Annotated in this window: 44 protein-coding genes and 2 tRNA genes; 20 read left to right on the top strand and 26 right to left on the bottom strand. The window is 58.7% G+C overall.

The window, feature by feature from the left end; genetic code table 11:
• Positions 1-221: 221 nt before the first annotated feature.
• The 3 genes from HHJ06_RS10080 (at position 222) to HHJ06_RS10070 (ending at position 2,961) form a co-directional block, all read left to right on the top strand.
• Entirely contained in the window at positions 222-1,034 is an 813-nt protein-coding gene (locus tag HHJ06_RS10080) for a Cof-type HAD-IIB family hydrolase (RefSeq protein WP_215429341.1), read from the top strand.
• A 158-nt stretch (positions 1,035-1,192) separates the two neighbouring features.
• On the top strand, positions 1,193-1,573 hold the full coding sequence (locus tag HHJ06_RS10075) for an NADH-quinone oxidoreductase subunit A (protein WP_215429339.1): 381 nt from the start codon (positions 1,193-1,195) through the stop codon (positions 1,571-1,573).
• Between the two features lie 227 nt (positions 1,574-1,800).
• Entirely contained in the window at positions 1,801-2,961 is a 1,161-nt protein-coding gene (locus HHJ06_RS10070; protein WP_215429337.1) for an MFS transporter, read from the top strand.
• Between the two features lie 21 nt (positions 2,962-2,982).
• On the opposite strand, the gene HHJ06_RS10065 is transcribed toward HHJ06_RS10070, so the two are convergent.
• Positions 2,983-3,924, bottom strand: coding sequence for a hypothetical protein (locus tag HHJ06_RS10065; protein ID WP_215429335.1), 942 nt, complete (start codon positions 3,922-3,924; stop codon positions 2,983-2,985).
• Positions 3,925-4,433: 509 nt separating this feature from the next.
• Positions 4,434-4,518 (bottom strand) — tRNA-Leu (locus HHJ06_RS10060).
• A 108-nt stretch (positions 4,519-4,626) separates the two neighbouring features.
• On the opposite strand from HHJ06_RS10060, the gene HHJ06_RS10055 reads away from it, so the two are divergent.
• The gene (locus HHJ06_RS10055; protein WP_215429333.1) at positions 4,627-5,079 is read left to right on the top strand and encodes a hypothetical protein; all 453 of its coding nucleotides are present in this window, start codon (positions 4,627-4,629) and stop codon (positions 5,077-5,079) included.
• Between the two features lie 40 nt (positions 5,080-5,119).
• Here the strand turns inward: HHJ06_RS10055 and HHJ06_RS10050 are convergent, their stop codons facing one another.
• Complete coding sequence (locus HHJ06_RS10050) at positions 5,120-5,500, bottom strand: hypothetical protein (protein ID WP_215429331.1); 381 nt, start codon at positions 5,498-5,500, stop codon at positions 5,120-5,122.
• A gap of 86 nt (positions 5,501-5,586) precedes the next feature.
• Here HHJ06_RS10050 and HHJ06_RS10045 point away from each other — a divergent pair, with 86 nt between their 5' ends.
• The 6 genes from HHJ06_RS10045 to HHJ06_RS10020 all read left to right on the top strand — a co-directional run bounded on the left by HHJ06_RS10045 (position 5,587) and on the right by HHJ06_RS10020 (position 13,957).
• Complete coding sequence (locus HHJ06_RS10045) at positions 5,587-7,740, top strand: excinuclease ABC subunit UvrB (RefSeq protein WP_215429329.1); 2,154 nt, start codon at positions 5,587-5,589, stop codon at positions 7,738-7,740.
• A gap of 305 nt (positions 7,741-8,045) precedes the next feature.
• On the top strand, positions 8,046-9,554 hold the full coding sequence (locus HHJ06_RS10040; protein ID WP_215429327.1) for an MGH1-like glycoside hydrolase domain-containing protein: 1,509 nt from the start codon (positions 8,046-8,048) through the stop codon (positions 9,552-9,554).
• A gap of 55 nt (positions 9,555-9,609) precedes the next feature.
• Complete coding sequence (gene rpmI / locus HHJ06_RS10035; protein ID WP_012420592.1) at positions 9,610-9,819, top strand: 50S ribosomal protein L35; 210 nt, start codon at positions 9,610-9,612, stop codon at positions 9,817-9,819.
• Between the two features lie 149 nt (positions 9,820-9,968).
• Entirely contained in the window at positions 9,969-10,352 is a 384-nt protein-coding gene (gene rplT / locus HHJ06_RS10030) for a 50S ribosomal protein L20 (protein ID WP_022396602.1), read from the top strand.
• A gap of 748 nt (positions 10,353-11,100) precedes the next feature.
• On the top strand, positions 11,101-12,546 hold the full coding sequence (gene rseP, locus HHJ06_RS10025) for an RIP metalloprotease RseP (RefSeq protein ID WP_215429324.1): 1,446 nt from the start codon (positions 11,101-11,103) through the stop codon (positions 12,544-12,546).
• Between the two features lie 25 nt (positions 12,547-12,571).
• Positions 12,572-13,957 (top strand): DUF6056 family protein, encoded by a 1,386-nt coding sequence (locus tag HHJ06_RS10020; protein WP_215429322.1) that lies wholly within the window; start codon positions 12,572-12,574, stop codon positions 13,955-13,957.
• Between the two features lie 353 nt (positions 13,958-14,310).
• On the opposite strand, the gene HHJ06_RS10015 is transcribed toward HHJ06_RS10020, so the two are convergent.
• The 8 genes from HHJ06_RS10015 to HHJ06_RS09980 all read right to left on the bottom strand — a co-directional run bounded on the left by HHJ06_RS10015 (position 14,311) and on the right by HHJ06_RS09980 (position 31,633).
• A complete protein-coding gene (locus tag HHJ06_RS10015; protein WP_215429320.1) occupies positions 14,311-15,024 on the bottom strand; it encodes a hypothetical protein in 714 nt (237 codons plus the stop codon).
• Positions 15,025-15,148: 124 nt separating this feature from the next.
• Positions 15,149-15,583, bottom strand: a complete 435-nt coding sequence (locus tag HHJ06_RS10010) for a hypothetical protein (RefSeq protein ID WP_215429318.1) — start codon at positions 15,581-15,583, stop codon at positions 15,149-15,151.
• Between the two features lie 97 nt (positions 15,584-15,680).
• Positions 15,681-18,842 carry a UvrD-helicase domain-containing protein gene (locus HHJ06_RS10005; RefSeq protein ID WP_215429316.1) on the bottom strand — a complete coding sequence of 1,054 codons (3,162 nt, stop codon included), beginning with the start codon at positions 18,840-18,842 and terminating at the stop codon, positions 15,681-15,683.
• Between the two features lies 1 nt (position 18,843).
• Positions 18,844-21,717: a PD-(D/E)XK nuclease family protein gene (locus HHJ06_RS10000; protein WP_215429313.1), complete on the bottom strand. Its 2,874-nt coding sequence runs from the start codon at positions 21,715-21,717 to the stop codon at positions 18,844-18,846.
• 196 nt (positions 21,718-21,913) lie between these two features.
• A complete protein-coding gene (locus HHJ06_RS09995; protein WP_215429311.1) occupies positions 21,914-22,774 on the bottom strand; it encodes an NAD-dependent epimerase/dehydratase family protein in 861 nt (286 codons plus the stop codon).
• A gap of 53 nt (positions 22,775-22,827) precedes the next feature.
• Positions 22,828-23,730, bottom strand: coding sequence for a DMT family transporter (locus tag HHJ06_RS09990; RefSeq protein ID WP_251841495.1), 903 nt, complete (start codon positions 23,728-23,730; stop codon positions 22,828-22,830).
• Between the two features lie 227 nt (positions 23,731-23,957).
• Positions 23,958-30,347, bottom strand: a complete 6,390-nt coding sequence (locus HHJ06_RS09985) for an alpha-2-macroglobulin family protein (protein ID WP_215429307.1) — start codon at positions 30,345-30,347, stop codon at positions 23,958-23,960.
• A gap of 98 nt (positions 30,348-30,445) precedes the next feature.
• Positions 30,446-31,633, bottom strand: a complete 1,188-nt coding sequence (locus HHJ06_RS09980; RefSeq protein ID WP_215429304.1) for an iron-containing alcohol dehydrogenase — start codon at positions 31,631-31,633, stop codon at positions 30,446-30,448.
• Between the two features lie 407 nt (positions 31,634-32,040).
• On the opposite strand from HHJ06_RS09980, the gene HHJ06_RS09975 reads away from it, so the two are divergent.
• From HHJ06_RS09975 to HHJ06_RS09960, 4 genes are all read left to right on the top strand, one after another.
• Positions 32,041-32,115: transfer RNA gene (locus tag HHJ06_RS09975), tRNA-Arg, on the top strand.
• Positions 32,116-32,325: 210 nt separating this feature from the next.
• On the top strand, positions 32,326-32,814 hold the full coding sequence (locus HHJ06_RS09970) for a thermonuclease family protein (RefSeq protein WP_215429302.1): 489 nt from the start codon (positions 32,326-32,328) through the stop codon (positions 32,812-32,814).
• A gap of 171 nt (positions 32,815-32,985) precedes the next feature.
• Complete coding sequence (locus HHJ06_RS09965) at positions 32,986-33,777, top strand: hypothetical protein (protein ID WP_215429300.1); 792 nt, start codon at positions 32,986-32,988, stop codon at positions 33,775-33,777.
• A 14-nt stretch (positions 33,778-33,791) separates the two neighbouring features.
• Entirely contained in the window at positions 33,792-34,718 is a 927-nt protein-coding gene (locus tag HHJ06_RS09960; protein WP_215429298.1) for a hypothetical protein, read from the top strand.
• Between the two features lie 26 nt (positions 34,719-34,744).
• Here the strand turns inward: HHJ06_RS09960 and HHJ06_RS09955 are convergent, their stop codons facing one another.
• The 3 genes from HHJ06_RS09955 to HHJ06_RS09945 form a co-directional block, all read right to left on the bottom strand.
• Positions 34,745-35,281 (bottom strand): hypothetical protein, encoded by a 537-nt coding sequence (locus tag HHJ06_RS09955; RefSeq protein WP_215429296.1) that lies wholly within the window; start codon positions 35,279-35,281, stop codon positions 34,745-34,747.
• 27 nt (positions 35,282-35,308) lie between these two features.
• A complete protein-coding gene (locus HHJ06_RS09950) occupies positions 35,309-35,830 on the bottom strand; it encodes a hypothetical protein (RefSeq protein WP_215429294.1) in 522 nt (173 codons plus the stop codon).
• Between the two features lie 80 nt (positions 35,831-35,910).
• Complete coding sequence (locus HHJ06_RS09945) at positions 35,911-36,819, bottom strand: hypothetical protein (RefSeq protein ID WP_215429292.1); 909 nt, start codon at positions 36,817-36,819, stop codon at positions 35,911-35,913.
• A gap of 125 nt (positions 36,820-36,944) precedes the next feature.
• Here HHJ06_RS09945 and tsaB point away from each other — a divergent pair, with 125 nt between their 5' ends.
• From tsaB to HHJ06_RS09930, 3 genes are all read left to right on the top strand, one after another.
• Entirely contained in the window at positions 36,945-37,613 is a 669-nt protein-coding gene (gene tsaB, locus HHJ06_RS09940; protein ID WP_215429289.1) for a tRNA (adenosine(37)-N6)-threonylcarbamoyltransferase complex dimerization subunit type 1 TsaB, read from the top strand.
• 72 nt (positions 37,614-37,685) lie between these two features.
• Positions 37,686-38,828 carry a citrate/2-methylcitrate synthase gene (locus tag HHJ06_RS09935; protein ID WP_215429287.1) on the top strand — a complete coding sequence of 381 codons (1,143 nt, stop codon included), beginning with the start codon at positions 37,686-37,688 and terminating at the stop codon, positions 38,826-38,828.
• Positions 38,829-38,907: 79 nt separating this feature from the next.
• Complete coding sequence (locus tag HHJ06_RS09930; RefSeq protein WP_215429285.1) at positions 38,908-39,516, top strand: DUF2238 domain-containing protein; 609 nt, start codon at positions 38,908-38,910, stop codon at positions 39,514-39,516.
• 69 nt (positions 39,517-39,585) lie between these two features.
• Here HHJ06_RS09930 and HHJ06_RS09925 read toward each other — a convergent pair whose 3' ends face one another.
• Positions 39,586-40,050, bottom strand: a complete 465-nt coding sequence (locus tag HHJ06_RS09925) for a tRNA (cytidine(34)-2'-O)-methyltransferase (RefSeq protein WP_215429283.1) — start codon at positions 40,048-40,050, stop codon at positions 39,586-39,588.
• Between the two features lie 80 nt (positions 40,051-40,130).
• On the opposite strand from HHJ06_RS09925, the gene HHJ06_RS09920 reads away from it, so the two are divergent.
• A complete protein-coding gene (locus HHJ06_RS09920; protein WP_215429281.1) occupies positions 40,131-40,694 on the top strand; it encodes a ribonuclease H-like domain-containing protein in 564 nt (187 codons plus the stop codon).
• A 42-nt stretch (positions 40,695-40,736) separates the two neighbouring features.
• Here the strand turns inward: HHJ06_RS09920 and smpB are convergent, their stop codons facing one another.
• The 3 genes from smpB to HHJ06_RS09905 all read right to left on the bottom strand — a co-directional run bounded on the left by smpB (position 40,737) and on the right by HHJ06_RS09905 (position 42,173).
• Positions 40,737-41,195 carry an SsrA-binding protein SmpB gene (gene smpB, locus HHJ06_RS09915; RefSeq protein ID WP_102714758.1) on the bottom strand — a complete coding sequence of 153 codons (459 nt, stop codon included), beginning with the start codon at positions 41,193-41,195 and terminating at the stop codon, positions 40,737-40,739.
• 114 nt (positions 41,196-41,309) lie between these two features.
• Entirely contained in the window at positions 41,310-41,531 is a 222-nt protein-coding gene (locus HHJ06_RS09910; RefSeq protein ID WP_102714286.1) for a DNA-directed RNA polymerase subunit omega, read from the bottom strand.
• Between the two features lie 75 nt (positions 41,532-41,606).
• Positions 41,607-42,173, bottom strand: a complete 567-nt coding sequence (locus HHJ06_RS09905; protein WP_215429279.1) for a pseudouridine synthase — start codon at positions 42,171-42,173, stop codon at positions 41,607-41,609.
• A 105-nt stretch (positions 42,174-42,278) separates the two neighbouring features.
• Here HHJ06_RS09905 and HHJ06_RS09900 point away from each other — a divergent pair, with 105 nt between their 5' ends.
• Together HHJ06_RS09900 and HHJ06_RS09895 are read left to right on the top strand one after the other, a co-directional pair.
• A complete protein-coding gene (locus tag HHJ06_RS09900; protein WP_215429277.1) occupies positions 42,279-43,055 on the top strand; it encodes a hypothetical protein in 777 nt (258 codons plus the stop codon).
• Between the two features lie 103 nt (positions 43,056-43,158).
• Positions 43,159-43,614 carry a nucleoside-diphosphate kinase gene (locus HHJ06_RS09895; RefSeq protein WP_215429275.1) on the top strand — a complete coding sequence of 152 codons (456 nt, stop codon included), beginning with the start codon at positions 43,159-43,161 and terminating at the stop codon, positions 43,612-43,614.
• Positions 43,615-43,773: 159 nt separating this feature from the next.
• Here the strand turns inward: HHJ06_RS09895 and HHJ06_RS09890 are convergent, their stop codons facing one another.
• The 8 genes from HHJ06_RS09890 to HHJ06_RS09855 form a co-directional block, all read right to left on the bottom strand.
• A complete protein-coding gene (locus tag HHJ06_RS09890) occupies positions 43,774-44,595 on the bottom strand; it encodes a glycosyltransferase family 2 protein (RefSeq protein ID WP_215429273.1) in 822 nt (273 codons plus the stop codon).
• Between the two features lie 7 nt (positions 44,596-44,602).
• Positions 44,603-45,547, bottom strand: coding sequence for a glycosyltransferase family 2 protein (locus HHJ06_RS09885; RefSeq protein WP_215429271.1), 945 nt, complete (start codon positions 45,545-45,547; stop codon positions 44,603-44,605).
• Between the two features lie 135 nt (positions 45,548-45,682).
• Positions 45,683-46,351 (bottom strand): prepilin-type N-terminal cleavage/methylation domain-containing protein, encoded by a 669-nt coding sequence (locus tag HHJ06_RS09880; protein WP_215429269.1) that lies wholly within the window; start codon positions 46,349-46,351, stop codon positions 45,683-45,685.
• Between the two features lie 22 nt (positions 46,352-46,373).
• On the bottom strand, positions 46,374-47,642 hold the full coding sequence (locus tag HHJ06_RS09875; protein ID WP_215429267.1) for a type II secretion system F family protein: 1,269 nt from the start codon (positions 47,640-47,642) through the stop codon (positions 46,374-46,376).
• Positions 47,643-47,707: 65 nt separating this feature from the next.
• Complete coding sequence (locus HHJ06_RS09870; protein ID WP_102714270.1) at positions 47,708-49,366, bottom strand: GspE/PulE family protein; 1,659 nt, start codon at positions 49,364-49,366, stop codon at positions 47,708-47,710.
• Between the two features lie 28 nt (positions 49,367-49,394).
• A complete protein-coding gene (locus HHJ06_RS09865; protein ID WP_215429265.1) occupies positions 49,395-51,041 on the bottom strand; it encodes a GspE/PulE family protein in 1,647 nt (548 codons plus the stop codon).
• 211 nt (positions 51,042-51,252) lie between these two features.
• The gene (dusB, locus tag HHJ06_RS09860; protein ID WP_215429263.1) at positions 51,253-52,257 is read right to left on the bottom strand and encodes a tRNA dihydrouridine synthase DusB; all 1,005 of its coding nucleotides are present in this window, start codon (positions 52,255-52,257) and stop codon (positions 51,253-51,255) included.
• 158 nt (positions 52,258-52,415) lie between these two features.
• Positions 52,416-52,931 carry a YlbF family regulator gene (locus tag HHJ06_RS09855; protein WP_102714264.1) on the bottom strand — a complete coding sequence of 172 codons (516 nt, stop codon included), beginning with the start codon at positions 52,929-52,931 and terminating at the stop codon, positions 52,416-52,418.
• Between the last annotated feature and the right edge of the window lie 81 nt (positions 52,932-53,012).

The raw sequence follows: 53,012 nt of genomic DNA, 5'->3' as shown, positions 1-53,012 counted from the left end.
GTATGACGCGTTAGGCATTGCGGGTGTGCGGCTGACTTTAAATTGTCCTCATTTGCATGTTTCCGGCCACGGAATGGAAAAATGCAGGAATCACCAGTTTTCCATCGACGGAGAGGAGGAAGGGAATTTATTGCCGCGGAGGTCTTTTCCTCCACGGCTGTGCGCTGTCTGAAGCCGGTCTTGCCTTGGAAGAACCGGGGAACGATGATCCATTCAACGTTATGGATTCCGTCAAACTCATTGCGTCCGATATGGACGGCACGCTGCTCAATGGAAAGGGGGAACTGGACCCTGCGTTTTTCAGCCTGTTTGAAAAGCTTGAACGCCGCGGCATCCGCTTTGCCGCGGCCAGCGGGCGCCAGTATGACGGACTGCGCCGGACCTTCGCTCCCGTAGCGGACCGGATGCTGTTCATCGCGGAGAACGGCGCCTATGCGGCATCCGGGGGGGAGGAATGGCTGGTGCTGGACATGGCCCCGGAAACGGTGGCGCAGATAATAGGAATGGTCAGGAACATTGAGGGCGCGTGCATCGTCCTCGCAGGCCGGGATTCCGCATATATTGAAGACAAGCAGCCGGAATTTGTCCGGGAGGCCCGCAGGTACTACACCCGGTGCAGGGAGGTGGAGAACCTGCTGGACGTGCGGGGGGACAGGCTGCTGAAAATTGCCGTGTATGATTTCCGGGGAGCCAAGAAAAACAGCTACCCACGCTTGAAGCATCTGGAACATGGCTTCCAGGTGGCCGTCTCCGGAGAAAAGTGGATGGACATCAGCCGGAAGGGGGCGGACAAGGGAAGCGCGCTGGAGCTGATCCAGCGTAAACTGGGCATTTCCCCGGAGGAAACCATGGTCTTTGGCGACCAGATGAATGATGCGGAAATGATGCGCCAGGCCCGGTTCAGTTATGCCGTGGCGAACGCCGTGCCGGAAATCCGCGCCATGGCTGCGTTTGAAGCTCCGTCCAATGAGGAAAACGGAGTCATGCAGGTGCTTGGAAAGGTATTGGACTCCTACGTTCCGCACGGCGGCTGAACCTTGGCGGGATCAAAGAACGCAGGGGCATGGGAATGATGAACCGTCATGCCGTTTCCGGTTCCGGGAAGAAAGGGGAGCTCCTGTCAGCGGGAAGCGCCGTTGCCCTTTTTAGTTTTGCTTTTCCGGGTTGATGTGGTATACCCGTGCCAGACGTCATGAATCAGGAATTCTTTTCAGTGCTTGTGCAGGTGGTGGCAGCCCTGGGGCTGGCCGGCATTATCTTGTTGCTCAGTATCTTGATGGGCAAGCGTTCTTCCGTGCGCAAACCTGCGGATGTTCCTTATGAATGCGGGATGATTCCCATGGGGGAAGGCGCTCCGATGTTCTCCGTGAAATTCTACATGGTGGCCATGCTCTTCGTCATCTTTGACCTGGAAGTGGTATTCCTCTATCCCTGGGCCGTCAACTTCCGGGACTACGTGATGATGAATCCGGAATCCTTCACGGCCATGTGCATCTTCATCGGCATTCTGCTGGTGGCCTACCTGTACGCGCTGGGCAAGGGCGCCCTGAACTGGCACCACGATCCCCGCTGATCTTTCCTTATTCCATTTCATTAAACGCCGTGCTCCGTGGGGAACGCGGCGTTTTTTATGTGGAAGAAAGGAAAGGCCTTGAAAAATTCCATGGCGGGAGAATCTTTGTAAGCCTTATTCCTTGCCTGTACGCCTCTTTTGCGGATGAATTCTTATTGTATGAAAGATGATTTCTCTTGCCAGGGAAAGGGAATGGAGATAGCGTTTGCGTGACCCGGAAATCCAGCATGAATCTGCCTCTTCCCAAAACGACGCAGGGCGTATACCGCCTGTCGGTCAGCACCTTTTATTTTCTACAGGGCCTGGTATTCGCCAGCTGGGCGTGCCGTATTCCGGACATCAAGAAGGCGCTGGGGCTGAATGACGCCAACCTTGGCTCCGTGCTCTTTGCCGTTCCAGTAGGGCAAATGTCCGCCATGGCGCTGTCCGGCTACCTGGTGGGCCGCTACGGAAGCCGCAGGATACTGATGGCGGCTTCCGTCTTTTATCCCGCCGTGCTCGTCTATCTGGGCATGGCGGCCTCCTTCTGGGAACTGGCGGCGGGGCTGTTTTTCTTTGGAGTGGCCGCGAATTTAACCAACATATCCGTTAATACGCAGGGTGTGGGGGTGGAGCGGCTGTACCAGTGCAGCATCATGGCGCGGTTCCATGGCTTGTGGAGCCTGGCGGGATTCTTCGGCGCTCTGCTGGGAGCGCTGATGGTGGACTGGAAGGTATCCACGGAAACGCACTTCATCGCCATTTTCCTGATGTGCATGGTTATTCTGGCCGTATTTTCCCGGACTCTCCTGCCGCGGGACGCGCGGCGTTCCTCCACCCAGGGCGGCGGCATGTTCCGGAGCATGGACGCGTATGTGCTGGTCATCGGCCTGATCGCCTTCGGGAGCATGGTGAGCGAGGGGACCATGTTTGACTGGAGCGGCGTATACTTTGAAAGCGTGGTGCAGCCCGGACCGGGACTGGTCCAGGTGGGGTACGTGGCCTTCATGAGCACCATGGCCCTGGGGCGCTTTACGGCGGACCGCATGGTGATGCGCTTCGGCCCCGTGCGGGTGCTGCGCGCCAGCGGCATCCTCATTGCCTCCGGGCTGCTGGTCTCCGTCCTGTTCCCCATGCTGTGGTCCGCTACGCTGGGCTTCCTGCTGGTGGGGTTTGGTACCTCCTCCATCGTTCCCCTGTGCTACAGCCTGGCGGGAAAATCCAAAAAAATGATTCCCAGCGTGGCCCTGGCCTCCGTCTCCACCATCGGCTTTCTGGGCTTCCTGCTGGGGCCTCCGGTCATCGGCCACATTGCCCATGCTTCCTCACTGAGGTGGTCCTTCTCTCTCATTGCCCTGGTCGGGCTGGGAACGGCGTTCGTCGCTCCCTTCCTGAAAAAATTCAGGTAAGCTTCGGAAAAGGAGAAAAACTCACACGTATCTGTGGGTAAAGGAAAAGGAAATCAGCGTGAGCACGGCCAGGATTCCAATTGCGCCGTATCCCGTGAATTGGGCGTTACGCAGGCGTTCTTGGTAAACGTTTTGAAGTCCCATCTTCTGCTTGTCGATTTCCTTTCTTTCCCGCACAAGCTTCTCGTGGAAAACATGTTTTGCCTCCTGAAGGGCGTCAATGTCCCGCTGGAGTTTTACAAGTGCCTTTTTATGTTCATTCTGTAGATTCAGAATGTCCGGATGGGCAGGTTTGATAGGAGTGAGCTGGCTGCCGGAAGGATCATAATTTTTATTGTGCGGGGAATTGGCTTTCATGAACTCTTCCTCCGCCCGGTCCATCCGTACAAGCTCTCCTTCCATTTTCTGGATGGAATCCATGAGATTGCCGTTTTGCAGAGCAACGGCTTTCGCCATGTTGCGATGCTTCTTTTCCATGGCTTCCTTGGCCTCAATGATGGCATAGGACGTAGCTCTCCCTCCCGCGCGGCCGCTGGACAGGGATGACCGGGCAGACCTTCTCATGGAATCCTCCCTTTCCGCCATGTCATCCGTATCCCGTTTAATAATGGAGGCCAGCTTCTGGTTATTGTCACTTATTTGGCGCCGGTTTTTTATCAGCAACTTGGCTATTTCCTCCCGGCGTGTTCCGAAGGCTTCCAGCGTAGCCTTCCATTCCTGGGCAGAAAGCTTACGATGCACGATAGCGCGTTTAGCCTTTCCTTCCTGTTGCTTCTGGGCGGCTCCCAGGCGGGATTCTATGACGGCCAGCTTATTCTCATAATCTACTTTTTCCAGATCAACTGCCGTAAACAGTTCATTCAGCTGCTTGTCCGCTTTAGCAATTTTAGGTTCCGTAGTTGTTTGTATTTCTTCCAGTTTGGCATTAAGTTTGTCTATTGATGCATGATGTTCGCTGGTCAAGCCTTTATTGTACCAAACGCTTCCGATGATAGCCAGGATAGTCAGAATAGAGAGTAAGTAACGCATTGTATTGAAGGGTAGAGAACACATTTTTCTTAACGCGGAATTTTGTTAGAAGCAAGTTTTTTAATGATAAATAATTATGTTTATTTATCCTGGAAAGGCATCGCGGTTTTATTGCATGCCGGTTTCCCATTGTTTTCGCCTCTGAAGAAACCGTGAATGTAATGGCTCCTTTACTGTGATAGGAAATGAACCCGTTTTTGAACCCGGCGGCGTTTCCTCAGGCCGCAGGAAGAAGAGGGGATTCAAAAGGTTTTATCAATCGGCGGTAACGGAAAAAGGAAGCCGGAGATTTTTTCCGGCATCTGCCCGGAATGCCGCATCAGAAAAAGTTCCCCCCATTTTTATCGTATGAACAACCAAACGATATGTAGGATACTTTTCCTTTTTTCATCAATTCTTCTTAAACATGCTCTCGAAAGAGAAACAAGTATGGATGATGCGAATGGTGCGCCTGGCAGGACTCGAACCTGTACGCCTTTCGGCACCAGATCCTAAGTCTGGCGCGTCTACCAATTTCGCCACAGGCGCGACGAATGCTTGGGCGCACTCTGCCATACCGCGCCCTGGCGTTCAAGATTAAACAGGAGGGGGCTTTGTCTTTGACATGCCCCGGGGCAGCCCGTATGGTGGCTGCCTATGAAAATGTTAATTACCCTGTTGAGCGTCTGTCTTCTGGCCGCATTCCCCCCTTCACGGGCGGATGTCAGGCTCCCCAAAAGCGCGTTTACCCCGGACCGGATGGAAGAGGCGCTGAAAACGGCGCAGGAGCAAAAGAAGCCCGTGGCCTATCTTTATACCAACACGGCCACCACCTGCCCGCTGGCCGCCGGCGTGACGGAGGGGTTTCTTGAAGCCGTGGGGAAGCGGTGCGTGCTGGTTTATCTTCCGGTGAAGGAAGGAAAGTTCGCGGTGGCTGATCCCGTGAAGGAAGCCCTGAAGAAGGGCAAGTTTTATCCCAAGCTCGTGCTGACCGCCAGCGACGGCTCCGGGGCGCAGTGCTTTACGTATGAGGCCTACCAGGCGGATTCCAAAAAAGCGGCGCGCGAAATCAAGAGGCGGATTATTGCCCTGGCTAAAAAACAGTCCTGAACCCGGGGGCGAAACACTCCGGGCGTTCCGCACGGCAGGTTCAGCCCATGATTTGCGCCGGAAAGGGGAATATCTTCACAAACAGGAAATCCAGCATCCCTACGCACAGGGCAATGCAGATGGCCTTTTTAGGGGACAGCCGGGGGGTCACCTTCAGCCAGGTGATGATTCCCGCGTGAACCGCCAGGGAGACGCCCACGGACCACCAGAAGAACGGAATGCCCGTCATGGCGATGAGCGCCGCCAGCGGGTACGTGAACGCCAGGAAGATTTTCATGATGGCTTCCCATTCATGCCCGCGCACCATCATGAGCTGTTTGGACAGGAGGGAGACGTACAGGCAGGAGGGGACCACGACGCACAGGATGAGGGAGACGAACCCTTTTTTTGCATACCGTTCTTCCTGCGTGGGAATGTACATGCCGCATATACTGGGTCAGCAGGGTGGAATTGTCAAACATTGTCCTAGCCCGGCGGGGCGGCGGGATTATACTGGCGGCACAGCGTATGTCGTCTTTTGAATTAAATTCCTCCTTCAAGCCCTCCGGGGACCAGGAGCAGGCCATCGGCAAGCTGCTCAAGTCTCTGGAGGCGGGCAACAAGCACCAGGGCCTGCTGGGGGTGACCGGGAGCGGCAAGACGTTCACGATGGCGAATCTGATTGCCCGGATGAACAGGCCCACGCTGGTGATTTCCCACAACAAGACGCTCGCCGCGCAGCTTCATTCGGAGCTGAAAAGCTTTTTCCCGAATAACGCGGTGGACTATTACGTTTCCTATTTCGACTATTACCAGCCGGAGGCGTACATCGCCAGCTCCGACACTTATATTGAAAAGGATTCCGCCATTAATGACGAGCTGGACCGCCTGAGCCTGAACGCCATGAATTCCCTGATGACGCGCCGGGACGTGATTGTGGTGGCGTCCGTCTCCTGCATTTACGGCCTGTCTACGCCGGAGGATTACCGCAACCTGACGCTGCGCATCCGTGAGGGGGACATCATGGACCGGGACGTGTTCCTGCGGCAGCTGGTGGAGCGCCTGTTTGAACGGCAGGATTTTGATTTTACCCGCGGCACGTTCCGCGTGCGCGGGGAGGTGGTGGAGGTGTTCCCCGCCTACTCGGAAGGGGAGGCGATCCGCGTGGAGTTTTTCGGGGACGAGGTGGAGCGGGTTTCCCTGATTGATTCCAATTCCGGGCGCGTCCGGGAACGGCTGGGGAGCTATACCTTTTTCCCGGCCAAGCAGTACGTGGCCGCCCCGGAAAAGCGCGCCGCGGCGCTGAAAGCCATCCGGGAGGAGCTGGAAGACCGCGTGGGCTGGTTTGAAAGGCATGGGAACCTCATTGAGGCGCAGCGCCTGAAACTGCGTACGGATTACGATCTGGAGCTGATTGAGGAGCTGGGCTTCTGCAAGGGGATTGAGAACTATTCCCGCCATCTTTCCGGGCGCCTGCCGGGCAGTTCCCCGTCCACCCTGCTGGACTTCTTCCCCAAGGATTCCCTGACCCTGATTGATGAAAGCCATGTGGCCGTGCCCCAGCTGGGCGGCATGTACGAAGGGGACCGCAGCCGGAAAAACATTCTGGTGGAGCACGGCTTCCGCCTGCCCAGCGCCCTGGACAACAGGCCGCTGAAATTCCATGAGTTCATGGAAAGGCAGAACCAGATCGTGTACGCCTCCGCCACGCCGGGGCCGTTTGAGCTGGTGAACTGCCGTGCGGACAACAGGACTTACATTCCCGTGCGCCGCGCCGCCAGGTCCGGGGAAAAGGCGCCGGAGGGGTTCAAGGGGATTCTCTTCACCTCCCCCAAGGACATCCGCGTCACCCCCAGCCCGTCCACGGAACCGGTGGAGAAGTTTGATCCCACCAAGCGTTCCACCCCACTGATTGTGGAGCAGATTATCCGCCCCACCGGCCTGCTGGAACCGAAGATCACCATCCGCCCGCTGAAAGGGCAGATTGACGAGACGATCGCTTTGTGCAACGAGCGCGTTGCCAAAAATGAACGCGTGCTGGTCACGACGCTGACCAAGAAGACGGCGGAGGACCTGACGGAGTACCTGAAGGGGGTGGGGCTGAAAGTCTCCTACATCCATGCGGATGTGGACGCCATTGAGCGCGTGGAAATCCTGCGTGCCCTGCGCGCGCGGAAGATAGACGTTCTGGTGGGCATCAACCTCCTCAGGGAAGGGCTGGATTTGCCGGAAGTCTCCCTGGTGTGCATTCTGGATGCGGACAAGGAAGGATTCCTGCGCAATGAAACGTCCCTGGTGCAGACGGCGGGCCGCGCCGCGCGCCATTTGAACGGGGAGTGCGTCCTGTTTGCGGATGTCATGACGGATTCCATTAAACGGCTGATTGAGCTGACGGACTACCGCCGGAGCATCCAGGAGAAGTATAACCGGGAGCACGGCATTGTTCCGCAGACCGTGAGCCGGTCCGAGCAGGGGCAGTTGAAGCTGTACGCAGAGGAGGATGAAGAGTCCTTCCGCGTGGCGGAAGACGAGGCCGGGTACGGGCTGGAAGAACGCATCGCCAGGCTGGAGGCGGAAATGAAGGAGGCGGCCTCCCATCTGGAGTTTGAACGCGCCGCCCTGATCCGGGATGAAATCAGGCAAATGCGTGAAGGCGGTAAAAAAGGGCAGGGCACTTCTTGAGGGATGCCTCGTTCTCCCTCCGGGAACGTGGTTGTCCGGCGTTCCGGAACGGGAGGTGGGGTAAATGATGTCTTTTTCCTGCACGTTAATGCGTCCTGGCAGGGCGCATTTGTTGTCTGCCGGAATCGGAGCGCCTTGTGCTGGGCCGGAGTGAAGGGCGCCCGCGGGAAAAAGAAGGAAAGGCCGTGAATGAATTGCCGCCCGGCGGGCGTATACCCTTCATGCGGTTGACGATGATCTCCACAAATTGCTGTAGCCTGCTTGCTGCCCTGGTGGCCGGGGCTCTTATGCCGGGTTCTTTTTCCATGGCTGCTCCTCATGCGGATACGGTCGCCACGGAATGGAGGGAGGAAATTCCCCTCCCCGTTTATCCCAATGCCGAATTGGTGGACTTGTACGAAAAAACGTGGGAGATTGCCGCTGGCCGGGTGAGGAAAGGGCCGGAAGGGCTGCCCGCCTCCCCCTATCTGGATGAAAACTGTTATGAAACGGATATCTGGATTTGGGATACCTGCTTCATGGCCCTGTTTTCCAAATATGCGCCCAAGTCCTTTCCCGGCAAGGAAAGCCTGGACAATTTCTATTACCCCATGCACCGGGGAGCTTCTACGCCGCTGCGCATCCACCTGAGGGACAATCCGCCCCTGTTCGCGTGGCTTGAATGGGAAAACTACCAGTTTTCCGGAGACACGGACCGGGTGAACGCCATCCTTCTCCAGGAGCAGTTCCTCCAGAGCCACTTCCACTGGTTCAACACGGCTCCCAAGGGGGAGAAGGTGCCCTACAGCAGCAATCCCATTCACCGGGGCGTGGTTGGCCGGGAGGGCTTCACGTGGACAGGGGGAGCCAGCGGGATGGACAATACGCCGCGCGGGCGTGATTCCGGCGGCTATGACAAGATCCTGTGGGTGGATGCCATTTCCCAGCAGGCTCTGTCCGCCCTTTGCATCGGCAAACTGTATTCTTCCCTGGGGAAAAAGGAAGAAGCCCTGGCGTGGGAAAAGGAGTACCGGGCCCTGGCCGGAAAAATCAATGAACTGTACTGGGATGAGGAAGACGGTTTTTACTATGATGTGGACATTGCCTCCAAAAAGCCCTGCCGCGTGAAAACAATCGCCTCCTTCTGGCCGCTGCTGGCCGGGGCGGCCACCCCGGAGCAGGCCGCCCGCATGGTGGAGCATGTGAAAAAGGCTGGCGAATTCGGCGGAGATTTCCCCTGGCCCACGCTGGCAAGGAGCGACAGGGACTTTGACGCGGAAACCGGCAACTACTGGCGCGGGGCCGTCTGGCTGCCTACCGCCTATATGGCGACCAAGGCGCTGGAACGCTACGGCTATACGGACCTGGCGGATGAATTGGCGGAAAAGGTTCTCATGCAGCAGCTGAAAACCTATCATGAAGTTGAGCCCCATACCATCTGGGAGTGCTACAGCCCTTCCGCCAACCGTCCTTCCATTGAGCACGGGCGCCGCGTCAGGCCGGATTTCTGCGGGTGGTCCGCCCTCGGGCCCGTTTCCCTGTTTATTGAAAACGTGCTGGGCTTTCATGAAGTCAGCGCCGCGCGGCGGGAAGTCCGGTGGAGATTGCGCCCGGAGAAGGGGAGGCATGGAATCCGGCGCCTGGCGTTCGGCCCCGTAACCACGGATATTGTCTTTGACGGTAAAAAGAGCATCGCCGTGCGGAGCACGGTGCCCTATACCCTGTACGTCAACGGAAACGCCCATGCGGTCCCGGCAGGGGAAAGCGTCATCTCCCTTCCTTCTTTCCCGGAGCCGGGCAGGCAGGGAACAGGCGGATTTTATCCGGAAAAATGATTCAGTCCCATTTTCCGCTTGCCAAGAGCGGATTGGCGCCTATACTCCTTCCACCATGACCCGCAAAGGTGGTATCAACAAAACCCGCAAGGCAGTCGCCAAGCGTTTCAAGGTTACCGGCACGGGCAAGGTACTGCGCCGTAAACAGGGTAAGCGCCACATCCTCCAGAAGAAATCCAGCAAGCGCAAGCGTCAGCTTGGCAAGGTGGCTCTGGTGGACGAAACGCAAGTCTGGGCAGTCAAGCAGAACCTGCCTTTCGCCTAAACCGCGGAAACGCTCGACCAACGCCGAGCTTTCCCCCCGCTGAACGGGGGGCCTTCATGCAGCCTTCTTCCAATGAGAAGATAAGAACAGGCGAGACTGCAGGGAGGTGAGGAAGAACAGTCTGTTCAAGATAGAAATAGAAATAAGCTATGCCACGTGCCACTAATGGACCGGCCTCTCGCAAGCGCCGTAAGCGCATCCTCTTGCGTGCCAAGGGTTTCCGCGGTTTCCGCAGCAAACTCTTCCGCTACGCCAAGGACGCCGTTTACAAGGCTTGGCAGTATGAATACCGTGACCGCAAGCGCCGGAAGGGACAATTCCGCCGTCTCTGGATCGCCCGTATCTCCGCTGCCGTCCGCGACCGCGGTCTGACCTATTCCCGCTTTATGGAAGGCCTGAAAGCCGCCAACGTCGATCTGGACCGCAAGGTTCTTGCCGACCTGGCCGTCTCTGACGAAAAGGCTTTTGACGCCATCTTCGCGCAAGCCAAGAAGGCCATTGAAGCCAAGGATGGTGCCGCTCTCCGCGCCTAAGACGCAGCAGAGTCCATCTGTTCAGTAAATATTAACAAACAGCCCCGGAAGGTAATCTTCCGGGGCTGTTTTGCGTTTTCATGTCCGGGTGCGGGAAAAAGCTGTGGAACTCCGGCGGGGATGCTTCGTTTATTCGGGTTCGGGAGACGTGTCTTTTCCTTTGCCGCGCTGGCCAGTTCCTCCTTCTTCCGCATCAGTCCATCCCTGTTCCGGAAGCGGTTTTTGTTCCCGTTGGCGTCAACCGGCACCAGGGAAGGGATGGAAGCGGGATAGTTTTTGCGGATCAGGGGGCTTTCCTTGGAGAGGCTGTCCAGACAGCCGGACAGGAAGACAGGGCATGGCATTTTGTTAGGAACGGCCCATTTCAGGCTTCCTTCCCGCGCATGGCCATCCTGCACAGGACTACTTCCAAATCCTTGCGGAATGCGTATTATCCCGGCATACCTCCACGTTGTGCGGAAGGGAGGCCCTGCACGGCCCGCACCGGCTGGCGGAATAGTGCAGGATAAAATAACCTGGCGTTCCATTGGCCGCCCATTTTAAGGAACCTGCCGTCTTTTTCCCGGCAGGCCAGCCCTTTCAGCATTTGCCCGGAACGCCCGGCATGGAAAATTTGGAGACAGTCCTCTCCTGCTGTTCTGGCGTTTCTGCCGTCTGTTCAGAATCAAACCCGTCCTTTGTCATTAGGACATCCTTGAAGCTTGTTCGCCGGGAAGTGCCATGATACACTTAATGACAAAGCACTACCATGGATAACGTTCTTTCCGTTCTTACCACCATCGGCATTATTTTTGGCGTGGTGATGTTGTTTAACTTCATGATTTTCATTCATGAACTGGGGCATTTTTTCGCCGCCCGCTGGCGCGGCCTGTATGTGGACAGGTTCCAAATCTGGTTTGGACGTCCCATCTGGAAAAAAACCATTAACGGCGTTCAGTGGGGACTGGGCTGGATCCCTGCCGGGGGCTTTGTCTCCCTGCCGCAGATGGCTCCCATGGAGGCCATTGAAGGGAGCGTGGAACTCCCCAAGGATTTGAAGCCCGTCACTCCTCTGGACAAGATCATTGTGGCCGCCGCCGGCCCCATCGCCTCTTTCCTGCTGGCCGTGTTTTTTGCCGTGGCCGTCTGGATGGTGGGCAAGCCGGATGTGGAAATGGGGGTGACGACGGTAGGCTTCGTTGCTCCGGACAGTCCTGCGGCGCAGTCCGGCATTCTGCCCGGTGACAAGATTGTGAAGGTGGACGGCCGCCCGGTGGACAAATGGGCGGGCAATATGGAAGGCGTGCGTGAACTGATCATGCTTGGCGAGCATGACCAGGTGGTCTTTACGGTGCAGAGGCCGGGCCATGAGGGGGAGATGGATATTTCCTGCGGCTTCCGGATTCCGGAAACCTCCTGGTGGCAGCGCTCCGGCATGCGCCAGGTGGGGCTGATGCAGGCGATGCCCTGCGTGGTAGGGGAAGTGCTTCCCAACTCTCCCGCAGCCCAGGCCGGGCTGAAGCCGGGCGATGTGGTGACGGCGGCCAACGGGGTGCGCATCTGGAGCCCCGCGGCGCTGGATGTCCTGCTGAAGAAGAATGAACCGCTCCTGCTGGACGTGACGGCCAGGGACGGCGCTGCAAGGCAGGTGAGCATCCAGGGAAGGCTTCCGGAAAACTGGCACAACGGCTCGGACGGTTCCGTGCTCAAGGGCGCACAGCCCATTCTGGGCGTGACCTGGGACCTGAGCTCCGTGGGGCGTGACGTAACCGTGCATCCCACTCCGTGGGCTCAGATCAAGCAGAGCTTGAAATGGATGGGGGATACCCTGGCGAAGGTGGTCGCCCCCGGCAGCAGCGTGGGCGTGGAGCACCTCTCCGGCCCCGTGGGAATTGCCAACCAGTTTTACAAGATGTTCTCCCTGGAGGAAGGCTGGAAGCTGGCCCTGTGGTTTGCCGTGGTGCTGAACGTGAACCTGGCTATCCTGAACATTCTGCCCCTTCCGGTGGTGGATGGCGGCCACGTGGTGATGAACACCATTGAGCTGGTCTTCAGGCGTCCCCTGAATGTGAAGGTGCTGGAATTCGTCCAGTTCGGCTTCGTCTTTGTGCTGATGGGCTTCTTCCTGTTCGTGACATTCAAGGACGTGGGGGACTTCTTCGGCAAAAAGCCGGATAAGCTGCCCGCCCCGGTGTTCAAGGCCGTGACGGATTAAACGCGCCCATCTCCGGCTTGATTCCATGAAGCGGTCACTGGCGGTGTGTTTCCTGTTCCGGGCGGTGGTGCTGGCGCTCCTTGCGTACGCCATGCTGCTTACCTGGTGGACTCCCTTCACCGGGGACAGCTTCATGCATTCCGTCTTCGGGGCGGACCACCGCCTGGCCTTCCGGCCCGTGCTGGAACGGTGCTGGTGGTCGTACATGAACTGGAATCCCCGCCTGGGGGAATTCCTGGCTATCTTTACGGCCACGGCGGGAAAGTGGCTTTTTCTGGCCGTCAATCCCTTCGTGATTCTTTCCCTGGCGCTGATGATGTTTTATCTGGCGCGGGGAAGGAGGGTGAATCCCGGGGACTGGAGGGATGTGCTGCTGTTCTCCGTGGGGGCCCTTCTTCTGCTCACTTCTTCCTCCAGGCCCGGCATCACGATGTTCTGGCTGTCCGGAGGAACTAATTATGCCTGGTCCGCCTCCGTCTGGCTGGGGTTCCTGTGCCTGTACCGCGGCTTGTTGGCCGGAACGTCCCGGATTCCGGACAGGCCCCTGTCATGGCTCTGGATAAGCCTTGTGGCTTTTGCCGCCGGAATGACTAATGAGAACCAGGTTCCCGCTTCCCTGGGCATGCTCTTCCTGTACTGGGTGTATGCGCGCTGGAGGGGGATGATTCTTCCCCGCTGGTTCCTGTTCGGCTGGGGTTTTCATGCCTTGGGGGGCGCCTGTCTCCTGCTGGCCCCCGGCAACGCGGCGCGTCTTCATTCGGAAACGGCGGGCGGCGCCGCCGTTCTTCATTCCTGGGCGGAACGTTTCAGCGCCGTCCCGGAGCTGATGAATGCCTTTTACGAGTTCATGCTGCTGCCTAGATTTCTGCTGGTTGCGGCGGTGGCCGCCCTGGCTCTGCTGACGTGGAGGAGAGGGTGGAGCTGGTGGAAGAGAGCTTCCGGACGGCGCATGTGCGTTTCCCTGCTGTTGATGCTGGTGGCGCATGCCATGGCGGTCAGCTTTTTTGTGCGCGTCATTCCCGCCTGGCATGCCATGTTCTCCGCCACCGTACTGATGATGACGGGCATTCTGGGGCTGTACGGAGTGTGGCTGGATACCGTGCGGCGGCGCTGGATTCCGGCCTGCCTTCTGGCCGCTGCGGGGAGTCTGGCCCTGTGGGTATGCTCCGGGTATCTGGACGCCTTCCCGCGCATCCACCGCCAGTGCGGGGAACGGAAAATGTTCATCCGCCATGAACTGGAAAAGGGCGAGAAGAACATTGTGGTTCCCCCTTATGAGCCCGTGCCGCTGGCTCCTTATGTCTCCGTCATGTGGCGCATGGGCAGCGGTGACCCTGATGAATTCATCAACCGTTCCGTTGCCCGCTATCTGGGGATTGAAAGTATCCGGGTAGCTGTTTCGGAGCATTGATTATTCTTTCCCGGGCAGTCCGTTTTCTGGAAGCTCCAGTCGAATATAATGTCTGTTAATGCGGCGTTGTTTTTCTTGCCCATCCATTTCCATGAAATTCCGGTTTTTTAACCTTCTTTCTGAGATATATAACCCAGATTGAAAACTCGCGTTCAGAGAAGCTGCAAAGGTGCTTATCAACTTGAAATGGAACAATATATCCCTATCCCGAAAAATTGAGACAGGGCCGGTAAAGCATCCGGAGAGAGAGTTTTCCCTTTCCGGGGGAAGGCGGTCATCCTGTTTTTACTGAGGGGGAGGAACCCGGCTTTTGGAGTTCCTCAACATTCAATTTATCTGGCGGGGACGTTTGCTTAATGATTGATTTTTTTAGCGGATTTCCTTGTATGCTTTTGAGTCCAGGGACAATGTACCAGGCACTTCAAACAGGTGCTGCATCCATATACATCAACTATTTCATCTCTTGAAATGGCCGGACTCCATGTTTTCCCTTTCAAAACCTGTTTCTCGCAAATTTTCCTGCAAATATTGCAATTGCCGCACTTAGGTAAAAAAGGTTCGTGCAGTACGGTTTCCAGCGGCGCATCGGTTAAAACCGTGCCAAGACATTGTGCCGCTCCGTATTCAGGAGTAATCAACAAGTTGTTTCTCCCAATCCACCCTAATCCGCCAAGCAAGGCAACTTTTTTATGAGGCAAGACAGATTCTTTTACCTCAAAATTGAATACTTCTTCAGCCACCAATCCTGCATCGGATTGGGATTTGGCTTGATAACCCTTCCCGGCAATGAACCCGGTTAATTCATCCGCAACTTCTCCCGCCTTATGTTCAGTCTGCGTATATTCATCATCATCAAAATTATAATGATCCTCTATCCGCGCCTGTACGTAATCGGGAGTATCAACTACCTTCCTGACATAATCCGCGGTCAGCGGAAATGCAAAAACAATGGCGTTAGGGAGTTTTCTGTTTTGCTTTTCGTCTAAATGCGCTATGCTGACAAAGCGTACGAGCTTTGCTCCCCGGCTTGTTAATTCATGTTCTATCTCTTGATTCAAGTATTTCATGTTCATTTTTTGTAACAGAGACGCAAATATCTGTTATCAACTCGGAAGACGGAGCTTCCCCCGGGTGTTGATATAAATCCCGAATGTAAATTGTTCTTCAGCATAATTGCCTGTCCGCGGCCAATCAAGATAAATATGGCGGATACACGCTATTTGATTCATGGAACAATCCCTTAAACGCAAGGCGGCATATTCGCCTGAAGGGATTCTCATAAATGACGGAGCCTTCAGGCTGCAAGGCGGTATGAGCGGAACGCAGGATGCAGGCGAACAACGGCATGGAGCGGATTTCCATTTTTCGCTGGGGTAACGCAGTGGCGGCGGAAGCTTGGCTTCTCATCGGAGGGCTGCCATTCCACGGCTCAAACACCCCATGAAGAAAACGGGCGGCGCATGCCTTTCTCCCCCGGAGACAACTTCCGGCACGGCTTGTTGACCAGGGCGTTAACTGCTCCGGTTCTTTTATCGTGACGTCCGGCGCCCCTTTCAGCGGAGAATACATCTGCCCCTGTTGGGCGGTTTTTCCGGCAAGGATGTCTTCGGGACGCCTGTTTTCCATTCCGGTTCGCCAGGCTGCGCGAGGTTTTTTCCCATACGGATTAACACAGGAACGCGGGCGGGGCGGCAGGGGAAGTGTGCAGAGGGGACCGGAGTCCTTAAACGCGGATGGTTTCCTTCAAGTGAGTGGAAACGATGATGCACGTGATATGTTCCGGCGGTATTCCGGTAATTCTGGATACGATGCGGGCGTAGGCGTTCAACTGGCCGGAGTGGCGTTCCTTCAGTTGTTCAGGGGATTCCGCGTGGTCCGTTTTGAAGTCCACGATGCGGGCGCTTCCTTCATGAAGGATCAGCCTGTCAATCACGCCGGAAATCCAGCTGTTCCCGTCAATGGCCTCAATGCGCTGTTCCTTCATGATGCACGCCGTTTCAGGGGGGGTGAAGAGCTCCCGGATGGAGGGGGCCTCCAGGCAGGCGGCTACGGTGCGTTCCGCTTCCGTGGCGGGATGAAGGGCCCATTCCGGCTTATTCTCCTCATTCCAGCGGGTGATCCGCTCAAAGACGGCGTGAACGGCTGAACCGAACGCGGCGGATTCCACATCCGCGGCATGCTTCCCTTCATGGGCCGCATTTTCCAGCACAGCCGGACCGGAGGGGGATATCCGTTCCCTGATAACCGGTTGCTGCATGGGCCATTCGGGCATCTCTTCTTCCGTTCGCTCACGTACCGTTTCCGTGAACTCCCCGTACCATTCGGGATGGCCGCAGGAATACAGGCATTCCGCTCCGGATTCCGGAAGGATTTTCTCCATGCCTTTTTCACAGGCCCGTGCCGCAGAACGGACAACCTTCCACATGGAGTCCGCAACCGTTTCCCCCTTGTCTTCCTTGTACGGGAGAATGACATAAGTAGCCCGTTTGGCGCGGGTGAGCGCCACGTACAGCTTGCAGAATCCGTCAAACTGCTGCCGGGCGCGCCATTCCCGGTAAAGAGTCTCAAGCTGCGGGACGTTCGTGTAAACGTGCCTGGAAGGAGCCAGCACAATGCCTTCTATTTCTCCTTCCCGGTTCTTTTTGACAAAGTGGGTCAGGTGTCTTCCATCCGCAAAAGGGGCGTCCCTGCCGATCTGCGGCAGAATGACGATATCAAATCCCAGGCCCTTGGATTTGTGAATGGTCATGATGCGGACGATGCCGCCGGCGGGGTCTTCCCGGCGGGTCAGGTCTTCCATGTGCCTGATCCATTCATCCAGGGAAATGCCCTTTTCATCCACCTGTTCCGCCTCATTCTTCCAGACGGCCAGGCGGTCCCGGTGGAATTCCGTCAGGACCGCCCCTCCCAGGGCCAGCCTGCGTTCCACCTCTTCCATGACGGCGGCGTAGCCGTCCCGTTCCAGCAGAAGACGCCAGCCCTGCCAGCCCATGCCTTCCCGCCGTTCCGGCGTGACCAGGGGCTGGAGGGGGGAATGGGTGAGCAGCCCCGCGGTAAAAGGGTCTCCCGGCATGAGCAGCCAGCGGAAAAAGTACAGCAGGTTTTTCCCCAGGGGGGAGTCCACGCCCACGGGAACGTCGTCGCATACCTCCGCGGGAATGCCGTGGTCCGCCAGCCAGGTTTTAATGGCCAGAGCCTGGTTTTTCGTGCTGACCAGAATGGCAGTCTCCAGGCCGCGGCGCAGGGCTCCCGTGCGTTCCAGAATGTCTGCCGCCGCCTGGCACACCAGGTCGTTGGCCGTGGAAGCCTCCGCCTTGGGCGTCTGCCAGATTTGGGCGGCTCCCGGCTTCCCCTCCAGGTGCGGCGCGCTCCGGTGCTCCGGATATTCCCCCCATTGCTCCAGGGCGGCGGGTTCGCAGTCCGGGGCTGTCCGGGCGTAGTCGCAAACATCGTTTACCAGGTCCAGCACGGGTTGCACGGAGCGGTAGGAGGTGGACATGCCGCGTTCTTCCAGGTCAAGCTGGATGGAGACGGAGCGGAAAAGTTCCGGGTCCCCGCCGCGCCACTGGTACACGCTCTGCTTGATGTCCCCCACCACAAAGATGCTGCCTTCATTCCCGGCCTTGGATTCCGTCAGGTCTTCCAGAAAGGGCTTGATGACGCGCCACTGGGACTGGGATGTGTCCTGGAATTCATCCAGCATCCAATGGTCATACCGGCAGTACATGCGGTATTGCAGGTCTCTTTTCAGCTCCGGCGTCATGACTCCGTCCCCCAGCATGCGCGTGACGTCGTGGAACAGGAATCTCCCCTTGCTGCGGACCAGGGAGGAATATTTGCCTTCAAAGAGGCTTATCAGCCCGTGCGTGGCGCGGGTGCGGTGCAGCGCCTGCAGCACCTCCATGCGGAGCCAGCTCTGGATGAGCTCTTCCAATGGGGGGGACCAGAAATCCCGGAATTTCTCACGCGCCTCTTCCATGGTGATGTTCCAGCCGGAACCTCCCTCCGTGCGGAAGCGCACGCGGCCCAGCCTGGCGTACCGGGAGAAGCCGTTCAGGAAGCGCAGGAACATCTCTTTGCTTTTGGCCCCGTTTTTTCCTTCCGGCGCGGGGGCTTCCTGCGCCCTGAAGGCCAGGGCATGCAGGAGGGCGTCAAACTGTTCCAGGGGAACGGGGGGAACCAGTTCTTCCGGCGTAAAGCCCAGCGCGGCGGGGTTTCCCCAGGTTCCGGCGTCCGGTTCATCCAGAAAAAGTTCGTGGTAGGTATGGAGACGCCGCATCATGGAATCCTCCGCATCCGCGGCTTCCGCATCGGAATCCGCTCCGGAGAGGAAGGCGTCTTCAAAATTCTGCCTCCGTTCCCGGTCCCCGGAACATTCCCGGTACAGGGAGAGCAGCGCTTCGCGGCGCGCCAGTTTTTCCGCCGTGGGGTCAATCATGCTGAATCCGCTGACGCCCAGTTCAAAGGTGCTGGCGGAGGCAATCTGGGCAAACAGGCTGTCAATGGTGCAGAGGTTGAGGCGCGCCAGGTTCTGCACCAGGATGCGGAGCAGGTGGCGGAAACGCTCGCGGTGAAGGTTCTCTGCCCGCCATGAATCCGGTGCTCCGGGCCAGATGCCGGGTTCCCCGGGCGTTCCCTTGATGACCGTCCATAGCTGTTCTTTCAGCCGTGCCGCTCCCGTCTCATCCGTGGCGCCCGCCGCCAGGTCCGTCAGGATGCGGTCCTTGAATTCTCCCGCCGCCTTCCGGGTGAAGGTGATGGCGATGAGCCGTTCCGGATGGTTCCCGTGGTTCAGGGCCAGCAGCCCCAGAAAGCGCAGGGAAAGCTGGTAGGTTTTTCCCGTTCCGGCGGATGCGGAGATCAGCATGTTGGTCAGGGAGGACATTTCAGAAGGGAAGGTGGGGGGTGAAGTTAAGGCCCAGCAGGTCCTGAAGGGTTTCCCGCCGGGAGGCCATCAGGTCCTTGAACACGTCATAGGAGGGCGGGTTCCAGCCCAGCTCCTCCGCAGTGATGAGCCCGCGGCCTTCATGAAGAAGCTTCATCAGCTCCGCCGTCCAGGCGCGGGCGCTGTCCAGCGCGCATTCTTCATAGCCGGGCATGGGGTCGTGAAGCGTGTCCCAGGCGGAAAGGCCGATGTCCAGAGGGTTGGCGGGAAGGGCGTAATACGCCGCGGAAGGATGTCCGCCATAGGCTTCCGTGGCCCACAGCACGTAGACGGGCAGTTGGAGGTCCTTCCAGCGCGCGTGCACCAGCCTGCCGTTTTTCTGGCGTCTGGTATAAGGGCGCAGGGCGGGGGAAAGCAGGGACAGGGCATCCGGGCGTCCGATGGTTTCCAGATGCTTTCTTTCACAGGAGGCGGCCGCCCCCGTCTTGTAGTCAATGACGCGCACGCGGCCGTCCGCGTGGCGGTCAATGCGGTCAATGCGGAACTTCATGGGGAAGCCGCCCAGGGACCAGTCTTCCACCTGGTGTTCAAAGGCGGTGCAGCACCAGCCGTCCTGAAGGTCCTGCAGGTGCTGGACCGCGTAAACGGAAAGCCTCTGCTCCATGGAGCGCTTTTGCAGAAGCAGGGGCATGAGGGGATTGGAGCCGTATTGCTTCCGGAAGGTTTCTTCCAGTACCTCCGTGATGGCGTCCTGAAGGGCGGCGGCGCTCATGCCGTCTTTCAGGGAGGCGTGCTCCCGGCAGAAGCATTCCAGCACGTCGTGAAGCATGGTGCCCAGTTCGTTGACGGCCATGTCCTCCTTGTCCGGCAGGAACTCTTCCTCATTCATGTGCAGGGCTTCCCTCATCCAGAAGCGCATGGGACAGGCCAGGAACCTTTTAAGGACGGAGGGGGAGAAGGGCAGGCCCTTCTCCTTCCAGGGATTTTTGTAACCGGGCGCCATTGTGCCTATGTCCGTGGCGGCCTTCCACCCTTCCGCGGGCTGGAGGTGCCAGTTGCCGCGCCGGTAGGGGAGCGGCGCGGGGGCCTCGCTGATTTCCCGGAAAAGCTGTTCCACGCGGCGCGGCAGTTCCGCCTCCGGGCAGCGCATGAGCAGGGAGGAGGGCGTCAGCGGATCGTTTTTGCTGCTGGTGCGGGAGAGGACGATGGTGAGGCTTCCCTCCCGTTTGCGGGAATGGAGCAGGGCGGTCAGCAGGAAGCTGTCCCTGGCCTTTTTCCGGTTGAAGGAATCAATGCCCAGGGCTTCCCGGAGCTCCTCCGGCATGAACTGGTCGGAAACGCCGCCCTCCGGCACGGTCCCCTCATTCAGGCCCGTCAGGATGAGGTGTTTTTCCGGGCGGAAGTGGACTTCCATCCACCCCAGGGAATCCAGCACGGCGTGCGCCTTCCTCCTGTTTTTGACGCGCAGGGGCTGAAGGCACTTCATCAGCAGCTGGAGGGCCGTTTCCGGCCTGGAAAAGGCGGTGGAGCGTTGCTGTAGCCGCACGAGGCCGGAAAGGCAGGAATGAAGCATTTCCATGGCCTCCGTTTCCGGCCCGTAGGCCTCCGCCAGGGCCGGGAACCATTCCAGCAGCCGTTCTCCCAGCATGCCGGGCTCCGTCATCCGGTCCCTCCATGCCAGAACAGCCCGGATGGAGGGGAGGGCGGCGGGATAAAATTCCTTCAGCCTGGAAAGCAGGTACTCTTCCGATTCCGGAAGAAACTTTTGCTGGATTTTATCCAGCGCGGCGCAGCAGTACTGCTGGTTATGGATGCCCAGGGAGGCGCACAGCAGGGAGGAACGCGCCAGGCTGGAGACGGGGCGGGCCGCCCCCTTTTCTTCCAGGGCCTGCCGGAGATGGCGGAGCAGGTCCATGACGCCGGTTCCGGCGAAGGGCTTTCCTTCCGGATTGTGGAGCCCCCAGCCGTACTCCCGCAGGCTGGCGTCCAGCGCCACGTTCATGTCCGGATCGCACACGCCCAGGGCCACGTCCGGCGTTCCTCCTGCTGCCGTGCCGGCGATGATCCGGCACGTTTCTCCGGCCAGCCGGGAGGGATTGGCCGTGATTCTGATCTGGGCGTCAAGGATGGGAATGGGGCAGTGGCTCCAGAATTCCGGAATGGGGGAGCCCCATGAATCAAAGGAGGCGGCTTCCTCCTCCGGCGCGTGGATCCATATCTCTACGGGAACTCCGTTTTGTTCCGCGTGCTGGAGGGCCTGGCGCAGGGGGCGCGGAACGTCCGCCACGCATGCCAGGATGATGCGGCCCCCCGTTTCACGCAGTGCGGCCAGCAGATGGGCCGGAGCCCGGGCTTCCACGGAGGTTTTGTCCGCAAGCTGCCAGCCTTTCAATTGTTCCGCGCAGTATTCCGACAGGCGGTCCATGTCCGTCCAGCGTTCGTCGCGGCCCGCGCAGGATTCCTGCGCCATGCCGCAGGAAATGCCCTGGTTCGCCATGGCGTGTTTCAGGCATTGCAGGCTGCCGGCCATTTCCAGCATGCTGGAGAAATCCTCCGGCATGTTCCGGGGGAACAGGCGCGGATAAAGGCGGTGGGGAGAAGTACCGAGCGCTTGAAGGTACGCAGCCAGTTCTTCCAGGCCGGAGGCCGTTTCCTCCTTTTCCTCCATCCGGGGAAACTGGTCCGCCGGAATCACCTGGGGGGAGAAAACGGCCTGGGCGGCGGAAATGGAGGCAAGGTATTCCCTCAACTGCCTGCCGGATTCCCGCGTGGGGACCAGCACCAGATGCCGGTGGAAATGCTCTCCCAGGGAAAGCAGGCGCTCCGCTACGCTCCGGCAGGCCGGTTTGTCCCAGGATAAGAAAAGTCGGTTCATGGTATAAAAGCTGAACTCCCCGGAGACCGGGGAAAGAGCGGAGAATACGGGGGCATGCTACATCACCGGGACGGATTTTCCCATACATTTTTTCATGACTGCCGGGGATGGGGCATGGCGGCATCCGGATTCAGCACGATGGAAGCGGCGGCATACGGGGGACAGCTCTTTCTCCTCATGTTCTTATGCCTGTAACTTATTTCCCGGAAAGAGCGGAATCCAGCAATCTGAACATCCAGTCCCTGACGTGGGAGAACCGGAATCCGGATTTTTCTGCACGGTCCAGGCAGAGGCTGTAATCTCCTATTCCATTGTAGGGCGCCGGGTCTCCTCTCTCGTCAAGAACAGGCGCCTTTCCCGTCCGCGCCTCCATATAAGCCAGCATTTCCCTCAGGGAAACGGTTCCTTCACTGGCGGCATTGAGGACTCCCTGCGCCTGGTTTTCCGCCGCAAAGGCCAGCAGGCGCGCCGCTTCCTCCACGGGAATGAAGCTCATTCGGCTGTCCGGGTTGTCAATCATCATGGGACGTTCCGCCAGCAGGTGCTCCGCATAAAATTGCAGCCTGCGGGTGTTGTCTTCCGGTCCCATGATGACCGGGAAGCGCACGGCGAGGGTTTTCCGGGAGGCGTATTCCCGCGCCAGGACGCTTTCTGCGGCGCGTTTCCCCTCCGCGTAAGAGATGTTTTCATGCCCGGTCCGGGAGGGTGAGTATGTTTCTACACGGAAATCCTCTTCCCGGAGGCCGGGGCGGAGCGTGTAAACGGCGGCGGAAGACGCCATCACGTAAAGTCCGCAGGAGACAGTATCCAGAACCGTGGAAACGTCCCGGGCACCATAGGCCAGGTTGTCGTAAACCACGTCATAGCTTGTTTCCCGGAGTGCCGCAGCCATGGAACATGGGGCCGTCCGGTCAACCCGTATACGGTGCACGCGGTTCCCAAAGGCGTCACGGCTAATCCCCCGTGCGGCGATGGAAACCCGGTGGCCGTTTTCCAGCAGGGCGTTCACCAGACGGGTTCCCAGAAATCCCGTTCCTCCCAAAACAAGCGCATTCATTTCTGTGTGCTGGCGGACGGTTGCGGAAGGCTGTTTTCCAGCCTTCCCGATCATTACGGTTCCTGAACGGCGGCTTTTTTCCCGGTTCTGGTAACCAGAAGCACGCCCGTGAATACGAGCAGGACGGAGAGGGCCTTCATCCACCCGAAGTGGTCCATGCCCCACAGCACCGCCACGGAGGCGGCAATCACCGGCTGGCAGTAGTTATACATGCTGACGGCGGTGGGTTTCAGCCGCTGCTGGGCGAAGGACAGGCAGATGTAACTGACGAATGTAGCCAGCGCCACCACATAGGCGATGCCCAGCCACGTCTGCGCGGGCAGGGCGGAATAATGGATGGACGCCACCTCCCGGAAGGTGAAGGGGAGGCAGACGGCCACGGCATACGTGAACATCCATTTCATCAGGGTGACGGGAGAGTACTTGCCAATCAGGTTTTTAAAGAAGACGAAGTACACGGCTACACTGCACTGGGAGGCCAGGCAAAGAATGTACCCCAGCAGGTTGTTGTCTCCCGGAAGGGCCGCCGCCCGCACCCCGCTGCCGGAAATCAGCAGAATGGCCCCGACGGCGCTGGCGCAGACGCCGATGATTTTTTTCCCGGTGATCATTTCCCGGAGGACGAAGGCCGCCAGAATCATGGTCAGCACCGGGGTGATAGTGGTGATGATGGCCGCATCCGCCGGGGAGGTGAAGCCCACGCCCACCGTGAAAGCCATCTGGTTGAAGATGATGCCGAACAGGGAGGCGTAAAACAGGGTGATCCGGTCTTTCCGTTCAATGGTTTCCGCCGGCACGAAGGCGGAGGCCAGCCAGAACAGGATGGCCGCGCCCAGCAGGCGGAATGTAGCCAGTGAGGCGGAGCTTACTTCCCCCGGCTGCATCACCAGTTTGCTGACGGGAGACATGAGGCCCCAGATGACGGCCACCGTCCCCATGGCAATATGTCCCTTCAAGGTTCCGGATTCCATGGCATGGCCCGCCGCGCGGCGGGCAACGCATTCTCCGCTTCCGCAAACGGATTGCAAGCGTTTTTCATGTGCAGACGGAGGGGCGGAAATGAGGAGCCAGGGAATATTTTTCAGGAAGGATTCCCGGGAATGCCGTAATCCGGAGGAATTAAAAGACGCCCGGAACAGTTCGTTCCGGGCGCCGGGAGTAAAAGGCGGCCCGGCCGGGATTGCTATTCGGCAGGCATGGAGATGCCTATCTTGTGTTCCCGGCTGTTGCCGCGGAGTTCCGGAGCGTACATGGCTTCAATCACCGCGGGAAGGGCGCTGAAACGCCCCGGGCGTTCCGCGCGGAGGCGGTGGCTGATCTGGTAGCTCCCCATCGGCAGGGAGGAGAGGAAAATGCGTATTTCCTCATCCCCTATTTCCTTGTAGCCGGAGACGGTTCCCATCCAGGCGTATCCGCTGGCGGTTTCCTGTGATTCGCACCCTGCGGGCTTGGGGTCCAGAAGCATGAGGTATTCCACGTCGTTCTTCGTCTTCACGGTCATCACCACTTCAATGATGTCGCCGCTGGCGATGACGTCTCCATGTTGCAGCAGGGTGCGGCGGGTCACGTCCTTCCCCTGGGAGACGAGTTCCCCGCTGTCCGTCTGGGTATCCCTGACCGCGCCGTCCTTCACGGTTTCCTTTTGGATGCGGTAGTAGGCGCGCTCCACGGTAACGGCATTCCCGGCGGCGGGGATGGGGTCTTCCAGGGAAAAGTAGGTGAGCGTGGAGTTGGCGTAAATGTTGCCCTTGCCTTTCTTCCTGCGGATGGTGATGGCGTGTTTGCCGTCCGCCAGGTCTTTTCCGCTCATGCGGAAGACGTTGTCAAAGGTGAACAGGGTTTCCTTAGTGCTTGCAATCGTTTTGACCGGGACGCCGTCGTAAAGGATTTCCGCTTCCATGTCCTCCATGCCTTCCCTGGTTTGGAAAAGATAGGCTGACAGGGCTTCCAGGCAGTCCGCCGTGTCCTTGGTGGAGTTCCAGTAGGAGCCGTTGGAGCGGTTGTTGAGCAGCCATTTGGCCAGGCGCGCCGTGACGGGATTGTTGGGGTCGCTCTTGGCCATCAGCTTCAGGTAGGCCGCCTGCGTGGCTACGTCGCTTCCGTACCAGCGCCACCAGTAACCTTCGTTCGGGAGGCGCAGCCAGGCGGTTTGCAGGGAGTCGTCCTGCTGAAGGAACTGGGAGATGATGGGCATCACTTTCTTGAAATCGTCCATGCGGTGGGCGTCCAGCAGGATTTCCGCCAGCTGGATCTGGCTGATGACGGGGAGCTCCAGCCTGTCACGGAACAGGTAGCGTTCCATGGGAAGGTTGATGACGCCTCCTTCCACCAGCACGGAATAAACCAGGGCGTCCGTTGCTGAAGCCGTCAGGCGGTAATCTCCCAGTTTGCGGATGGCCTCCTTCTTCCCGGGGCCGTCCGGCAGTTGTTCCAGCTTCCGGTACTCGTCTCCCTTCGCCAGAAGGCTTGCCTGGCCCGCCTGGTAGTTTTCCAGCCAGCGGACGGCGCCGGAAAGCATGCCCTCCGGTACCTTGACCGTGTTTGAGGCCAGCTTGAGGCCATGGGCCACATGGGCCGTCATGACGGGGTCTCCCTCATTGGCTCCTCCAAACCATCCCCAGGAACCGTTGGAGAGCTGTTTCTCCCGGAGGGAGGCAATTCCCTTGGCGGCCAGCTTCTTCAGCGCGGCTTCATCATACACGGGGTTGCGTTCCAGCCTCTTCATGACGCTGTCATAAAAGGCCTTGTCCCGGATAGTCTGGGGATTCAGGTTGCGGTGGCTTTCCAGCGCCGCGCCGGGGTTCAGCCCCAGCTGCTTGAGTGTGTTCGTCACCACGAGGGCGGGCAGGAAGCGGTTGAGCGTCTGCTCCACGCAGCCATAGGGGTATTCCGCCAGGTAGGGCAGGGCCTCCACCATGCTCAGGGCGATGCTGGGGGAGACCTTGACGACCAGTTCGCTTTCTTCCCTGCGCCGCTGCTGCGGCAGGGTGATGGAGAGCTGCTGTTCCTGTTCTCCGGGCAGCACCACGGCGCTGTCCGCGTGGAGCTGCTTCATGCCGTGCACCAGCACGGGGAAGTTCATCTGCATGGCGTCCCCGGCGGAACCTGCCGCCGCTTCCATGGCGACGGTGGCGGTTCCCTCCCGGATGGCGGCGGTCCACCAGTTGACGACTGCCTGGCCCTGGGCGGGCACATCCACTTCCCGCACCGCGGAGTTGTCCGTGTCCGCGGCAAGACCCTTCACCGCCGGAGCGTCAGCCGGGAGAAGTTCCAGGCAGCCGTCTTTCAGGGAAATGGAAACACGGGCGCGGACGGCTTTGTCCGTCCGGTTGCGGACCAGGGCGCTGAGCATGACCACGTCTTTTTCCACAAAGAAGCGCGGGGCCTGCATGCTGACCATGAAATCTTTCGTCGTCAGGAATTCAGCGGAGGCCTGCCCCACTTGCAGGCTGGAAGTGATGACCCAGGCGGCGGCCTTCCAGGTAGTCAGGTTGTCCGGCATTTCCACGGGTACGGTGACGTTCCCCTCCTCATCTGTCTTGAGCGTGTCGCACCACTTGATGCAGTCCGCAAAGTTGGTGCGCAGTTGAATGGCGGGGGAGGCGTTTTCCGGTGCATTCGTGTTCCCTTGTCCGGCGGCAAAGGAATCATTCTCCAGGCTTCCTTCGTCTGCGGCCTTGGACTGCATTACCGGAGCCGGCGCTGCGGCCGGGGCTGCTCCTTCAGCCAGGAAGCGGCTCTCCGACTTGCTGAGAATGGCGGAATTTCCGGACCTGAGGCCACCCGTGGCGAGCCCGTTGAAAGTTCCAATTTGATCCCGCGTCAGATATCCGTATCTGCCGTAAAACAGCAGAGATTGGAAATAAGGCTGGTCCGGCCCCCTGTCCTGTGAGGTTCCCGAGGCCGTCATTTTTTTCAGGTTGAGGAAGGTGGTTCCATTCAGTCTGCCCCAAACGGTTTTGGCTATATCCGTGATGTTGGGGCGGGCGATGTATTCCAGCGCCTTGTCATAAACGGCCAGGGTCACGATGCCGTTTTTCACGGGCTTGCCGTCCGGGCCTTTCACCTGGACCGTTACGCTTCCCTGTTCCGCGGGCTGGTATTGGGGTTTGCCCGGCGTGACGGAAGGAGAAAGTATCTGGCTGTCCGGAGGCAGCAGCAGCTCCGCAGAGGCCTGGTGAAGTTCCCCGTTCCTGACGGTGAAGGCGTTCACGCCCATGTTGGGCATGTCTTCACGGGTGAGCGGGCACTCCACCAGGGCAGTCTGCCTGTCCAGGGAAACCAGGCGGCGGGACTCGTTTTTCCAGGAGTTGCGCAGGAAGGTCCAGACGCGGGCGTCCGGATAGTCCGACGTAACGAGCAATTTGGCCGTATCTCCCGGAGCGTATTCCCTCTTATCCGGAGTGATGGCAAGAGGGTTGATTTTAAATGGATTATGTTTTCCCGTGCCGTAGGAAAGGAACTGGAAGGATTCCTGCACCTTGTTCCCGTGCCCGTCCTCCAGCGTGGTGGAGAGGGTGTACAGCCCTGATTCCCTGGTCTGGAAGGAGAGGGAGGCCTCCCCTTCCTTTCCGGTGGTGATGTTCCAGGTTTCCAGAGCCTGGCGGCTGCCGTCCGCCTTGATATGCTGCAACACCGTCGTTCCCGTGGCGGCGCCTATCTTGACTCCGTCCGCCGTGGCGGCGGTGATGGTGGCCTGCACCGGCGTTCCGGTAGGCGCGTAGCCACGGTTCAGGGAGGTGAAGATATTGAACGGGCGGAACGTGGCGATCACCTGGCCGGAAGCGGAAATTTCCCGCAGGGAAGCGTCCGTAACACTGGCGGAGACGCGGTAAGTGATGTTCCGGGAGGCGAAATCCCGCGCATCCTGCGCCGTGGAGAGTTCTACGGACGCTTTTCCATCCTTGTCCAGCGGCACCGTTTTTTCCAGGACGGTGAGGGGCGCGTCAGGGGAGAAGGGGATATAATACGGGCTGAAGGAGCGGTCATACAGCCAGCCCCATTTCCAATAAGGCGTCCAGACGTCCGCCCCCAGCGTCCGGGTAATGGTGATGGTGGCCTTTCCTTCACTCACGGGGCCGCCCGCATAATAATCCGCCTGGATGGAGACGGGGATGGACTGTCCCAGGCGGATGGGCTTGGAGGGCGCGTCCATCTTGACGGAAAATTCCGGTTTCTTGTACTCTTCCATCCGGAAAAGCGGGGCGTACAGCCTGAAATCAGGGTCGGCTGAATCTTGCAGCTGCAGGCTGGCGGAATACTGTCCCAGCTGGGCTCCTGCCGGGATGAGCAGTTCCAGTTCAAAGCAGCCCGTGGAATCCGTAGTGACGGTTTTTGGCGGAAAAACACTCTTGTCTCCCGTGGGGTCCGTGATGGTCAGCGTCAGTTTTTTCCCGGCGCAATCCTGCGTTCCGGGATTCGCGATGTCCGGGCGGAAGAGAACGCCCTTAAAGCGGGCCGTCTGCCCGGGGCGGTACACGGGCTGGCTTTCCAGGAAAAAGCAGGAATAGGGATCGGAGGCTTTGTTGTCAGTGCCCATGAGCTGGTTGCCGGATTCCCAGCCATAACCCTCCAGCCCCGCGATCACGTAGCTGTTCCCCCTGGAGGCGATGCCTAGGAACATGGAATAAAAGGGATTTTGCCTGTCCGGGGACGGAATGGTTTCAATCAGGGCTCCGTCCTTGTCCGTGGTCCCTTTCACCTGATGCTTTTTAAGCGTTTTATCTTCCCGGTAGCGCAGCAGGCGCAGGTCAGCCCCTTCCACGGGCGTTCCTGTTTTGGCGTCCGCCAGGAACCAGAGATTGCCTTCCGGAACGGAACGGCGCACCAGCACCATGTCCGACAGGGTGAGGAAGCGGTGGAAGCGGTAGCCGTTGTCCAGCGTAACGGTAAGCAGGTACCAGCCGGGCTGCTCCGTAGGAACGGGAATCTGGGCGATCCGGTTCAGGTGCCGGTCTCCCGGGTCCAGAGCTACATCCGGCCCCTTGATTTCTTCCCCCAGGTAGTCCGCGTATGACTTGTCATGCAGTAAATTGAAAAGAAGAGTCCCCATACTGGAATACTTCTTCCTGTACGCCTTGCCCAGCGTGCTGGAGGACTGCACCTTGTTCATCCGTTCCTGCTGCCACCGCCGCATATCCACGGAACGGGCCGTAACGCGGGCACGGGCGGCGTTACGATAGGAGAAGGAAACCGTCACCGGTTCTCCGGATAACAGGGTTCTCTTGTCCGCGTCAAAAGTTCCGTTGGGTTCCGTGATGGCGGCAATGCGTTTCTTCAGGTTATCCGCCATGCGCAGGAATTCTTCCTTGTCCTGTTGATTCCAGGACTGCGCGTTCCAGTTTTTCAAGGCCGTTGCCAGTGTTTCCGCTGCGTGCGGCCTCTGGTTGCGGGACAGGAATTCATCGGCGGCCAGATTGGAGGCGGTAATGTAATACTTCGGATAGGGGGCGGGCGTGACGGTGGAGGCAATCCTGATGAAATCGTAATCAGGGGGAAGGGTGACGAGCATGAATTTACCCTTGCCTGTCCGGTCCGTTTTAACCACGGTCTGGTTCGTCTTCAATTCCGCCGGATTGATGCCCGCCACGGCGCCCGCGTTGCCGGGGCCGTACACGAATTCCTGGTCGGGAGCCGTATTGGAATAGGAAAACAGCTCCTGGCACCAGGACGCCGTATAACAGTTGATCTGGTTGGCCATTTCCGGGTCTGCCTGAATGGCGGCATCCAGCAGCCAGCGCATGCGCTCCCCGTCATTCTTCGCTGTCTCCCAGGAGGAAGAGGCATGGTAGAAAACCACCTCCGGCTTTCCCGTCTCCGGGTTAACCGTGACGGGCACCGTTCCGACGTTCCGGAAGGGGGAGGCTTCCTCCCTGGAAACGTAATCCGGCAGTTCCTTCAGGCTGGTCAGGTTGCCCAGGGCGGCGTAAGCCTGGAAGGGGGAAGGGGAATTGTAGCGGCTGCTTCTGATCAATAAAGCCTGCGCCGTCAGGAAACGCAGCTGCCCCAGAAGCTTCATATCCCCGTCCTTCTGCGCCAGCTGCATGGCCTTGAAAAGGCACCGGAGGGCCTGCACCCGGTCCCGCGCCTCTCCGGAATATTCCCCGTCCCATGGCTCACTGCCGCGGATATAGGCCCCGTCCACCAGCTTGAACGTATGGAAGGCGTCCTGATACAGGAGGGCGGCATCCATCAGGAACTGCGGATTATTCCCGTGGCGCTTCATCTGCTCTTGCAGGATGGTATCCAGATTCAGGGAATCGTCCAGGGCGTTCAGTCGCTTGAGCGCCTGGTAGTAGAGAAGTAAATCCGCTCCGCTGTACTGGTCATCGTACTCGTTGAGCTGTTTTAAGGACTGTTCGGCAGCCTGTTTGAACAGCCTCTTTTCCAAAAGTTTTTCAATCGCCTCCGTGGATTGCTTCCTCTGCTGCCCGGCAGGGGAGGAAGCCTTGTCCGCATCCCTGGCGGCGTGTCCCTCCTGTTCCTGCGGGGAGGTGCCGGAGGATGCTGCGGAAGCCATTCCGGAAGCCAGCATGCCCGCCGCCAGAAAAAGCGCGGAAAAGATTCTGTTCATTCAGCCAGAATACTTCCCCGGAAAATATTTGGCAAGTTACAAGTAGGTTACAAAATGCGGGAAATTGTCTTAACGCCTGTAAATGGACGGGGCTTCCGTCACTCAGGCAGCCTGTCTTTACACGCCAGGCGGTAAATGGCTTCCACATCCCGGGCGTCCAGCTTTTCCAACCCGCCGATGGGGCCGCGCACGCTGATGGCCTGTTCCGCCATCAGGGGGAAGTCTTCGGGCCGGATGCCCAGCTCTTCCATGGCTGTTGGAAGCCCCAGCTCCCGGTAAAAACGTTCCAGGCGGGAAATGCCTTCCCGGATGAGGGCATCCGGGTCCCGGAAGGAGCCTTCCGCGCCCATCACATTCACGGAGAACTGCACGAACATCTCCCGGTGCTTGGGGGAAACATACTTCATCCATGCCGGGGTGACGACGGCCAGGCCCGCGCCGTGGTCCACATGATACAAGGCGCTCAATTCGTGCTCCATGGCATGGCATCCCCAATCCTGTTCACGGCCCACGCCCAGCAGGTTGTTATGGGCGATGTTGCCGGAAAAGGCGATCTCCGCCCAGGCGTCGTAATCATGCAGGTTCCTGTTCAGGATGCGGGCATTTCTCATGATAGTGCGCAGGGTGGCTTCACACAGGCCGTCGGACAGGTCCGTATGCAGGGTTCTGGTGAAATAGCGCTCAAAAATGTGGCTCATCATATCGCTGACGCCGTTGGCCATCTGGCGGTGCGGGAGCGTGAAAAACAATTCCGGATTAATGATGCTGAATACGGGGCGCAGCTGGGGGGCGCCGTACCCCAGTTTGCGCCTGGTCTCTTCATTGGTGATGACGGTATTCGGGCTGCTCTCGCTGCCCGCGGCGGGAATGGTCAGCACGGTGGCGACGGGAAGCGGCTCCGCCTGCGGCTGTTTCCTGGAAAGGTACAGATCCCACACGTCTCCTTCATGGGGAACGCCCAGAGCAATCGCCTTGGCGGAATCAATCACGCTCCCGCCACCTACGGCCAGTATCATGCCCAGGCCGTGTTCTCGGCAGAGGCGGATGCCTTCATACACCAGGGGCAGCGTGGGGTTCGGCTGGACGCCGCCCAGTTCCTCATACTCCACCCCGGCGGCTTTCAGGGAAGCTGTGACGGCGTCATAAAGGCCGGAACGCTTGATGCTGCCGCCTCCGTAGTGGAGCAGGACTTTTTTGCCGAACGGTTTGAGAAGGGCGCCCGCTTCATGCTGGGTGCCTTTTCCGAAAATGAGCGTGGTCTTGTTGTCGTGAACGAAATTGAGCATGGCTGGAAGACGGGGAGGGTGCCTTTAACGCTACGGCCCTTCCGTTCCCGGCTCAAGGCTTTTGTGCGCCCCGTTCCGCTTCTGATGGAAAGGTATGCTCGTTTTCCGGAGCATGTTCCCCGGGTACCGTTCCAATTGCATCCGGTTCTCCGTTTTCTTTTGTTTGGCCACGGCATGGAGCAGTAAATGATGCTATGGGACAGTTGTACGTACGGCAATTTGGTGCAGGCCATGCAGTTGGTGGAATGGACAGGAAAAAATGGCGGCAGAAGACACGGAAGGAGAAGAAGACATAATAATGCATCATGGAAATAACGCTTCAAAATCAAGGTCCATGGCGCAATCGCCCCGCTTTTTGCTTGAGCGGAGGAATCTTCCCGTTTATTGTCCTGCACGGACAATGTCCGGTCCCCGTAGTTCAATGGATAGAACGGGTCTCTCCTAAAGACTAGATGTAGGTTCGATTCCTACCGGGGACGCCACCTAAACATTTCGAAGCCTTGCCTAAGTATGAAGAATGCAAGGTTTTTTACTCCCTGCTTCCCGTCATGCACCGTAATGATCAACTGGGTTGAGGCGCATTCAAGGGTACTTTTATCCTGTTCATAAGGAGCATCTACAATGATTTCACGGAAAATTTGATGATCATGAGTTCTTGTTTGCGGAAAGTGATGGTGTTACCGTCCTTTCCAATGAGATGGTTCTTTCTTTTTCTGTTGGGCATGGGCGTCACGTATGCGGAAACCCTCCGGGGAGTTGTCATCAATGTTGTTGACGGTGACACGGTCATTCTTTTGGAGAAGGGGCCGGAGGGAAAGCGCACGCACCGGGTGCAGCTTAAAGGGATTGACGCTCCGGAATACGGACAGGCCGGAGGGGAAGAGGCAAAGGCTTATCTGGAAAAGCTTGTTTGGGGAGAAACGGTTACGGTCCAATATGCCGGGGTTGACCAGTATGGCCGCATTCTGGGGCTGGTCCTGTGCGGAGCATCGCGCGTGAATGATGAGATGGTGAAGGAAGGGTGGGCATGGCGTTACAAAAATTCAGCCAGCAGAACGCTGGCCGCTTATGAATCAGAGGCCAGAGCCGGAAAAAAAGGATTATGGGCTGAACCTAATCCCATTTCCCCATGGGAATGGCGAGACAGGAAGAGAGGCAAGGAAAAAGGCGGGAGTTTTTGAAAACGCCGCGGGAGGCCAGTATAGGGGCATTGAAGAATATTTGAAATAATATGGTTTTTTAATCATATGGGAACACAATAAAATAATTCATTAAAGAGATTCCATTGTATTCATGATTATTTTTCTTGCATGAATGGGATTGTTTGTTAGATTTCCTCCGTAACTAACTCCATGAATTGTTTTTCCGCCTGTATTCTGTTTGCGTGTGCAGCCATTCAGCCCGTTGCTGCGTCAACGGATGTTCCGCTGCTCCGGGAGGCGGTGTTGAATCTGTCTTTCCTGAGAGTCCTGATTGAGGATTCTGTGGACAGGGTTATTCCCCAGTTGCTGGTGGGGCTTTCATGCTCGTATGAGGACCAGTTGGGAGGCCCCGTTTTTTATGAAGAGGTTCCGGAGGCGCTTTTCTGTACGGATTCAACGGGAAAGGTTCTGAAAATATACAGGGTTTCTGCTGATGCAGACAGGGCGTTTGACGTGGGGCATGGTGATCCCGTCTGGATCACTATGGCCATCCAGCGTCCCGATCCCGGTGCGGAGTGGGTCCGCATCCGGGGATTTCTGATGTGCGCTTTTGCGGATGACCTGGTGGAGCTGCCTCCCGTGGTTCTTCCGTTGAGCGAGAAAGAGGCTACGGTGGAACTGCCTCTTGAAAAGCCGCGTAAGGACAAGGTGGCCCTTACCCTGAAAAAGTCCTATGAACTGTGGAAATTGCAGGTGGAGGGGAGGAGTGATTTCTATTTCAATTCCTTCCATGTCAGGGATGAAAACGGCCAGGCCCTGAAGGGGCAGGGCACGTTGAGCAGCCGGGGCAGGAAGATGCGGCTGTGGGGGAGGAGCTACCGTGTCTCCTCCCGCAGCCGTTCCGTGCGCGTGGTGGTCTCCTACTGGAATAAGCGCATGTTCCGCAAAGTGCCTGTGGATATGAAAATCGGCCTGGGAGGTTCTGCCTTTCCCGGCTGCTAATTCGGAATAAGTTGATGAAAAGGTTTGTTATAACCGCCTGCTGCTGTGCGGGGGTGCTGATGGGTGCGGATATTCCCGTGAAGAATGTCCCTTATGCCGGAACCGATTTGAAGGAGCCGCTCATCGGGCTGTCTTCCATGTCTCTGGTGATGGGGGAGCCTTTTAATTTTCTCAAGACGCATATTGACCTGTACTGCGTGTTTCCCGGTCCGGAGATGCTGGTGCCGGAGCAGCCTGAACAGGAATTGACAGTTACTGATTCCAATGGCGTCCGCCTGAGAATCCGTTCCGTCCGGCTGGAGGAGAAGCGGATCAGGGACAAGCGCTTGAGGAAGGCGGCCATCCACATTAATTTAAAGGACGTTCCGTCCCGCGGCGCTCGCTGGGTCCACGTGAGCGGCACTCTTTTTCTTCCCCTGTGCCGTGGATTGGAGTCCCTGGATTTCGGAAGAGTGGAGCTGAAGGAGAGCGGCGTGTCCATTCCTGCGCCGGACCCCATTGCCGTGCGGCGGGCTCTGGAAAATAATCGGGTGGAGATAGCGGACATGGCCCAGATGGAGACGGTGACGCTGAAAGTGACCAGGCTGGAAGGGCGCAAGCGCCATGCCCCGGCGAACGAACCGGGGGAGGAATGGAAGTTCATGGTTTATTCCGAGGTGTATGCGGAGAATATGTTCCGCGCGCAGGATTTTGTGTTTCATGATATGAAGGGCAACAGGGTGAAGCCCCTTCTTACCTGCGACTACGCCCATAATGAAGACAGGGGGAAGTCTTTTCTGTTCAAGGGAGCGCCCAGGTTCATGGAGGTGGCTGTCCTGTATCAGGGGCCTTCCCGCATCAGGCCGGTTCCCGTGGATATTAAAATAGGGGTGGGCGGCGTGATGCCCGCGGCCCTTCCGGCTCCGCAGGGGGAACCCCGGCAGGATGCCAGTTCCCGCTGATTTGCCTCCGCCGCGGCGGGGCCGCATTACCATTTCAGCAGGGTATTGGCTCCCTGGGCAAAGCCGGAAAGCAGGGTGCCTGCCGCCGCGGTTTTCTGGGCTCTTGCGTTGGCGCGGCCCAGGTACTGCTCCATGTTTGCGCGGTTGTGCAGGGATTGCGCGTTTCTCATGGCTTCCGCGGCTTCATCCTGAATCCGGGTTTGCAGGCGCGTGGCCAGCGCCTGTTCCGTGACGGGCACGGATCCCTCCCTCAGCAGGGAAGACCGGGCGGCGTCCAGACGGGCGTCCCCCATCTGCCGGGCGGCATCCTGCTGCATGCGCCTGGCGTTTTCCATGCCTGTCTGTTTCTGGAGTTCCGCCTCATTCCTGAGGGTGGCCGCATTGGCCTCCGCTGCTTTTCCGGTAGCGTCCGCGCTTTTTTTCTGGGCGGAGGCGGAGGCCGCGCCCGCTGCCGCCGACGTGGCGGCCAGCGCTATCATTCCCAAAGATGCTGGATCAAATCCCATGCGCGCATCCTGGTATGAAAAACGGTTCAGGCGCAAAACGCCTGAACCGTTTGACATGAATCAGGGTTTGGCACAGAAGAGGTATTATTCCACCACGATGCTTTCAATGTTCAGCACCGGGTTTTCCGGGGTGGAATGGGGGTCAATGGTCCCGGTAATGATGACGGCGTCACGTTCCTTCAGCCCGTTCACGCCTTTGGCGGAGTGTTTGATGGGCTGTCCCTGGTCATCCACAAACTGGACGGTCATCGTATTGTTTTTCCGTATTTCCACCGGTACCGTACCTGTGGACCAAACTCCCCGCTCCTTCATGTTGGTCAGGAGCTGGGCCGGGTCCCCGATGGTGAAGGAGGCAATGTTTTTTGAGAAAACCGGCTCGTCGCCAATCACCGCCCCCTTGACGGTGACTTTGTCCCCCGGGGCCGCTTTTCTGGCGTCTGAAACGACGAGGGCCCGCGGCAGGCCGACCATGTTTTCCGCAAATCTCACGGCCATTTGCTGGGTGACGTTTTGATCGGAGGTTAGAGCGTTCACGGTTTCCTTGGGGTTGCAGCCCATCAGGGAAATTGCTGCTATGGTCAGGGTAATCAAATGTGCAGTGTGCATGGGAACTCCTTTTTGCTGAAAGGTTGGATTCCTTTCCACCTTCTGCCGTTCATCATTCCCGGTAAGGAAAAGAATATTTTTCACAGGAACAGCCCGGCAGCCAGCATGACCAGGTCCCTGAGCGCATCCCAAAGCCTTTCCGCGTTCTGGACGCAGTCCGCCAGAAAGCGGTGAAGGCTTACGGCGTTGAACAGGCGCAGCAGCACCAGGAACAGAAGCAGGTTGGCAAAGTAAACCAGGATAAGGGAGAAGAAGGTTCCATTGTCCGCCAGGTCCGGCTGGTCCTTGGGGATGATCCATGCCGTCCAGAACAGGTGGAAGCACCACCAGAAGCCCAGGCCGGAGTAAAGCAGGGCCTGGCAGGTAACCGTGGGCCAGAAGATGTACGCCAGCCCCCATGCCAGGCCCCACAGCATTGCCCAGAGAGGCAGGAAATACGGGGAAAGGGAGATGAACAGGTTGTTTTTATCCGTCTGGATGTAGCCCCCGTCCAGGTCCGCCTTGAAGTGATGGACGGAGCCGCGGCTGCAAAGGACCGCCAGCACGTGCGTCAGTTCATGGCCCAGCACATACAGGTACAGCAGGGAGGAGGTGAACAGCCTGCTGCTGCCAAGCACCACCCATACGGACGCCCCCAGCAGGGCATACCAGACAGGGATGGAGAACAGGATGTTGAGGCTGCCGGAGGCGTGGGCCAGCTGGTCGCACAGGGACATGGCCGTAATCAGGGCCAGAGGAAGGAGAAGGAAGGTGGCCACCGCATGCCTGATGAACCGGGTCTTGCGCGGAAGGTCCATGAAGGTGAATTCCTGGCATTCATCCTCCCAGCATTCGGAGGAGACCTGGGCGCGGTAGGTCTTATCCCAGGCGTCGCGGTTGCATTGCCTCATCATGTCGCCCAGGCTTGCCGCGGAGCGCGGCTTCCGGGCGGTTTCTGCATACCGGCGCCAGTCCTGGCGCGGCGGTGTGTGTTTGGGTGCCTTGGGCATGCGGTGAGGAGGTGCGGGACCAGCATAAGGGGGCTTTTGGAGAAATGCGAACCAAATTTGCTCCTTCCGGGAACCGGAGGAAAAAATGTTTTATGCGCGCCGGAACTTCCTGTATAATCCGCCGCATGCAAGATGCTCTGCTGGTTCTGGAAACTTCCTGTGCGCAGTCTTCCGCCGCGGCTTGGAGCGGAGGGGAACTGCTGCGCCGCGTGGAATGGAGAGCTGAGCGCAACCATTCCTCCGCCATTTTTGAGGCGGTCCGGCAGGTTCTGGATTCCCTGGAAGGCCGGCTTTTGAAGGAAATAGCGGTGGGGGCCGGCCCGGGCGCCTACGGCGGAATCCGCGTGGCGCTTGCCGTGGCGGACGGCCTTTCCCTGGTGCACGGCTCCCGCGTGGCGGCGTTCAGCTCCTGGAACGGCCTGGGCATTCATGATGATGAGGCTTTCGTGATGTCGGACGCCCGGCGGGGCGGGTGGACATGGGGCAGGCTGGAGCGCGGTTTTCTGACGGCGCCCCCGGAGGTGCTTCCCGCGGAACAGGCCCGTAACCGTGTGGCGGAATGCCTGAAAAACGGCATCCCAGTTTATTCCACGGAAACGGCGGAAACCCTGGCCGCCAGGGAGATGGCGGGTATTGTTCCGGCGGTTCCCGACGCGGAGGCGCTGGGGGCCGCATGGCAGGCCCTGGCCCCGGACCGCCGGGAGGAATTTCTGAAAGGGCCGGCGGAGCCGTTGTATGTAAGGGCTCCCCACATCACTTGCGCCAAACGTCCCGCCTGGGCTGTGAAGGCGTAATTAAGGTTTGACTTTCTGGAAGATTGTTAGACTTTTAATCGGTAATCTTCATCCCCAGTAGCATTTTTTAACATGAGTAATGACACTTCTTCGCAACAGCCCACATATCCCAAAGGTTTAAAAGGAATCATCGCCAATGAATCCGCCTTGAGTGATGTGCGCGGTGAGGAAGGGCGCTTGCTGTATCTGGGCTACGATATTGATGATCTGGTGGAGATGTGCTGTTTTGAGGAAGTGGTTTACCTGCTTCTCAACAAGCGCCTGCCCAACCGGCAGGAGCTGGAGGCCATCAAGAAGCGCCTGCGTTCCGACCGCGACCTTCCCCAGCCCATTCTGGATTTCTTTAAAACGGCCACCAAATCCGCACGGCCCATGTCCGCCCTCCGTACGGCGGTGTCCATGCTCGGCATGTATGACGACCGGACGAAGGACGCCGGCCAGTTGAAGGAAATAGGCCTCAGCCTGATTGCCAAGGTTCCCGTGATGGTGGCGTACTATTACCGTTTGTGCCAGGGGCTGGACCTTCCGCCCGTGCGGGAGGATCTGAGCGAGTCGGAACATTTCCTGTGGCTGCTGAAAGGGGAAGAGCCCAACCCGGATGAAGCCCATATCCTGGATGTGGCCTACATCCTGCATGCGGACCACGGCATGAACGCCTCCACCTTTGCGGCGCGCGTCTGCATCGCCACTCTTTCAGACATGTATTCCGCCATCACGGCGGCTATCGGCACGCTGAAGGGGCCGCTTCACGGGGGCGCCAATGAAGGCGTGATTGAAATGCTCAAGGAAATAGGCACGGAGGACAAGGTGGACCCCTACATTGAGGACAAGCTGGCGCGGAGGGAAAAGATCATGGGCATGGGGCACCGCGTGTACCGCGTGCTGGACCCCCGCGCTCCGCACCTGCGCCGCATGGCCATCCGCCTTTCCTCCAGAATCGGGGAGCCCAAGTGGATTCGCATGTCGGAACGCATCGCCAAGCTCGTCCGGGAACGCAAGGGGCTTAATGCGAACGTGGATTTTTATTCCGCCACGGTTTATTACAGCATCGGCATTCCCACCAGGCTGTTCACGGCCATTTTCTCCATCGCCCGCTGCTGCGGCTGGGTAGCCCAGGTGCTGGAACAGATGGAGGACAACACGCTCTACAGGCCGCTGACCCTCTACACGGGGCCCAAGGACCGCATTCCTGTTCCTACCATCGATATGCGGTAACAAGGTTTTTTAACGGAAAAGGCGCTGGATGTTCATCTCCGGCGCCTTTTTTGCATCATTCCCGCTCCCTTTCTCTCTCATGAAAAACTATCCATTCTACCTGCTGTCCGTATTCGCCCTGTTGTTCATAGCTCTGGGGATTTCACCCAGCTCCCGTTCCGTCTGGGTGGCGGAGGTGATTCCCGTGGCGCTGGTGGTGGTTTTCCTGGCGGCGGGATTCCGGAAGTTCCGCTTCAGCAACTGGTCCTATACGCTGATGTTTTTCTGGCTGGCGTGCCACACGGTGGGCGCGCATTACACCTTTGCGGAAGTGCCTTTCGAATGGTTCCGGGAACTTGTCGGGGCGCACCGGAACCCCTTTGACCGCGTGGCTCACTTCACGGTGGGGTTTTATGCTTTTCCCGTGGCGGAATACCTGGTGCGCAGGCAATATGCGGGGAAGGTGCTTGCGGGGATATTCGGCCTCTTCTTCGTGATGGCCGTGGCGGCCGCCTATGAGATCATTGAATGGCAGTACGCGGTCATGGTGGGCGGGAATGACGCCAATGACTTTCTCGGCTCCCAGGGTGACATCTGGGATGCCCAGAAGGACATGTTCTGCGATACCTGCGGGGCCGTGGCCTCCCTGGTTCTCTTTTACCTGGTGCGCCCCTGGCGCCGGAAAGGCGCGGTTTCTGCTTCTTCCTGACCGGGATATTCATGTTTCCAGCCTGCCGGAATGGAACGGGCAACAGGGAGACTCCCGGTGTTTTCCGTATTAAATGCCGGCCTGGCGCAGCCCTTCGTAAAGGACAATGGCTACGGCGGTGGAGAGGTTCAGGCTGCGGGAGCCTTCCCCGGGCATGGGAATGGTCAGGGTCGTGTCAGCGTGTTCTTTCAGCAGGCTTTCCGGCAGCCCGCGGGATTCCGGGCCAAAGACCAGGTAATCCCCCTCCCGGAGCTCCGCATCCCAGTGGGAGCGGCGCGCCTTGGTGGTCAGGAACCAGAACCGCGCGCCGGGGCCCGCCGCCCGTTGCAGCTCCTCCAGGCTTTCCCATACGCGGAGGTCCACTTTGGCCCAGTAGTCCAGGCCCGTGCGGCGCACGTGCTTTTCATCCAGGCTGAACCCCAGCGGCCTGATCAGGTGCAGCCTGGACCCCGTAGCCAGCGCCAGCCGCCCGGCCGCCCCCGTGTTATGCGGAATTTCCGGATGAAACATGACGATGTGGAAACGGGGCTGCATGCGCCTATTGTCACCACAAACGCGCCTTCCGTTCAAGTGAGACTTGTCCAAAAGTGGCAAATCATGTACGTTTCCTTCCGATGAGAGATATCGTGTATTTTGACTTGGAAACCCGTCATTCCGCGGCGGAGGTGGGCGGCTGGCACAATACGGCGGACATGCGCGTTTCCGTGGGCGTGACTTATTCCACGGCCTCCGGCAAATACACGATTTATTCTGAGGAGATGGTTGATGACCTGATCCTCCAGCTCCGCCAGGCCGACCTGGTGGTGGGGTACAATCACGAGCATTTTGACTACGGCGTGCTTCAGCGCTATACGATGTGGAACTTGGTGGACATCACCAACAATCTGGACCTTTGCAGGGACATCGAACAGCGGGGAGGCGTGCGCGTCAAGCTGGATTCCGTAGCGGCCGCCTCCATCGGTTCTTCAAAAACGGCCGTAGGCACCCAGGCCCTCAAGTGGTGGGCGGAGTACGTGCAGACGGGCAATACGGATGTACTGATGGAGATTGCCCGCTACTGCTGCTTTGACGTGAAGGTGACGCGGGACGTGCACTGGTACGGGGCAGAGCACGGCTTCATCCGTTATGACGACAAGAAAGGCGGTACGGTGGAACTGCCTGTGGACTGGAAGCTCTAAAGGGCGCTTCCGGAAAGAGGGGCCGTTTGGGCGCCATTTGAATCAGCGGCGGTTGATGCGCGCCACTTCCCGCTGGGCCTCCCGCATTTCCACGCGGGCTTTCAGGTCATAGCGCTGGTCGCGGTGGGTCTTGCCCTTGCCCAGGCCCAGGGCCAGTTTTACCTTGCCGTTTTTCCAGTACAGCTTCAGGGCTACCAGGGAGCACCCTTTCTGGGAGGTCTGTTGCTCCAGCTTGAAAATTTCCCGTTTGTGGAGCAGCAGGCGGCGCGGGCGGCGGGACTGGTGCTGGAAGAATTCTCCGGCGGTTTCCCACGGCTGGATGTCGCAGCCGTACAGGAGCATCTGGCCGTTTTCCACCCTGGCGAAGGAATCCGCTATGTTCACCTTCCCGGAGCGGATGGATTTGACCTCCGTTCCCTTGAGCTCCATGCCGCATTCGTAGGTGTCCAGGATTTCATAATCCCGGCGGGCTTTCTTGTTGGTGGAGATGTCGGAACTCATGGCGGAGAGGGGGAGGGATGAAAAGGCCCCGGGCTGGAAGAGCCGGGGCCTGGTTGAAATGGAATGCTCCGTGCGGAAATCCGGGCCGGAACGGCAGTAGGGAGGGTATGCTTTTTACTGGTTGCCTTCTTCAAGGCTGTCTGACTCTGCATGGTAGACAAGCTTGCCTTCAACGATTTCCGTCAGGGCAATGTTCGCGTTACCCATGTGGGGAGTGGTGGGGACCAAGGGAGCGCGGCCATTATTGAGCTGGGCGACGCGGCGGGAAACCACGTTGATCAGCATCTGGGGCTCGGAAATGATTTTGGAGGCTTGTTCGACGAGTTCGGCTTTCATGTAAAAATGTTTGGATAGGATCTCCTGATGCGGAAAGACATATAAAGGCTCCCCCTGTCCATAAGCAAGCCTATATTACGGCATGAGCTCCCTTCGTTCACGGGAAGTCAGCTCCTTCCATGAGCCGGGTTCCAGGCCGTCCAGCGGGAACCTGCCTATCCTGGCGCGCAGGAGCCGGAGCGTGGGAAAGCCGATGGCGGCGGTCATGCGCCGCACCTGGCGGTTTTTACCCTCCACCAGAGTCAGATCCAGCCAGGAGGTAGGGATGGCGGCGCGGTAGCGCACGGGGGGATTGCGGGGCGGCACGTCCGGTTCCCTGTCCATGAGACGCACCCGGCAGGGGAGCGTGCGGTACCCCCGGATGGAGAGCCCCCCGCGTTCCAGCGGAAGCAGGTCCGCGGCGGAAGGGGTGCCTTCCACCTGGCTCCAGTAAGTTCGGGGGTGCCGGTTGGCGGGGTTCAGGAGGCGGTCCACCAGGGATTTCTCATCGGACAAAAGGAGAAGGCCTTCAGAATCCGCGTCCAGCCTGCCGACGGGATACACGCCGGAGGGGAAGCCGAATTCCGCCAGTGTCCGGTGGTGGGGCGCCTCCCGCGTGAATTGGGAAAGGACTCCGTAAGGTTTGTTGAACGCCAGAATCATGCCGTGCGGAGCAAGTATAGCATGAGCCTCCGTCCTTGGCACGAGAAATTGAAGCGGCTTGACTTGTCCCCGCCGGGGAAGGAAAGTACCTCCATGCATGGAAAAATGGCAGGCGGTATTCTGATGCTGGCGTGCTGCTTGCCCGGCTGGGTGCAGGCAGCTCCGGACGCGGGGGAAGTGAAGGCGAAAATCGCGCGGAAAATCTGGCAGAACGAATGCGCCGGAACCGTCAGGGGGCTGGTCTCCTGGAACCGGGGGGAGGCGTTCCCCTCCCTGGGCATCGGGCATTTTATCTGGTTCCCCGCCGGAGTCAGGGAAAGGTTTGAGGAAAGCTTCCCTTCCTTTGTCCAGTTTTGCCGGAAAAGGGGCGCCCGCGTGCCGGAATGGTTTTCCGGCGCGGCCCCGTGGCGCACCAGGGGGGAGTTTGAAGCGGCAGACGTCCGCGGCGGCCTGCCCGAACGGATGCGGCAGTGGCTGTCCAGTCCCGCGGCCCTTCAGATGCAGGCGGATTTTATCATCAGCAGGTCCGTGGCCGCCCTGGGGCGCATCAAGAGCCAGTCCCGGCGTCCGGCGGAGATGGCGGCGCGGTACAATGCCGTGGCGATGGCGCCCAACGGCATGTATGCGCTGATTGACTACGTGAATTTCAAGGGGGAGGGGACCAACCCCGCAGAAAGGTACCGCGGCCAGGGCTGGGGGCTCATGCAGGTGCTGGAAGAGATGCGGCCCGCTGCTCCCGGACAGCCTGCTGCTGCGGAGTTTGCGGAGGCGGCTAAAAGGGTGCTTCAGCGGCGCGTGGACAACAGTCCGGCAGGGCGTGGGGAGGCCCGCTGGCTTGCCGGATGGAAGAACCGGTGCGATTCCTACAAGAGAAGCCTGTGACGAATTCCCCGCCCGGCGGAGAAGACCAGTTGCGCAATTATCCTTGACCTGCCGGGGATTAGGGTGTAATTCCCTCACTTCATCCTGAAACTTCGCTAATTTTATGCCAAACACTCAAGAAGAAACAACGCTGGTTCTGCTCAAACCCGATTGCGTGCGGAAAAACCTTTCCGGCACCATTTTAAAACGTTTTTTGTCCGAAGGGTTTCGCCTGCGCGGCATTAAGATGATCCAGCTTGACGAGCCTATTCTCCGGGAACATTACTCCCATATTCTGGACCTTGTGGTCAACGGGGAACTGCTGTTCCCGAAACTGCTTGATTTCATGACCAGCTCCCCGGTTATCGCCATCGCCCTGAAGGGGCCGGGCGTGATCGTGCGCGTGCGTGAACTGCTGGGGCCCACCAACTCCCAGAAGGCGCAGAAGGGCACCATCCGCGGGGATTACGGAACGGACAGCATGATGAACATCTGCCATGCTTCCGACAGCCGCGAATCCGCCGCCGTGGAGCTGGTACGGTTCTTCCGTGAAGAAGAGCTGTTTGACAGCCTTAACTGAGGCGTTGCCCTTTTTACCTCCGGTTTGCCAGAGCCGCGGCTTGTGATAAGGCTGCGGCTCTTGCCGTGCCTGGGGGTATGCCTCGCAGAAGGATGAGCCTCCATGGGGCAGGCATGCCCCGTGGCCGCAGGGAAGGGAGGAAAACCGGGAAAAGGCAAATTATTTTTCCCAGGGAGTGGTCAGGTACAGGAAGGCTTTTTTCATCCGGTAGGCCTCGCGCATCAGGCCGTCCAGGATATTGTTGCAGCTGTGCCTGGAAAAGGAATAACCGTAAACGCGCTTGATGGCGGCGTCCTCGCTGTGCTGCTTCTGGCGCTTTAATTCGGCGTCCATGTCCCGGAGCTCCACATTGGGGGCGCTCAGGTTGTCGCCGTGCCAGCGGAAATCCGCCAGCAGCCTGTTGTAATGGACGAACTTTTTTCCGGCACGGCCCAGGCGGGCGTAATACTCCCCGTCCATGTCGTACCGGAACCGTTCGTCCAGCAGGAATCCTTCCTCAATCGTGGTGCTCCTGCGCAGGAACAGCGCGGTGGAGGCCAGGTACGTGCCGTACCAGATGTGCATGCGGAGGCTGTAGGGCAGGGCTTTCATGGGCCGCTGGACGGTCCCGTCCGCATCAATGAAGTTCCAGGCCCCGTGCACGATGTCCGCATCCGGGCGGGAATCCGCAAAGGCCTTGACGGCCGCCAGGGCGCCAGGCAGCAGCCTGTCGTCCGTATTCAGCCACATGACCCACTTGCCGCGTGCCCTCCGGAAGCCGCGGTTGATGCCCTCAGACATGCCGGAATCCTTCTCCACATGCAATTTCAGGTGCGGGTAGGAGTTCAGGATGTCCAGCGTTCCGTCCGTGGAGCCGGCGTCCTGGATGATGTGCTCAAACGTGGCGCCTTCCTGGTTCCTGACGCTTTCAATGCACTCCCGCACGTAGCTGGCGTAATTATAGCTGGGCGTAACGATGCTGAAATCAGGCTCGGTATCCATGGAAATTTTATTTGGAGGAACTGATGGAGCGTTCCCTGGCGATGTAGATGGGGCGTTTTTTGACCTCCGTATAGGTCTTGGCCAGGTACTGGCCCAGGATGCCCAGGCACAGCAGGACGATGCCGCCCATCAGGCAGAAAACGCAGACCATGGAAGTCCAGCCATAGGCGGAATGGGGCCAGAGCAGCTCCCTGACCGTCAGCACGATGATGGCAAGGAAGGAAATGAAGGAAAGCATCACCCCCATGATGGAGGCCAGGGCCAGCGGGGCTGTGGAGAAGGCCACAATGCCTTCAATGGAGTACAGGAACAGTTTGAAGAAGGACCATTTGGTTTCTCCCGCCACCCGCTCCACATTCTCATACTCAAACCATTTGGTGCGGAAGCCCACCCATTCATACAGGCCTTTGGAAAAGCGGTTGTACTCCTTCAGGGAAAGCAGGGCCTCCAGCACGGGGCGCGTCATCAGCTTGTAATCCCGGGCGCCGTCCACGATATGGGTGTCCGATATCCAGTGAATCGTCTTGTAAAAGGCGCGCGCAAAGAAAGAACGCAGCGGCGGTTCCCCCTTCCGGGTGACGCGGCGCGTTCCGGCGCAGTCGTACCCTTCCTCGTCAATGGCTTTCACCATCTCCGGCAGCAGGGAGGGCGGGTCCTGAAGGTCCACGTCCATGACGGCTGCATAATCACCCGTGGCCGCCTCCAGCCCCGCGTAAATGGCCGCTTCCTTCCCGAAGTTGCGGGAAAAGGAAATAAACTTCACCTCCGGGGAATGCTCCACCAGCTCCTTGATTATCTCCAGGGTGCGGTCTGTGGAGCCGTCATCCACAAAGATAAGTTCCGCGGCGTATCCCTCCAGGTGTTCCTTGAAAACCCGGTCCACCTCTTGTTTGAACACCGGAATGGCCTGCTCTTCATTCAGGCAGGGAACGATCAGGGAAATTCGTTTCATGGCAGTGCCCGCATCATACGCCAGGGGCTTTCCGGATGCCAGAAAATAGTGCCCTGTACGCAGAGCGGCCTTCCCTCCGCAGGGCGGAAGGGAAGGCCGCTGAAAAAGGCGCTGCGCGTGGAAAAAACGGAAGAATCAGAATTTCGGCAGGTTGCCGATGTCATCCTCGTTTTCAGGGGCGTGCGGGTCTTTCAGGTCACTGTCTCCGTCCTTGCCGAAGGACCAGAAATCGTAATCCGGATTCATGCCGTTGCCCATTTTCAGGTTCTTTGCGCTGGCGGATTTGGAGGGGATGGCCTGCTCGCTGCCCAGGCGGTAGCGGTACGGGGAGCCCCACGGGTCCGCCAGGATGTAAAGCGTGACGGGCCTGCCGTCCTTGCCTTTCACATGGACTTCCCGGACGGTCGGGTTGCTTTTGGGCTGGGTGGCGGGATTCAGCTCATCATTGTAAATGGTGGTATTCCTGGAAGGCATGCCTTCATTCTTGTGGTCGCCGAAGAGGGCCATGTACACGACGTTGGAGCTGTACTCCTCGCCGTTCGCCACGGCTACTCCGTGGTTGTTGAAGGGGGCTTCCGTACCGTAGGGGTAGCGGTCATGGTCGCTGTGGTAGCTCTCCAGCCCCATTTCAATCTTGCGGACGATGGATTCCGTGGCCTGCTCGTTTTTCCGGGTTTCAAGCCAGGTGTAGATGGAGATGGTCAGCGTGGCAAGCACCACGATGATGACCATCACCACCAGGATTTCCATGAGGGTGAAGCCCTGTGCCGCCCGGAGGCGGCTGTATGCGGAGCGAATCTTCATCTGGTCTGCTTCTGGAGGAGGGTTAACCCATTTTCTCAATGACCTGCAGAAGGGGCAGGAACATGGCGAACACGATGCCGCCCACAACCACGGCCAGGAACACGATCATGATGGGTTCCAGCATGGAGGTCATGGCCCCCACGGCGTTGTCCACTTCATCATCGTAAACGTCCGCAATCTTGAGGAGCATGTCGGGAAGCTGGCCGGTTTCTTCACCCACGTCCACCATGGAGATCACCATGGGGGGGAAAAGCTTGGAGGAAGACATGGGCGTGACCACGGATTCACCTTCCTTCACGGAATCATGGATAAGGCCGATGGCGTCTCCCACGATCATGTTCCCGGCAGTGTCCTTGGTGATGGTGAGCGCCTGGAGAATGGGAACGCCGGAAGTGACCAGCGTGCCGAAGGTACGGGCGAAGCGGGCGATGGCGCTTTTGCTCTGCACGTTGCCGATGACGGGCATGGTCAGCAGGGCCGTGTCAATCTTGCGGCGTCCGTTGGGCGTCTTGCTCATGGCCGTGAAGACAGCGTACAGGATGGCGATGACGGCGGCCAGAATAACGGCATTCGGCACAAAGAACGGAGCGGCCATGAACCAGTCACTGATGCCGAACACGAACTCGGAAATGGCGGGAAGCTCACTGCCCTGTTCCGCGAACATGGCCTTGAACTTGGGAACGATGACCAGCATCAGGAAGATCACGATGCCTACCGCAATGAACAGGACGATGGAGGGGTACACCATGGCGGTGATTACCTTGCTCTTCAGTTTCTGCGCCTTTTCCTGGTATTCCGCCAGGCGGTTCAGCACGACTTCCAGCACACCGCCCAGTTCGCCGGCCTTCACCATGTTCACGAACAGGCGGTCAAAGATTTTGGGGTGCTGGGCCAGGGCTTCCGAGAAGGTGGAGCCGCCCTGAACGGAATCCCCCAGGGCTTCAATGGTCACACGCAGGTTGGGGTTGGCTTCCTGCTTGGCCAGCACGTTCAAGCTCTGGAGCAGGGGCAGCCCGGCGTCAATCAGGGTGGCCAGCTGGCGGGTGAAAATCATCAGGGCTTTCGCCTTGATCCTGCCGCCCAGTCTGCCTTTTTTCCCTTTGGCTCCCTTGGCCTTCTTCTTGGCGGCGGGCGTTTGCTGGATCTTGCCCTTGCCCGCTTCTACGATCTGGGTGGGGTACAGGCCATGCGCCCGGATGGATTCCATGGCCTCCGCTTCGGAATTGGCCTCCAGGGTACCCGTTTTCTGGTCGCCTTTATGGTCAAGTGCTGTATATTGATATTTAGGCATATATGTGGTGTTTTAAGTGTTTTCTGCTTGGTGGTTGAAATGGGGGTGCGGTATAGGTCTGTCCATTAAGTGTACTTCAGCACTTCTTCAATGGTGGTATTGCCGCTGTAAATGTTTCTCAGGCCGTCTTCACGCAGGGTGGACATGCCCATTTCAATGGCCTTCTGCTTCAGCACCACGGAAGGAGCGCGGTCCGTGATCATGTCCCGCAGGGTATCGTTGATATCCAGCAGTTCGTAAATCCCCTGCCGGCCCTTGTAACCGGAATTGGAGCACTTGTCACAGCCCCGGCCCGTGTAAAAGTGCTTGTCCCCCAGTTCATAGGGAGACACGCCAAGCTGGGAGAGGATGGTGGAGGAGGGTTCATACGGCGTGCGGCAGTCCGGGCAGATGGTGCGTACCAGGCGCTGGGCCAGCACCCCTTCCAGGGAGGCGGCCACCAGGAAAGGTTCGCAGCCCATGTCCACCAGGCGGGTCACGGCCCCGGCGGAGTCGTTCGTGTGCAGGGTGGAAACTACCAGGTGCCCCGTCAGGGACGCCTGAATGGCGATCTGGGCAGTAGCCATGTCACGCATTTCCCCCACCATGATGCGGTCGGGGTCCTGTCGCAGGAAGGCGCGGAGCACCATCGGGAAATCCAGGCCGATGGCTTCATTGATCGGAATCTGGATAATGCCGTCAATGTCGTATTCCACGGGGTCTTCCGCCGTCAGCACCTTGGAATCAATGGTGTTGATTTCCCGTAGGGCAGCGTACAGCGTGGTGGTCTTGCCGGCGCCGGTGGGACCGGTGACGATGAAAATGCCGTTCGGCTTGTGGACCGTATCCAGGATATATTCATGAATATGCTTGGGCAGGCCCAGGTTGTCCAGGTTCAGGTTGACGGAAGAGCGGTCCAGCACGCGGAGCACCACGGATTCACCGTACTGGGTGGGGAGGGAGGAAACACGCATGTCCACCGAGCGGTTGCCCACCTGCTTGACGATTCGTCCGTCCTGAGGAACGCGGCGTTCCGCGATGTTCATGTTCGCCATGACCTTGACGCGGGAAATGACCGGCACGGACAGGTGCACGGGGGGTGGCTGCATTTCATACAGGGAGCCGTCCACGCGGTAGCGGATTTTGAATTCCTTTTCAAAGGGCTCAAAGTGAATGTCGGAGGCTTTTTCCTTAATGGCCTGCGTGATGACCAGGTCCACAAAGCGGATGACGGGCGCCGCGGCGGAGTCTTCCGTCTCATTGTTGACCTGCATGCTGTTGAGCTCCTGCATCAGGTCCGTCATGGCGGCGGATTCCCCGCCGTACAGCTCATTAATGCGTTCGGAAATCTGGTAGTCGGGAGCGATCAGGACGTGGATATCCTGGCCCAGGGCAAAGCGCAGGTCTTCCACCGTCTGGGGATTCAGGGGATCCACCAGGCACACGTACAGGCCTTCCGGACCGTGTCGCACGGGCAGGGCTCCATGCAGGCGCACGAGCGTGGCCGGCATCATGTTCTGCACGTTCGGGTCCGGTTTGAAATTGTCCAGGGTGATGAATTCCGTGCCCAGGTCGCTGGCGATCATCTGCCAGATATCGTCCTTGCTGCCGATGATGCCGAAATCCGCGAGCACCTCCGGCAGTTCCTTGCCGGAGACGGTCATTTCCTCCTTGATATCCTTCGCCAGGGATTTGTCGATCATTCCCCGGCCGATGAAAAGTTCCAGTGTAAGATTGGTGTCCATAATAATCAGAATGAATTGCGGGGAAAAATCAGTTGGCGTCTCCCATGGTGACATTGAGGACTTCTTCCGGAGAGGTAAGCCCGGCCAGCACCTTGCGCACGCCGTCTTCTCTCAGGGTTCTCATGCCGAGTTCCCGTGCGCGCTTGCGCAACTGGGGGGAGGTCAGGTTCTCGTTGATCATGCGGCGTACTTCGTCGTCGATCTCGAAAATTTCAAAGAGGCCCATTCGTCCCTTGAACCCGCCGCCGCGGCAGAAGTCGCAGCCGTGGGGGGCCTTGATCTGCCCCGGAGTAAGGCGGGACATGTCAATGTTCAGCGTATGCGCCTGCTTCTCCGTCAGCACGCCGTCCACCTTGCAGCGGTCGCACAGCTTGCGGACAAGGCGCTGGGCCATGATGGCGCGCACGGCGGAGGCGATCAGGAAGCGCTTGATGCCGATGTCCGCCAGACGGGCCACGGCGCTGGGAGCGTCATTGGTGTGAAGGGTGGAAAACACCAGGTGGCCCGTCAGGGAGGCGTTGATGGCGATGCTGGCCGTTTCCATGTCTCGAATTTCCCCGATCATGATGATATTGGGGGCCTGGCGGAGCATGGCGCGCAGGGCGGCGGCGAAGGTCATGCCGATGTCCGCCTTCACCATCACCTGGTTGATGCCGGAAAGCTCGTATTCCACGGGGTCTTCCACCGTGATGATCTTTTTATCCGGGCGGTTGATGTGGTTCAAGCACGCGTAAAGGGTGGTGGTCTTACCGGACCCGGTGGGGCCCGTCACCAGGATGATGCCGTCCGGCAGGGTGATGAGGCGGTCAAACACGGCTTCATCATCAGAGAAGAAGCCGAGCTGGGGCAGGCCCAGCACCAGGGCTGACTTGTCCAGAATACGCATGACGATGCTTTCCCCGTGGTTGCTGGGGACGGAAGACACACGAAGGTCAACCTGCTTGCCGCCGATGTTCATCTGGATACGGCCGTCCTGGGGCATGCGCTTTTCCGCAATGCTCATGGTCGTGCTCATCACCTTCAGGCGGGCGATGATGGGACTGAGCAGCTTCTTGGGGTGGGTGGCTACTTCCACCAGCTTGCCGTCCACGCGGTAGCGGATGCGGAGCCGGTTTTCCATGGGCTCAATGTGAATGTCTGACGCCCGCATCTTGAAGGCGTCCGTCAGCATCTGCTGCACCAGGCGGATGATGGGGGCGTCTCCGTCTTCCCCCTCAATGCCGGCGGCGTCCGCCGGAACGGTCAGGTCGCGGTAGAACTCCTTCAGGCGGCTTTCCACCGCGCTGTGGGTGGCTACGCTGAAAATAATGTCGCGCCCCATCAGCTGGGGCAGGCTGTCCATGGTCTCCAGGTTCAGCGGATCGTCAATGGCGATGTTGACGGAAAAGCCGTCGTCGGAAATGGGAATGGCCCGGAAGCGCCGCGCCAGCTCCGGTGTGATCAGTTCGCGCACTTCCTGGGGAATGTGCATGGGGCCCAGGTCCACGACGGGCAGCAGGGAATTGGACGCCGCCACCTGGGCGATGACGTCTTCCGTAAGATAATTGGCCTGGATAAGGAAATCAACCAGGTCCTGGGTGGGAGATTTTTGACTGCGCGCGTATTGAAGAATCTCTTCATTCAGATAGCCGGCCTGCGTAAGAAGTTCGATGAGATATGATTCGTTGGAGTACACGTCGATCTCTGGAGTCTATGGTTGGAAGTCTGCCGAAACGGAGCGGCAGGATACTCCCCTATTTCTGACAGGTTCGGGGCGTAAAGTCAACTTAGCTTCCCTCAAAAGGGCATTTTTTTTCAGGAGGAAGAGGAGTAGGGGAAAAGGAAATTCCATGCGCGCCGCTTTCCGGGCCTGTAGAATATCCTGGCGTGCGGGAGTTCTCCTTCTCTCAGGACCGCTGGCGCGGCATGGCGGAGAGCAGGTCTTCCAGTTCCGCCATGCTGGAGACGCGCACCAGGCGCGCGCGCATTTCCTTGGCGCCGGGAAAGCCCTTGGTATAAGCCAGAATGCGTGACCTCATGTGGCGCATGGTGTGGAGCTCATCCCCGTAATGGCCGGAATCCAGGGCCATGCGGGTATGGCGCAGGATCAGGGCCGTCTTTTCCTGCGGGTCCCTGGCCGGGGGCATGGCCCCGTGCAGCAGGTAATACCTGGCGTCTCCGAAAATCCATGGGTTCTCCATGGCCGCCCGGCCAATCATCACGCCGCTCACGGCTGTGTTTTCCTTCACATAGGCCACCCCCTGCGGGGTGGAAATATCCCCGTTTCCGATGACGGGAACGGAGATGGCCCGCGCGCATTCGTCAATAATGTCCCAGTTGGCCGTGCCGGAATACTGCTGGGAGCGGGTGCGCCCATGAATGGTAATCATGGAAATGCCCTCTTCCTCCAGCAGGTGGCACGCGTCCATGGCGCACAAATTCTGGAAATCCCAGCCAATGCGTATTTTGGCCGTGACGGGAATGCGGTCCCCTACCGCTTTCACCACCCCTGCCGCTACGGAGGCCAGCAGAGGCAGGTCCTTCAGCAGGGAGGAGCCGCCATTTTTGCCCACGACCTTGGGAACCGGGCAGCCGAAATTGATGTCAATGAAATCCGGCTTATCATGGTCCAGAATAATCCGGGCCGCTTTTCCCATGTGCTCTCCGTCCGCGCCGAAAAGCTGAATCCCTATGGGGCGGTGGGCGTCTTCTATCTTCGTGTACCGGCGGTTTCTTTCCCATGCCTGGAGAATGCCTTCCGCGGAGACGAACTCCGTGACCATTACGTCAGCCCCCAGTTCCTTGCAGATGGTGCGGAAAATAGGGTCCGTCACCCCGGCCATCGGGGCCAGGAACAAGGGAAAATCCGTCTTAAAAAACGGAAGGGAAGTTGTGCGGTTGGAGAAAGTCATGATTCCTTAGAATGAGGCTAACATGCCCCCGTATCCCGTTCAAGCGTCTTGGCCGCCCTGACAGAAAAGGAAGGGTGTTCTCTGGCGGCTCCGGAAATAGAAAAACGGCTTCACTCCCGGAGTGAAGCCGTTTGGCGTCAAATGGAAAGAGCGTCGTTTTAGTGGTGGCCGCACCCGCAGCCGCCGTCCTTGTGATCGTGGTCATGATCGCAATTGCCGTCACAGTCACAGCTATCCTTGTCGCAGCTGCCGCCGCAGGAGCAGGAAGACTCGGAACTCATTGCGCGCTGGCGGGCTTCTTCAATTTCTTCCGGAGTGGGGGCATGGCCAAGATCAATGGACATGCCCAGGTACTGGTTGATGGTGTTCAGGAGTTCGTCAATGGTCTGGCGCGCTTCCAGGAAGCCGCGTGCCGCGTCGTTCTTGATCACGTTTTCACGCAGGGAATCAAACTTGGCAATTTCTTCTTCCGTGGGGGGCATGCCGGCCAGGTGCTTGTTGCGCAGTTCTTCGCCGTAGGCGTTCACTTCTTCAAAAAGCTTGGTTGCCTCGGGGTTCTGGAAAAAGAGGCCGATTTTTGCCTTGGCGGCCACAACCTGGTCTTCCTTGGCAAGCATGTTGCAGAGGGCTTCCGTGGCAGTGCGCAGGTTGTCATTGAGAACGGGGGTATTCATATAAAATCCATTTAATCATGGCTTTCAACGCAGGGCAACCCGGTTGCGAGGCATGGCGTGCATTTTCGTGTCAGGGCGTTC

This window comes from Akkermansia muciniphila, assembly GCF_018709685.1.
Taxonomy (GTDB): domain Bacteria; phylum Verrucomicrobiota; class Verrucomicrobiia; order Verrucomicrobiales; family Akkermansiaceae; genus Akkermansia; species Akkermansia muciniphila_E.
This window is presented reverse-complemented; position numbering and strand designations above follow the sequence as displayed.

What these genes read in the sequence shown, in the direction of transcription:
- HHJ06_RS10080 (WP_215429341.1), top strand. Translation starts at nt 222, where the DNA reads ATGGATTCCGTCAAACTCATTGCGTCCGATATGGACGGCACGCTGCTC.
- HHJ06_RS10075 (WP_215429339.1), top strand. Translation starts at nt 1,193, where the DNA reads ATGAATCAGGAATTCTTTTCAGTGCTTGTGCAGGTGGTGGCAGCCCTG.
- HHJ06_RS10070 (WP_215429337.1), top strand. Translation starts at nt 1,801, where the DNA reads ATGAATCTGCCTCTTCCCAAAACGACGCAGGGCGTATACCGCCTGTCG.
- HHJ06_RS10055 (WP_215429333.1), top strand. Translation starts at nt 4,627, where the DNA reads ATGAAAATGTTAATTACCCTGTTGAGCGTCTGTCTTCTGGCCGCATTC.
- HHJ06_RS10050 (WP_215429331.1), bottom strand. Translation starts at nt 5,500, where the DNA reads ATGTACATTCCCACGCAGGAAGAACGGTATGCAAAAAAAGGGTTCGTC.
- HHJ06_RS10045 (WP_215429329.1), top strand. Translation starts at nt 5,587, where the DNA reads ATGTCGTCTTTTGAATTAAATTCCTCCTTCAAGCCCTCCGGGGACCAG.
- HHJ06_RS10040 (WP_215429327.1), top strand. Translation starts at nt 8,046, where the DNA reads ATGGCTGCTCCTCATGCGGATACGGTCGCCACGGAATGGAGGGAGGAA.
- rpmI (WP_012420592.1), top strand. Translation starts at nt 9,610, where the DNA reads ATGACCCGCAAAGGTGGTATCAACAAAACCCGCAAGGCAGTCGCCAAG.
- rplT (WP_022396602.1), top strand. Translation starts at nt 9,969, where the DNA reads ATGCCACGTGCCACTAATGGACCGGCCTCTCGCAAGCGCCGTAAGCGC.
- rseP (WP_215429324.1), top strand. Translation starts at nt 11,101, where the DNA reads ATGGATAACGTTCTTTCCGTTCTTACCACCATCGGCATTATTTTTGGC.
- HHJ06_RS10020 (WP_215429322.1), top strand. Translation starts at nt 12,572, where the DNA reads ATGAAGCGGTCACTGGCGGTGTGTTTCCTGTTCCGGGCGGTGGTGCTG.
- HHJ06_RS10015 (WP_215429320.1), bottom strand. Translation starts at nt 15,024, where the DNA reads ATGAAATACTTGAATCAAGAGATAGAACATGAATTAACAAGCCGGGGA.
- HHJ06_RS10010 (WP_215429318.1), bottom strand. Translation starts at nt 15,583, where the DNA reads ATGGAAAACAGGCGTCCCGAAGACATCCTTGCCGGAAAAACCGCCCAA.
- HHJ06_RS10005 (WP_215429316.1), bottom strand. Translation starts at nt 18,842, where the DNA reads ATGTCCTCCCTGACCAACATGCTGATCTCCGCATCCGCCGGAACGGGA.
- HHJ06_RS10000 (WP_215429313.1), bottom strand. Translation starts at nt 21,717, where the DNA reads ATGAACCGACTTTTCTTATCCTGGGACAAACCGGCCTGCCGGAGCGTA.
- HHJ06_RS09995 (WP_215429311.1), bottom strand. Translation starts at nt 22,774, where the DNA reads ATGAATGCGCTTGTTTTGGGAGGAACGGGATTTCTGGGAACCCGTCTG.
- HHJ06_RS09985 (WP_215429307.1), bottom strand. Translation starts at nt 30,347, where the DNA reads ATGAACAGAATCTTTTCCGCGCTTTTTCTGGCGGCGGGCATGCTGGCT.
- HHJ06_RS09980 (WP_215429304.1), bottom strand. Translation starts at nt 31,633, where the DNA reads ATGCTCAATTTCGTTCACGACAACAAGACCACGCTCATTTTCGGAAAA.
- HHJ06_RS09970 (WP_215429302.1), top strand. Translation starts at nt 32,326, where the DNA reads ATGAGATGGTTCTTTCTTTTTCTGTTGGGCATGGGCGTCACGTATGCG.
- HHJ06_RS09965 (WP_215429300.1), top strand. Translation starts at nt 32,986, where the DNA reads ATGAATTGTTTTTCCGCCTGTATTCTGTTTGCGTGTGCAGCCATTCAG.
- HHJ06_RS09960 (WP_215429298.1), top strand. Translation starts at nt 33,792, where the DNA reads ATGAAAAGGTTTGTTATAACCGCCTGCTGCTGTGCGGGGGTGCTGATG.
- HHJ06_RS09955 (WP_215429296.1), bottom strand. Translation starts at nt 35,281, where the DNA reads ATGTCAAACGGTTCAGGCGTTTTGCGCCTGAACCGTTTTTCATACCAG.
- HHJ06_RS09950 (WP_215429294.1), bottom strand. Translation starts at nt 35,830, where the DNA reads ATGCACACTGCACATTTGATTACCCTGACCATAGCAGCAATTTCCCTG.
- HHJ06_RS09945 (WP_215429292.1), bottom strand. Translation starts at nt 36,819, where the DNA reads ATGCCCAAGGCACCCAAACACACACCGCCGCGCCAGGACTGGCGCCGG.
- tsaB (WP_215429289.1), top strand. Translation starts at nt 36,945, where the DNA reads ATGCAAGATGCTCTGCTGGTTCTGGAAACTTCCTGTGCGCAGTCTTCC.
- HHJ06_RS09935 (WP_215429287.1), top strand. Translation starts at nt 37,686, where the DNA reads ATGAGTAATGACACTTCTTCGCAACAGCCCACATATCCCAAAGGTTTA.
- HHJ06_RS09930 (WP_215429285.1), top strand. Translation starts at nt 38,908, where the DNA reads ATGAAAAACTATCCATTCTACCTGCTGTCCGTATTCGCCCTGTTGTTC.
- HHJ06_RS09925 (WP_215429283.1), bottom strand. Translation starts at nt 40,050, where the DNA reads ATGCAGCCCCGTTTCCACATCGTCATGTTTCATCCGGAAATTCCGCAT.
- HHJ06_RS09920 (WP_215429281.1), top strand. Translation starts at nt 40,131, where the DNA reads ATGAGAGATATCGTGTATTTTGACTTGGAAACCCGTCATTCCGCGGCG.
- smpB (WP_102714758.1), bottom strand. Translation starts at nt 41,195, where the DNA reads ATGAGTTCCGACATCTCCACCAACAAGAAAGCCCGCCGGGATTATGAA.
- HHJ06_RS09910 (WP_102714286.1), bottom strand. Translation starts at nt 41,531, where the DNA reads ATGAAAGCCGAACTCGTCGAACAAGCCTCCAAAATCATTTCCGAGCCC.
- HHJ06_RS09905 (WP_215429279.1), bottom strand. Translation starts at nt 42,173, where the DNA reads ATGATTCTGGCGTTCAACAAACCTTACGGAGTCCTTTCCCAATTCACG.
- HHJ06_RS09900 (WP_215429277.1), top strand. Translation starts at nt 42,279, where the DNA reads ATGGCAGGCGGTATTCTGATGCTGGCGTGCTGCTTGCCCGGCTGGGTG.
- HHJ06_RS09895 (WP_215429275.1), top strand. Translation starts at nt 43,159, where the DNA reads ATGCCAAACACTCAAGAAGAAACAACGCTGGTTCTGCTCAAACCCGAT.
- HHJ06_RS09890 (WP_215429273.1), bottom strand. Translation starts at nt 44,595, where the DNA reads ATGGATACCGAGCCTGATTTCAGCATCGTTACGCCCAGCTATAATTAC.
- HHJ06_RS09885 (WP_215429271.1), bottom strand. Translation starts at nt 45,547, where the DNA reads ATGAAACGAATTTCCCTGATCGTTCCCTGCCTGAATGAAGAGCAGGCC.
- HHJ06_RS09880 (WP_215429269.1), bottom strand. Translation starts at nt 46,351, where the DNA reads ATGAAGATTCGCTCCGCATACAGCCGCCTCCGGGCGGCACAGGGCTTC.
- HHJ06_RS09875 (WP_215429267.1), bottom strand. Translation starts at nt 47,642, where the DNA reads ATGCCTAAATATCAATATACAGCACTTGACCATAAAGGCGACCAGAAA.
- HHJ06_RS09870 (WP_102714270.1), bottom strand. Translation starts at nt 49,366, where the DNA reads ATGGACACCAATCTTACACTGGAACTTTTCATCGGCCGGGGAATGATC.
- dusB (WP_215429263.1), bottom strand. Translation starts at nt 52,257, where the DNA reads ATGACTTTCTCCAACCGCACAACTTCCCTTCCGTTTTTTAAGACGGAT.
- HHJ06_RS09855 (WP_102714264.1), bottom strand. Translation starts at nt 52,931, where the DNA reads ATGAATACCCCCGTTCTCAATGACAACCTGCGCACTGCCACGGAAGCC.